Here is a 57671-nt window from a genome sequence, read left to right as displayed (position 1 = left end):
GAGATAGCCTGTCATGGCGTAGATCATTGGATTCCAAGAGTAGATGATGTCTATCGTTCTAAAGAGATTGTAGAACGCGTGAGTGGGGTGAAGACTTATGGCTATCGACAGCCCCGAATGTTTCCGGTGTCTGATGAGGATATCGAGAAGGCTGGTTATGTGTATAACTCATCGCTGAATCCTGCTTTTATCCCAGGAAGATATATGCATCTCAATACACCTCGTACTTGGTTTATGCGTGGTAAAGTCATGGAAATTCCTGCGTCTGTCACCCCATGTTTTCGTATTCCTTTATTCTGGTTGGCTCTGCACAATTTCCCAGAAAGACTTTACCATTGGTTCGTAAATCGTGTGCTCCGTCATGATGGATATTTCGTCACTTATTTTCATCCATGGGAATTCTATCAGTTGAAAGAGCACCCAGAATATAAGATTCCGCTTATCATCAAGAACCATAGCGGAAATGAGATGGTCAACCGTCTTGACCGCTTAGTGAAGATGTTGAAAAGTAGAAATCAAGAATTTGTGACGTTCTCGGAGTTTGTTAAGCGCCGGATATCCAAATAAAATGGATATTGGGCGTTTACCTTACAGCGATGTCGTCATACAATTTCTGAAGGTATGCTTTACCCTTCTGTACTAGTTTCTTACTTTCCCCTTTACTAACAACAACCTTTTTATTCTTATTGTTGAATATCAGATAATTACCATTCTGGTTCATTCCCCAAGCATCAGGAACAGTAAAGAATGCAAAATGCGGAACTTGTGGGGACAACATGTTCTTGCTGAATTTCATGTCATGATGTGCGATACCCATCTGTCCTAGAAGAGTTGCCGCTATATCCTGTTGCGATCCGTATGTCTTAATCTGTTTAGGGGCTTTGATAGCGCCACCTAACCAAACCATTGGTATTTGATATCTACTGATGCTGAAATTGTCGATATTTTCCGGGAAGCATCCGAGATGGTCCGGGATAAGAATTACGAGAGATCTGTTCCATCTGTCACTTCCTTTAAGTTTGTTGATGAACTTCCCGATGCAACTGTCGGTATAGTTGAAAGCGTTCAAAACCTTATCGTTAAGTTTGTGATAAGGTACATCGAAAGGTTCGTGCGAACTACTTGTCTGTATCACCCAAAGACGTGGTTTCTTGTCTTTCGCCTTTAGATTCTGTTGTACGCGTTGAAATAAAAAATGATCGGGTACACCCCATTTGCAAATCTGTTCGTTTATTGGGAAACTGGTATTACTGGTGATATCTGTAAAATCCATGCTAACCATATAGGAACGCATATTGGTGAAGTCTGCGTCTCCACCATAGAAATATCTCAGATTGTATCCTCGTTGTGACAACTTTTTACCGATGGAAGGCAGTTTGTTAGTCTTCTTGGGATATTTCATCAAACTCATCGTTGGTTGAGCCGGATAACCACTCAGAATAGCCAATGTACCACGATCCGTTCGGAAACTGTTCGCGTACATGTTTTCAAAGTAAACACCCTCATGGCATAATGCTTTGAGATGAGGCGTGACGCCTGTTTTCATCACAGCATCAGAAAAGCTTTCTAATATAATAATGTATATATCTGGGCGTTTCTCCTTGAGCAACATCTCGGTATCCTTATCGCTGGTACTTATCATTCCACTAACAATCTCCCCGGCTTTTTTGTCGTCCATGAAACGATACTGGTTAGCAAAGTCGTTGTCTTTGGTGATGCTCTCCAGTAAACTGAATGTTGGATTCACGGCAGCATGGTTCAATTTCATTTCATTACTGAAATATGCACTTCCTGTATTCTGGGTGGAAGCGGTAATTCCACCACGTATAGGGATGAAGAGAAATGCTGTCATCACGGTTAATATAATAGTGGTGGTGATGGCAATCTTCTTGCTGCTGATGGCCGGAATGTCGAGAAGTTTGTGAACACATTGTAGAATGTTGCTCGTAACATAAATCATACCGATGGTAGCGATGATACCAGCAATTGTGACGCCGATACTTACACTCGCTATGGCGTCTATAGGGGATGACAAGAAATAGAATACGGGAGTAGAATCTAGAGGAAATCCCCAGAATTTATAGAGAATGATATTCAGAAAGAAAGTTACGATGATGATAGTAGAGGCTAGAATATTGTATATTCGTCTGATGTGATGGGTGGTATTTCCTTCCTTCCAAACCTCTGCGATAAGTAGTAATGCGGGAATGATCATGAGATAACCGGCCATCGTAAAATCTATCGACAGTCCGTGATAGACGACTCGGAGCCAATCTGCCTTACTGGCAATATCACGGCAATAGATAGCCATAAAGAAAGGTTTCTGTATTACGTAAAGTGTTACGAAAGTCAGATATGTAATGATGAATTTTAAAATCTGTATTCTGATGAAATGTCTACGAATTATACCCATAATGTTGAACCGTTGTTCTATACGCCCGCAAAGTTAGTTATTCTTATTAAGAAAAACGAATAATTTCTTGGGTTTATAATTCGTGCTCAGATATTTGTCAAAATCTTCTTTTACGTGAGTCTCTATATATTAGGAAATTAGATAATTTAACTGTTAATAAAATTGAATATTAGCACTTGAAAATGGTATTCTTGCAATCTTTAAAATTTCTAAAATGTAGCATCTGAAGTATACAACTAATTGATATTTTTACTAATTTTGCTTTCGTATAAAATGGTAAACTTGGTAACCCTAAGTATTACAAAAGTTTCCCAAAACGGAAAACTTTTTTAATTTTAAAATGATAAAACTTATCCAAAAATAATAATAAACTGCTCGATATGGAAATGAAAGACTTCGCAATCACGAAACGAGATGGCTCAAAAGAGCGCTTTTCTTTAGACAAAATAATGAATGCTATTATCAAGGCATTTGAGTCTGTTAAGGAACCTGCTAATCTTGGCATTATCTCCAAGATAATCAGCAACTTAGACCTCTGCGACGGTATCAAGGTAGAGGATATCCAGAACCAGGTAGAGACGGCCTTGATGAAGGAAGGTTATTATAAGGTTGCAAAGAGTTTCATTATCTATCGTCAACAGCATTCTGAGGATCGTGATACGATTGAGAAAATGAAATTTTTGTCAGACTACATGGAAGCTGACAATGCCGCAACGGGTTCAAAGTTTGACGCAAATGCAAATGTTGAGCATAAAAATATAGCAACTTTAATCGGTGAATTGCCAAAGGCAGGATTCATCCGTTTGAATCGTCGTCTACTTACCGACCGTATAAAAAAGATGTATGGTAAGGAATTGGCAGACGAATATATCGAATGTTTGACACACCATTTTATATATAAGAACGATGAAACAAATTTAGCCAACTATTGCGCCTCTATTACCATGTATCCATGGTTGATAGGAGGTACGACAAGTATTGGCGGAAATTCTACGGCTCCAACCAACCTTAAATCATTCTGTGGCGGTTTTATCAATATGGTGTTTATGGTAAGTAGTATGCTTGCCGGTGCATGTGCCACCCCAGAGTTCTTGATGTATATGAATTATTTCATTGAGTTGGAATATGGCAAGGATTATTGGAAACACCCGGATGAAGTCGTTGACATGAGCTTGAAGAAGCGTACCATCGACAAGGTCATCACAGATTGTTTCGAACAGATTGTCTATTCTTTGAACCAACCGACAGGAGCTCGTAACTATCAGGCTGTATTCTGGAATATCAGCTACTATGATCGCTACTATTTTGATTCTCTTTTCGGTAACTTTTATTTCCCTGATGGTTCACAACCAGATTGGGATGGTTTGAACTGGTTGCAGAAGCGCTTTATGGTATGGTTTAATGAGGAGCGTACCAAGACGGTTCTTACCTTCCCTGTAGAAACTATGGCGATGCTTACGGAGAATGGTGATTGTAAGGATAAGGAATGGGGCGATTTTGCTGCGAAAATGTATTCTGAAGGCCACAGTTTCTTTACCTATCTGAGTGATAATGCAGATTCGCTGTCTAGTTGTTGTCGTCTACGCAATGAAATTCAGGATAATGGATTTAGTTATACACTTGGTGCTGGTGGTGTGAGCACAGGTTCCAAGAGTGTACTTACCATCAATTTGAATCGTTGTGTACAATATGCTGTGAACCATCAGCAGGATTATAAGGAATATCTCGCTCATGTCATAGATCTCTGTCATAAGGTACAGTTGGCCTACAACGAGAATCTGAAGGCTCTTCAGGCTCATGGTATGTTGCCATTGTTCGATGCCGGATATATCAATATCAATCGCCAGTATCTCACCATAGGTATCAATGGTCTTGTTGAGGCTGCCGAGTTTATGGGACTTACGATAACTCCTAATGATGACTATAAGCATTTTGTACAGGGCATTCTTTCTCTTATCGAAAAGTATAACAAACAGTATCGTTCTAAGGAAGTGATGTTCAATTGCGAGATGATTCCTGCCGAGAACGTAGGTGTTAAGCATGCTAAATGGGATCGTGAGGATGGCTATTTCGTTCCTCGTGATTGTTATAATAGTTACTTCTATGTTGTAGAGGACGACTCTTTGGATATTGTCGATAAGTTTAAGTTGCATGGTACTCCGTATATCGAGCATCTTACAGGTGGTTCTGCTCTTCATATGAACCTTGAAGAGCATCTGAGTCAGGCTCAGTATCGTCAACTTTTCCGTGTAGCTGCCAAGGAGGGATGTAACTACTTTACCTACAATATTCCTAACACAGTATGTAATGAATGTGGTCATATCGATAAGAGATATCTTAAAGAGTGCCCTTGCTGCCATAGTAAGAATGTTGACTATCTTACTCGTATTATCGGTTATCTGAAACGAGTAAGCAACTTCTCTGAGGCTCGTCAGAAAGAAGCACATCGCCGTTACTATGCAGGCAATGAAAAATATCAGTCAGCAGCCATAGCAGTTCCAACAATAGACGTTAAGAAGAATGCTTAAATACGTAAATACAGGAATAGTCTTCCAGGAGATACCCGACGAGATGACATTATCGATAAATATATCGAATTGCCCTTGTCATTGTCCTGGCTGCCATAGTAGTTATCTGTGGCAGGATATTGGTGAACCACTTACTCCAATGGTTCTCGAACAGTTCATACAGAAGTATGAAGACGAGATTACTTGTATTTGTTTTATGGGTGGTGATGCAGAACCTAAGGCTGTTAATGATTTAGCTGTTTATCTACATCGTGAACATCCACAATATAAGGTGGGATGGTATAGTGGAAGAACTCATGTTTCTACGTCGATATGCAAGAGCAACTTTGATTATATCAAGGTTGGGCCATATATTAAGCATCTAGGTTGTTTGAAGGATATGACAACTAATCAACGTTTGTATAAACGTGTGTCAGGAGATGAATTCAGCGATATTACATCCCGATTTTGGCGAAAGAAAGACTAAAATCTCCAACGAATCTGCATTTCCATATCTGTTTTGGAACTATGATTGATTTGTTGGTAAGAACTGGATATTTGGGCACGGTCGAAATAATCGGTCGTGCCTATTTTTGTTGTGAGCGTCACAGATTTCCCGATGTTAGTATGTAGATATAGTGCATATCTTATCCCTCTGCCATAGTAGTTGTTGAATCCCATGTCGTAAAGCATGCCTGGCTCGAAGGTGTATATGCGCGTATGGTAGTCGGGTGTATGGAAATATCCTAGGATGATGGCAGATTGTAATTGTTTATAGTTCCATCTCAGCGATTCAGAAACCATATATCCAGTAGTACTATTACTTTCCTTCTGATAATGGTTTATGTTCAGTGAAGTACAAGAATACCAAATGGTATCCTGATATTTTACTGCAATTCTACAGCGTTGAATATTCTCATATACCAGTTTTGTTTTCTTCTGATTGTCCTTCTCTCGCCATTTTATTCGATATCTGACATCAAAGTTCCATTTCTGTAGTTGGTAACTGGCAGAGAAGAATTGGTCGAAAGCATGTGAACCGACCTTACTGGCACCATATTTAGGCCATATAAAATATACAATATCAGTATATTCCATGAGACTAAGATGTGGAATAGGCCTCCAGTTGATTCCTGTATAAAGTCCTTTCTCATCTTGTATGTTTCCTCCTTCTGAAAAACTGTTGCTGAAGAAAGAATAGTATTTGTGAGAGTAGAAACGATATAGAGCCAACAAGGATAAGCTGTTGTTTATTTGCCATGAAACCATGTCCAATGTTGCTATACCATGTCTGTTGTTCGTAGCCGTTTCTCCTTGTAGCGTGAGACTATGATTGACATAACCATAGTCGATGCTTGCATTCCAAAAACGCTGACCATATGGCATGAAATGTTGGTATAGTGCATTCCTGCCAGGGTGATAAGGATGATTGAATCCAGTGAGAAACCCTGTTGTCCCGATATGAAATCCGTTCCAGAAATAATTGATGTTTCCTCCAACGAGACTTTCTGTAGCATTTTGTTTCTGTAGTATTTCCTTTGAGGTGCGATGGTAGCCTGTTTTTATGATAGCCTTGATAGATTGGTCATCTTGATTGAAACTAGCATCAATGTTACGATAAGATAAAAAACCCGTGATGTTAAGGTTATGAAGTGGTTCTACCGTCGCTGTTGCACCTTGTAAATAATTTGCTTCGCTACGTGAGGAATGAACATGTATCGCATGAGTAGTATGTCCTAGATTCGTTAATGCGATGATTTTTCCTAGTCCAAAACTATTATTCATGATCAGTCCTGCCCCGAATTGTAGATGATATCTTCCAAGGGTAAGATTTTTGAGTTTACCGAGTTTCTGTATCTGTAGATAGAAAGAATAATAGTCGTATCCCCATCGGTTGCAATCTGCGAAAAAGGGTTCTCCGGCATCTTGTGCCCCCATAATTCCAAATCTTACCAAATCGCTGAATCTGAAATTATAGCGTATTCCATGTTTATAGGGATATCCTCGGTATATAGAAGAGTCTCCTTTCCTGCGATAAAATGGTATGTTGATATTTGCTGTTACCTCATGATGTCCATATTGCATAATCTTCCTAAACGAAGGAAACTGTTTATCTTCTATATGTCCTGCGTAGACGAAATATTCCAAGAGTTTACGTTGAGGATAGTCCAAACTGCCAATCATGGCCAATTCATTGATCGTTCTCATCTCTCCATATTGATAGAGATAAGCAAGAATATCTTCCACCTGTTGAGCTGTGAGAAAAGGTAACTGTTCCAAATCCTCTCTTGTCGCGGTGTTGATATTCATAGGGTGAGTAGTTAAATCGGAAAGAAAGTCATAGTAATCCTCCCATGACACCGACTCAAAGTCTTCCGTCTCACTAAGTTGTTGTAGATATTCCTCCCATGGTTGTCGTTGTTGTGCGATTAGATGAATAGGAGAAAGAAATTCTACAGCAATAATTATCATTAAAGCTATTTTCTTTCTCATTACGATACAAAGGTACTGTGAAATGACGAAAATAAAGAATAAAAAATAAAAGTTGTATGCGATTATGGAAAATAATTACTATTTTTGTCGCAAATATGAGATATAGATTCTTTTTGTTATCAATATTGGTGTTCATCGCTACAGTTCCGACTTTTTCTCAGAATGATAAAGATGAGCATATAAACCCGGAAGATTTGGAAGTAGATATGGATAATCCTACTTTCGAGCCGAAGGTACGTGTCGGTAAAGCCTTGTTGGGTAAGGATAGTGTGCAATATGTGGAACTCAATAATGTTTATGTTTTCCCAGCGCCGATCTTTAAGAATGCTGAAGAACGCGCAGCCTATAATAGACTGGTGTATAATGTAAAAAAGGTACTTCCTATCGCAAAAGAGGTAAACAGAATTATCATAGAAACTTATGAGTATTTGCAGACTTTACCTAATAAGAAGGCAAAGGATGAACATATGAAACGTGTGGAGGTAAGTATCAAGAAGGAATATACACCAAGAATGAAGAAACTCACCTATGCTCAGGGCAAGTTGCTGATCAAATTGGTTTATCGTGAGTGTAATAGTTCTGCCTATGGTGCCATCAAAGCTTTCCTTGGTCCTATCCGTGCTGGCTTCTATCAGGCTTTTGCAGCTTTATTCGGTGCTAGTCTTACTAAGAAATATGATCCGAATGGTGTTGACCGACTTACTGAACGTATTGTCTTGCAGGTCGAGAGTGGTGAACTATAAAGACTATGAGTATGGAATCATCATACGATAGATTAAAAAAGAGGCGACTGCTTATCATAAGTAGTCGCCTCTTTTTCCTATATAGGTTGATGTCAACCGGATGTATTATTCTTCAGTATAAAGAACTTGAATCAAAGTTTGTCCTACAGCCTTTAGTGTGGCCTTGTCAAGATGTTTCATGTCATCACTTACGGTGTGCCATGTAGGTCCGAAGGTACTCTGTTGACAATCAGGATAGTATGGAATGATGTCGATGGTTGGAATTTGCGCATTCTGGTTCACAGGAATATGATCGTCTGTAATCATACCGCCATCCTCTTTAGGAAAGTAACTGCCGTATCCTGCCTGATAAGCAGCACGCCATACCTTCTTGACGATAGCATTAGCATATTGTTGTGACATACCTTCGCGATAGAATTTTGCGCCTTGACCGCCTACCATATCTAACAAAATACCATAGCGTGCCTCATAGCCTTGTGGTAAGTTCTTACTCCAATATTGAGCACCAAGAGCCCAGGAATTGTCATCCTGATGATCTGCCCAGTAAGGAGTTCCATAATCTTCGGCATCAAAGCATACAAAGTCGACACCAATCTTCAGTTTCTTATCTTTTTGTAACTGTCGTGCGATCTCTATCATTACGCCAATACCGCTGGCACCGTCGTTAGCAGCCATCACAGGTTTATGATGGTTAGCACTGTCTGGGTCGTTATCCGCCCAAGGACGACTGTCCCAATGTGCACATAAAAGAATACGTGTAGTAGCTTTGGGGTTGTAGCTGGCGATAATGTTAGTGCTCTTCAGCGTAGTGCCATCGAAACCTTGAAGATCTGCCTTCTGTGTCTTTACCTCGCATCCTATTTGCTTGAACTTCGCAACTATCCAGTCGGCACATTTCTCATGAGCTTCACTGTTCATCGTACGAGGACCGAACTCACATTGTGCAGCACAATAAGTAAAGGCACTGTCTGCATTGAAGGAAGGACCTACCGGTTGAACCTTCTCTACCTCCTCAGTGTCTTCTACTTCTGTAGTTCTTTCTATGTGATTCTTGTAAGTGTAGATGCCTGTACCAATCATAGCTATAGCGACTACACCTATTAATATTTTCATTGAATTCTTCATTGTTACTTAATTACACATTCCTGTACTTGCTTCATGACACGAAGCCAGTTGCCACCCCATATCTTTCTGATGTCTTCGATGCTGTAACGGCGGCGGAGCAACTGACGGGTAAACTGGATAAGTTCACTGGCATCGGCAATGCCACGTACACCGCCATCTCCATCAAAGTCGGTGCCTAATCCTACGTGATCAATACCCATGATGTCGATGGCATGCTCGAGATGCTTCATGGCATCCATAATACTGGCTTCATCGTCCTTCTGTAGGAATCCGTGGTATAGTGTGATTTGTGCCACACCATCCTTGGCAGCCAAAGCGCGTAGTTGGTCATCAGTAAGATTTCTTGGAACATCGCATAGGGATTTGCAGTTACTATGACTGCAGACAATAGGAGTAGAACTGATATCGAGAGCATCATAGAAACTCTTTTCGGCAGCATGGCTCAAATCCACCATGAGACCAAGTCGGTTCATCTCATGAATAACTTTCTCGCCCAGTTCGCTGATACCATTGTGTGTGTGTTCGCCGCGTGCACTATCACAGATATCATTATCGCCATTGTGGCAGAGTGTGATATATGTGATGCCACGGTCTGCAAAATGCTGGATATTTTTGATGTCTCCCTCCAAGGCTAATCCATTCTCTATACCGAGCATGATAGTTTTCTTGTTAGCATGCTTGTTTGCAATTAACTCATGAGGATTGCGAGCTAAAGCAATATAATCATTATTGTGGTCTACAATATCCTTAATATTGTCGAATATACTGTCAGCATACTGTCGTGGTGACATACCTTCTGGAATCTCTCCCGGTTTGGGATGCTGTGGGATATAAGCTACCATTGTGACAGCATCGGTACGTCCTTCGTTCATCTTATGGAGGTCGTATAGGATGCGAGAGTCACGGTTTTCAAAATGTACCCCTTGTGGAAAGAACATCGGAGTATCGCAGTGGGAATCGATGGTGATGACATGTCGTTGTACATCCTTGGCCTGAGCAAATTCCTGAGCCTCATTGACGAGCCATTGGAAAATCTTTAGTCCATCTTCCTCGAGCCATTCAGGATGCCACTGTACACCAAGAATCGATTTATATTCGTTGCTTTCTATACCTTCGATGATGCCGTCTGGAGCTTTGGCAATTACTCGGAGATGAGGCCCGGGCTCTCCTACGGCCTGATGATGGAATGTGTTGACGAATAATCTCTGTTCACCATAGATCTTTTCTAAAATACTATTTGCAGCGATGCTTACGCTGTGAGTAGGTTCGTTGCGGTCTGCATCTTGGTCGTGTTTGATTTTGTTGTCAATATCCTGAATGACCTTGCCTCCCAGTGCCATTGCCAAGGTCTGTATGCCACGGCATATTCCCAGCATAGGAATCTGACGGTTGAAAGCAAGACGGGTGATCATGAGTTCAGCAAGGTCACGTTCTCTATTGATATGATGAAGTTTAGGAGAAGGTTCTTCGCCAGCCCAAAGCGGGTTGTAATCAGCACCACCTGTAAGGATAAGTCCATCGAGATGAGATAGTGTGTTGATGATTACATCCTTGTCGGCAACAGGAGGAATAATGACTGGAGTTCCACCGGCCTTTACGATTTGCTGGTAGTAGACGCTACGAAGTGTAGCATCAATATTGCTATAATTAGCAGTGAGGCCAATGATCGGTTGATGATTGGCCTCAGGATAGTTCGTATAGACATCTGTCAAATACGATTCTAAATCAAAATTGTTCATTAGTTTTCGTCTATCTTGACTGGTATCTCTCGTTTGATGCTCTGCTCAAGAGAAATTAAGGTTTCGGTTGATACAACGCCAGGAATACTCTGAAGTTGATTGTTGAGCAGGTCCATAAGTTGCTCATTGTCTTTTGCATAGAGCTTAACGAGCATGGTGTAAGGACCTGTAGTAAAGTGGCACTCAACGACTTCTGCAATGTTGACGAGTCGCTCTACTACTTTCTTATACATACTACCACGTTCCAGGTTTAGTCCCACGTAAGTGCATGTAGAGTATCCGAGACTTTTGGGGTTTACGTCAAAACCACTACCAGTAATGATTCCGTTTTCCACTAAGTGTTGTACACGCTGATGGATGGCGGCTCTGGAAACGCCACACTCTATTGCTACATCCTTAAAAGGAATGCGCGCATTCTTACTGAGGATACTGAGTATCTTCTTATCGAGATTATCAATCTTGTCCATGCTTTTTTGTTTTGTTTAATGTCTATAGAATCTCAAAAGGTTTTAATTTTAAGAGCAAATATAAGCAAAATTATTGAATGAAGCAACAAAATGCGCGATAAATTTTAAAATATCGTGCATTTTGTTTGTTCCTTATTTCTTTTTCTCTTCTTTCTTTTGAGGTTCTACGATATTCACCAACTCTAAAGTGAAGATCAGAGTAGAATAAGGGGCAATCTGTCCTGCTCGGTGCTCACCATATGCTAGTTCTGAAGGAATATAGATTTCCCATTTGCTTCCTACAGGCATCATCGTGAGGGCTTCTGTCCATCCCTTGATGAGATTTCCTGCATTAAAGGTATCTGTCTTCTTTCCATGCTTGCTGGTTGCATCGAACACCTTACCGTCGGTAGTTTTACCTTCATAGATAACTTCAACCTCATCGGTAGCTTTAGGGATTGCGCCATGTCCTTCGGTAATTACTTTGTATTGAAGACCGTCAGGCAATACCTTTACACCTGGCTTCTTTGCATTTTCTGCAAGCCATTTCTTGTCGACAGAAGCCAGAACCTGGTTACTATACTTCTTAGCGCTCTCTACATTGAAAATGGTAGTATCTTTGCTGATAGCAGCAATGAAGCCATCGATGAATTTATTTTCGTCGAAGGTTAGGTTTTTGCTGGATGCTGTCTCTTTCTCAGAAGGTAGAATGCGCTCGCTTACTATTTGCGCGATTTGCATACCAGCGATACGAGCTGTGTTCTGAGGAGTGCTCGCCTTGCCGATGACCTCTTTGAAACCATTAATAAACTCTGCCGTATAGGCAGTGTCTACATGATAATTTTCTTGAACGAAAGACATAAGACCTTGAGTTGCTGATACACCCTTTGCATAGCCTAGAGAGTCTGATGCTGTTGTAAGACTTATAGGAGCAATAGTCTTAACCTCTTTCTTTTTGTCCTTCTTCGGTCCATTTCCGGCTACCGAAAAAGAAGCACTCGCCACGAGGACGAGTGCCAAAATTATAGTTTTCTTCATATTCAATGATACAATAATTACTTGCCTACAGAATGTATCTCTATCTTGCCTACAGAAAGTAACTCTATCTTGAAAATCAAAGTAGAGAATGGCTTGATCTCGCCTCCCTGTTCACGATCACCATATGCCAGATTCTGAGGGATGTAAACCTCCCAGATAGAACCGGCAGGCATGCGAACGAGTGCCTCTGTCCAACCCTTGATTACCTGATTGGCATGAAGTTCAACTGGCTGTCCGCGCTTGTAAGTAGAGTCGAATACCTTACCATCGATAGTTCTGCCTTCATAGTTTACCTTAACGATAGAGGTGTCAGAAGGGATAGGACCATTACCAACCTTGATCACCTTATACTGGAGACCAGAAGGAAGGGTCTTTACACCTGGCTTTTTCTTGTTGGCAGCGAGGAATTTCTCACCGGCGATTTTGTTAGGACCGTATTCCTTCTCCATATTCTTGGCCTTGATTGCCATCATCTTCAGTTGAGCAATCTTAGTAGCCTGTTCTACAGTCATCTCACCCTTCTTGCCTAAAGTACCCTGGATGAAACCTGCCATGAAATTCTTCATAGAGATGGTCTTGGTAGAATCCTCTCCAAATACTTCGTGATTGATGCCTTTGATCATCTGGTTAGAGATTTGCTGACCAATCTGAATACCTGCATAGTATGCAGCCTTCTTCTTGTCATCGCCAGCATTGGCACCGTCGTTGAGACCTTTAATGAATTCGTCCATGTATGTGGTATCAATACCCATACGACTTACTAAGAAATCCTTCAGACCTTGAGTCTGTGACAAGCCCATAGCATAAGACATGGTGTCAACATCTGTCTTAAGATCTGCTTTTGGGGTTGAATTACCACAACCTATGAATGTGGCAGTGCTGAGAGCGATAAGAGCTCCAAAAACTAATTTTTTCATTTATTTATCTTAGATTATTATTTAACAGCAATGAGTTCTACATCAAAAATCAAGGTCGCAAATGGAGGAATAGACTGTCCTGCACCGCGCTCGCCATAACCGAGGTTATAAGGAATGAAGAAGCGATACTTTGCACCTTCTTGCATGAGTTGAAGACCTTCTGTCCAGCCAGCAATAACTTGGTTCAAAGGGAATGTAGCTGTCTGACCACGATCGTATGATGAATCAAATTTAGTACCATTGATCAATGTTCCTTCATAGTGGCATTCTACCTGGTCAGTGGCTTTTGGCTTCTTACCGTTGCCTTCGCGAAGAACCTGATATTGAAGACCTGAAGGTAGTGTGACAACACCTTCTTTCTTGCTATTTTCCTCTAGAAACTTCTGACCTTCTTCTTTCATCTTAGATGTAACCATGTCTTGTTTCTGCTGGAGGTATGCGCTGACAAGACTCTGACCTTCTTCGTCACTAATCTGAGGCTCTTTGCCTGAAAAAATATCCTTTAATGCTTGTGCGAAATCTTCAACATTAATTTCTGTTGCTCCTAAACCTGAAAGTTGACGTGCAATACCTAGGCCTAGTGCGTAACTTACTTTATCCATAAAATCAATTAAAATTTATAATATGTATTGTTTTAAAACTAACGCAAAGATAATATTTTTCTTTCATAAGTAGACACACATTTGCGAAAAATTACTAATTTTGTGCATTGTTAATACTATACTTATGAAGAAAATTGTATTTTTAACAGGTGCAGGTATGTCGGTGGAAAGTGGTTTCAAGACTTTCCGTGGTAATGATGGATTGTGGGAAAACTATCCTGTAGAACAGGTGGCTTCGCATGATGGATGGGAGGCTGATCCTACGCTCGTGACCAATTTTTATAATATGCTACGTAAGAAACTTTGGAATGCGCAGCCTAATGAGGGACATCGACTGATTAAGCAACTGGAAAATGATTATGAGGTGTGTGTGGTAACACAGAATGTAGATAATCTACATGAAAAAGCTGGATCTTCGCATGTTATTCATCTTCATGGTGAACTGACAAAGGTGTGCTCGAGCCGTGATCCTTATAATCATCATTATATCAAACAACTGACTCCTGATAATTCTGATGTTGTTCCTGGTGAAAAGGCTGGGGATGGTAGCTTGCTCCGTCCTTACATCGTGTTCTTTGGTGAGAGTGTCCCGATGATGGATGCTGCAGCTTATGAAGCTAAGGATGCTGATATCTTCGTGATTATAGGAACAAGTATGAATGTGTATCCGGCTGCCGGACTTATACAATATACTGATCCTTCAATCCCTGTATATCTTATTGATCCGGAACCAGTGATGGGAGTTAATTCTTATCGTAAGATTGTTCATATTCAGAAAGGTGCTTCTGAAGGAATGAAAGAACTGGTGAAGATACTTGTTAAATGATATTGATATCCAATAAAAAATGGGATTCAATTCTGAATCCCATTTTTGTTGATTATGCTATTTGTTGTTTTGTTCCCATTCTTGCTTCAACAACATTGACTACATAGTCGCCGAGTTTCTCGCATTCTTGGATTATGTCCATATACATAGTACCAATACCATAAGTATATTTATTATCCTCGATGTCCATGATATTCTCTTTCTTCAACTGATTACGATAATTGTTGATTTCGTTTTCTATGTTGAAACTTCGGTTTGCATCCACATTGTTCCTAGTATGTGAGAACATATAGTTCATTTGTGTTAGCGCATCATCGGTAAGTTCGAACATCTGATGGATATGCTCATATTGTTCAGCTGTGAAATCTTCTTTGCTGGTCATTTTGCGGTTAATGGTACGCGCGATATTGAACAATGCTTTCTATCTCAGAAATCTCACGGAGCATGGCACGGATCTTACTCTTTGTCTCATCACTTAGATGTGCATCACTTACTTGATTCAAGTATTTGGCAATTTCGATTTCCATGTTGTCGGAGATACCCTCATATTTTTCTATGCGAGCATACAACTTGATGAATTTATCTTGATTCTTCTCACTCAATAAGTCGCGTGACATGGTGAACATACGTTGGATACGTTCTGCAAAACTATGAATTTCCTTCTGAGCTTCTAGAACAGAGAGTTCTGGAGTCTTCATGATACCAGCTTGGATGAAACGAAGACGGAAATCTTCCTCGTCCTTGTTGGTAGATGGCTTCCAAACCCAGCAGCATATCTTTGCCATTTGTTTTACGAAAGGCAACAGAATCAATGTGTTCGTGACATTGAAGCATGTGTGGAAAGAAGCCAACGCAAAGGTGAGCTGAGTATGTGTAGGGGTTATACCTGCACTATTAGGATCGAATCCTACGAAACTACAAGCAAAGTTGACGAAATGCCTGAAGACACAAAGTATCCAGATGACACCGAAAACATTAAAGAACAAATGGCCGAAAGCTGCGCGACGAGCTTCAGTGTTAGCCGTGAGTGCAACCAAGTTGGCTGTAAGGGTGGTACCGATATTCTCGCCCATGACAAGTGCAATACCTAAATAAATAGGTAGACCAGCTTGTGTACAAAGCATCATGGTGATGGCCATCAATGCGGCAGAACTTTGTAGAGTAAAAGTGAGAATAGTACCAAAGAACAAGAATAATAATATTGTTCCAAAGCTATTTGGATCGAAAGTCTGAAAGAAAATGCGAAGTGTACCTAGTTGGTCAGAAGGAATCTGAGACTCTCCCAGTGTGGTGAGTGCTAGGAACATAAAGGCAATACCGAAAAGGAAATCTCCTATATAACGATGTCTCTTAGAATAAATAAGTAATAGGCCGATGAGGAATACAGGCCATACAAAACTACTAATCTTAAAAGAAAATCCTGCTGACATGATCCATGCCGTAAGGGTAGTACCGATGTTGGCACCCATAATAACAGAGATAGCTTGAACAAGAGTTAAAAGTCCTGCGTTGACAAAGGAAACTGTCATTACGGTTGTTGCGGTAGAAGATTGTACGGCAACAGTGGTAAACATACCCGTGAAAACACTCGAAATACGATTGGTGGTCATAGCACCAAGTACATGGCGTAGTTGTGGACCTGCCAATTTTTGCAGAGCCTCACTCATGATCTTCATACCATAAATCAGTAAAGCGAGTGCTCCAACAATCTTTAAGAGAAGAATCGTCATATTTTAATTATTTTGTTATGCGATATTCTTGGAGTTTTAAGTGGAATTTGTTACTTTTACCCTCGATTAAAAAATCGAATTTATAGTGAAACATAAAAGTTAACACATATGGGTCAAGAAATACAAATCCGTTGCAAAAATAATAAAAAAATTCAAAAAGTACCTATTGGAAGCACACTTTCTGAAGTTTTTCGCTTATTTAATTTGAAAATGCCTTTTCCACCGGTGAATGCAAAAGTCAATAATAAGGTGGAAGGTTTGAATTTTAGAGTATACCATGCCAAGGATATCGAATTCCTTGATATTACCTCACCTTCAGGGCATCGTGCTTATACCCGTAGCGTATTTTTTGTGCTTTGCAAGGCTGTACGAGAACTCTATCCTCATGGTCATGTAGTAATAGACATCCCTGTAAGTAATGGTTATTACTGTGACATGAGTATCGGGCATGCTGTGACCGAAGAAGATGTGGTAAAGATTCGTCAGCGCATGAAGGAGATCGTTGATGCTCATTTGGCTATCAAGCGTCATGAGGTGCCTACAGATGATGCTATAAAACTCTTTCGGGAGTGTGGTGCCTCTACCAAAGCAAAACTTCTCGAAAATATTGGTAGTTTATATACGACATATTATGAACTAGACAACTACGTCGATTATTTCTATGGTTCGATGCTTACGAATACGAAGCAGATTTATCTCTATGGCATAGAGAAATATTATGACGGACTTCTGCTGAGGGTACCGGATATAAACAATCCTGTTGAGTTGGGCAAGATCGTAAAGCAGGATAAGATGTTTGAAATCTTTAAAGAGCATCATCGATGGCAAAGTATCATCGGACTGAATACCGTTGGGGATTTGAATGAAGCTGTCTTGAACAATCATACGTCGGAACTTATCAATGTCAGTGAGGCTTTACAAGAAAAGAAAATCGCTGATATCGCAGAGGAAATAGTTGCACGAAAGAATGTAAGGATGGTTCTTATCGCAGGACCTTCTTCGTCGGGAAAGACAACGACCTGCAAACGATTGTCGGTACAATTACTTGCTAATGGTGTCAAACCTATTGGTATCTCACTGGATGATTATTTCCTAGATCGGGAAAAAACACCGAAGGATGAGACTGGTGATTATGATTTTGAAAATTTGCACGCACTTGATATTCCGTTTCTGAATGCTCAGATGAAGGCACTTTTTGCCGGTGAGGAAATAGAGTTGCCTAAATATAATTTCCAGAAAGGAAAAAGGGAAAAGAGTGGCCGTCGACTGAGATTGCATGATAATGAGATTCTTGTGGTGGAAGGTATCCATGCCTTGAACCCAGAGTTGACAGCGTTGATTCCAGAGGAACAGAAGTTTCGTGTATATGCCTCGGCGTTGACAACGATCTTGTTGGATAGTCATAACTATATTCCTACCACAGATAACCGCTTGCTTCGCAGAATCATCCGCGATTATAAATATCGTGGTGTATCTGCTCAGGAAACCATCCGTCGCTGGCCAAGTGTCCGTGCTGGTGAGAATAAGTGGATATTCCCGTTTCAGGAAAATGCAGATGTCATGATGAATACGGCTATGCTCTTTGAATTGGCAGTCATCAAGACACAGGCAGAACCATTGTTGCAACAAGTTCCAGAGAAATGCCCTGAATATTCAGAAGCATATCGATTGCTGAAATTCCTGAAATATTTCCATCCGATAGCCGACCGTGACCTGCCACCGACCAGTTTGCTTCGAGAATTCCTCGGGGGGAGTACGTTCCAATACTAATTTCCGGATGAAAGTTTGGAGCTTATACTAAAAAAGCATATATTTGCAATAAGGTATAAAAAACACAATCTTAATAATGATACCTATGGCAGACGGACTAAGAATTAAGGAATTAGACCATGTCGTTGTCCGCTTTTCCGGAGACTCTGGTGATGGAATGCAATTGGCTGGAAATATCTTTTCCACTGTGTCGGCTATAGTAGGGAATGGAGTTTCTACATTTCCTGATTATCCTGCGGATATCCGAGCTCCTCAGGGATCACTCACAGGTGTAAGTGCGTCGCAGATTCAGATAAATGATGATTCCGACCAGGTGCTTACACCTGGTGATAGATGTGATGTGTTGATAGCAATGAATGCGGCAGCTCTGAAGACCCAGATCAAGTATGCACGAGCGGGAGCTATTATCATCCTTGATACAGACGGTTTCGGAACTTCTAATCTTGAGAAAGCACAGATCAGTAATCCTGATTATCTCGAAGAACTTGGGGTGGATAGAGATCATGTCGTCGCTTGCCCGATGACACAGATGGTGGAAGAATGCCTGAAAAACACAAGTATGGACCATAAGTCTATACTGAAGACCAGAAATATGTTTGCCCTTGGTGTCGTTTGTTGGTTACTTCATCGTGATGCACATCTTGTGGAAGATTTTCTGAGAAAGAAATTCCAGAAGAATCCTCAACTTGCAGAGAATGATATCAAAGTCTTTATGGCTGGATACCACTTCGCGGGTAATACGCATGCTAGTGTTCCGGCCACATATCGTATAGATACTCGAAAGAAACATCCCGGCAGATATATGGATATCACGGGTAATAAGGCCTTATCCTATGGACTTATTGCTGCGGCAGAACAAGCAAAGATGAGACTGTTTCTTGGAAGTTATCCTATCACACCAGCCTCAGATATTTTAAATGAGTTGTCGAAGCATAAGAGTCTTGATGTTGTCACAGTTCAATGTGAGGACGAAATTGCTGGATGTGCCAGTGCGATAGGTGCTTCTTTTGCCGGTGCTATGGCAGTAACCTCAACGTCAGGCCCTGGTATCTGTTTGAAGAGTGAGGCAATGAACCTCGCTGTGATGGACGAACTGCCACTTGTTGTTATTGATGTACAGCGTGGTGGTCCTTCGACAGGACTTCCTACCAAAGGAGAACAGACAGACCTTTTGCAAGTGTTATACGGAAGAAATGGAGAAAGTCCAGTACCGGTGATAGCTCCTGTGTCTCCTACCGATTGCTTTGAAGCCGCTTATTGGGCTTGTAAGACCGCTGTAGAGCATGTCACTCCTGTTGTAATCCTCAGTGATGCTTATATCGCCAATGGCAGTGGGGCCTGGCGACTTCCGGATATTGGACAACTTGCATCAATTCATCCACATTATGCACCCAAAGAGATGGCCGACCATTACACACCTTATATTCGTGATGAAAAGACATTGGCTCGATATTGGGCAATACCAGGAAGTTGGAATAACGGCTCTGGAAAAGGTTTTGAGCATATATTGGGTGGATTGGAAAAGGATAGTGTTACTGGAGAGATTTCCAACAATCCTGAGAATCATGATAAAATGGTAAGATTGCGGGCCGAGAAGGTGGCACGTATCCCTGTATCTCATGTTAGAATAGAAGGTGATGAAGATGCAGAACTACTGCTTGTAGGTTTTGGTGGTACTTATGGTCATCTGTATACAGCAATGCGAGTTCTTCTCGGTAAGGGCTTTGCTGTAGCCTTGGCTCAGTTTAAGTATATCAATCCCTTACCAGCAAATACCCAAGAGATACTGCTGAAATATAAAAAGGTTATCGTATGTGAACAGAATCTTGGACAGTTTGCAACTTATCTTCGTAGTAAGGTTGATGGCTTTGTGCCTTTACAGTATAATGAAGTGAAGGGCAAACCATTTGTCGTGTCTGAAATCGTAGATTACTGTATTAAAGTGTTGGAGGAATAGTTGTGGAAAATAATAAACAATATAAAGCATCAGATTTTAAGAAAGGTCAACCTAGATGGTGCCCTGGATGTGGTGATCATTTCTTCCTTTCGTCATTCCTTAAGGCATTGGAAGAGATAGGAGCTACTCTGTATGATACTGTTGTTGTTTCCGGTATAGGATGCTCCGGCAGGTTACCCTATTATGTGAATACCTATGCCTTGCAGACGATTCATGGCAGAGCAGCTTCCGTTGCCACAGGAATAAAAGTCGTGAACCCTAAACTCTCGGTATGGCAAATTTCCGGTGACGGGGATGGACTGGCCATAGGTGGTAATCATTTTATACATGCCAATCGACGGAATGTCGATCTGAATATGGTGATTCTAAATAATAGAATCTACGGATTGACCAAAGGACAGTATAGTCCAACCTCTCCCAGAGGATTCGTTTCTAAGTCCAGTCCGTATGGTACTGTGGAAGATCCTTTCCGTCCTGCGGAATTATGCTTTGGGGCACGCGGTCACTTCTTTGCCCGTTCCGTAGCAAACGATGGTTCTCATCTTGTGGAAATACTCAAGGCAGCTTATCATCATCATGGAGCCAGTGTGTGTGAAATCCTGCAAAACTGTATGATTTTCAATAATGGCGCATACGAGTCAATATACAGTAAAGAGGGGCGAAGTAAAAATGCCATCTATGTAGAAGATGGGAAGCCACTGGTGTTTGGGGAAAATCATGAATATGGGTTAATTCAGAAAGGCTTTGAACTGGAAGTGGTGAAGATCGGAGAGAATGGAGTCACACTGGATGACATTCTTGTACACGATTCACATTGTGAGGATAATACTTTACAAATGAAATTGGCAATGATGGATAATGAACACGGTTTTCCAGTAGCACTTGGGGTGATAAGGGATGTACCATCTCTTACTTACGACGAATGTGTAAACCAACAAATCGACGAAGTAAGTGAGAAGAAAAACTACCATAGCTTCGCCGAGTTGTTAGAAACCAATGACATCTGGGAAGTAAGATGAATTAGATTTTATCTCCGTAGCAGAGATCACCAGCATCACCAAAACCAGGAACGATATACTTGTGTTCGTTCATGCCAGGGTCGATGGCGGCACACCAGACAGTTGTCTTATCTTCAGGGAAAGTCTTCTTGATATGCTCAATGCCTTCAGGAGTAGCGATGACACAAGCAACATGGATTTTCTTAGGAGTTCCCTTTGTGAGGAAAGCCTTGTAGCCCAATTCCATACTACCACCAGTAGCCAGCATAGGGTCGGCAATGACCAAAGTTTTTTCATCAATGCTTGGAGTTGCCAGATATTCCACATGAATACCAACCTCATGATGCCCCGCATCCTTATACTCTCTGTAAGCGCTGACGAAAGCATTTCCGGCATGGTCGAAAACATTGAGGAAACCATTATGGAAAGGCAGTCCTGCACGGAAAATAGTGGCGAGCACAATCTTATCGGTAGGAACGTTGACCTTAGCAATACCTAAAGGAGTAGCAATAGATTTTTCCTCATAGTTCAGAGTCTTTGAAATCTCAAAAGCCTCGAATTCTCCAATGCGTTGGATGTTGTTGCGGAACAATAGACGGTTTTTCTGATATTCAGCATCACGAATCTCAGCCATGTACTGATTAATGATTGAATTTTGCTCACTTAAATTGATTATTTCCATCGTGTTTTTGTTTGAATCGGATGCAAAATTACAACTTTTGGTTCACTTTTGCAAAGTGAGAATTACAAAATTTATTATATAAGGTGACTTTTTAACTTCTTTAACCTAAAAAGACTTAGCAATTTACAATTTTGCGTGAGGAAAGTTGGTTGTTCGACACTTTTTCTTTATCTTTGCGGTCGGTAAAATTGAGAGGTTCATAGCCTCTTAGGTAAAAAGGAAATCATTCACAACTTAAATACATTTTAAAATGGCAAAGTTTGATAAGTCAGTTTTAGAGAAGTACGGAATCACAGGTACAACTGAGGTTCTTTACAATCCTTCTTATGAAGTATTGTTCAACGAAGAGACCAAAGAAGGTCTTGAGGGTTTTGAAGTAGGTCAGGAGACAGAACTTGGTGCTGTTAACGTAATGACCGGTATCTATACAGGTCGTTCTCCTAAGGATAAGTTCATCGTTGATGATGAGACTTCTCACGATACAGTATGGTGGGATTCAGAGGAATACCACAATGATAACCACCGTGCAACTAAGGAAGCATGGTCTGCAGTAAAGGAAATCGCTAAGAAGGAGCTTTCAAACAAGAAGCTTTACGTAGTAGATGGTTTCTGCGGTACACACAAGGATACCCGTATGAAGGTTCGCTTCATCGTAGAGGTAGCTTGGCAGGCACACTTCGTAACAAACATGTTCATCCGTCCTCAGAGTGAGGCTGACTTCGAGCAGGAGCCAGATTTCATCGTATACAATGCTTCTAAGGCTAAGGTTGAGAACTACAAGGAACTCGGTCTTCACTCAGAGACAGCTGTTGTATTCAATGTAACTTCTAAGGAGCAGGTTATCATCAACACTTGGTATGGTGGTGAGATGAAGAAGGGTATGTTCTCTATGATGAACTACTTCTTGCCTTTGAAGGGTATGGCTGCTATGCACTGTTCTGCTAACACAGATATGAACGGTGAGAATACTGCAATCTTCTTCGGTCTTTCTGGTACTGGTAAGACTACTTTGTCAACAGATCCTAAGCGTAAGTTGATCGGTGACGATGAGCACGGATGGGATGATAAGGGTGTATTCAACTTCGAAGGTGGTTGCTACGCTAAGGTTATCAACCTCGATAAGGAGTCTGAGCCTGATATCTACAACGCTATCCGTCGTGACGCTCTTCTTGAGAACGTTAGCGTTTCTAAGGATGGTAAGATCGATTTCGCAGATAAGACTGTTACCGAGAATACTCGTGTATCTTATCCTATCTACCATATCAAGAACATCCAGCGTCCTGCATCTCAGGGCCCAGCTGCTAAGCAGGTTATCTTCCTTTCTGCTGATGCATTCGGTGTTCTTCCTCCAGTATCTATCTTGAACGCTGAGCAGACTAAGTACTACTTCCTCTCTGGTTTCACAGCTAAGTTGGCTGGTACAGAGCGTGGTATCACTGAGCCTACTCCAACATTCTCTGCTTGCTTCGGCCAGGCATTCCTTGAGTTGCACCCAACTAAGTATGCTGAGGAGCTTGTTAAGAAGATGGAGAAGAGTGGTGCTAAGGCATACTTGGTTAACACTGGTTGGAACGGTACTGGTAAGCGTATCTCTATCCGTGATACTCGTGGTATCATCGATGCTATCCTTGATCACTCTATCGATAAGGTTCCTACTAAGACTATTCCTTTCTTCAACTTCGTAGTTCCTACTCAGTTGGAAGGTGTAGATACTAACATCCTCGATCCTCGTGATACATACGCTGATGCTAGTCAGTGGGAGGAGAAGGCTAAGGATTTGGCAGCTCGCTTCATCAAGAACTTCAAGAAGTATGAGAGCAATGAGGCTGGTAAGGCTCTTGTTGCAGCTGGTCCACAGCTTTAATTAAGTATAATATATACTTTACATATTTAAGAGCTAGATCTTCGGATCTGGCTCTTTTTTTTGTTTTCTGCTTTTCTCTATACTCTCTATATATATTAAGGTGAAAACTCCTTATTTCGTGATGCTAAAAATGTGTATAACTGCATTGCTTTACGCAGTTAACTTCGTCGCCTTACGCAGTTAACTTCATCAGCTTACGCAGTTAACTTCATCAGCTTACGTAGTTAACTTCATCAGCTTACGTAGTTAACTTCATTCGCCTACGCAGTTAACTGCGGTGAAAAGTAATTTCTGGTTAGAATATCATAAAACCATTTGTTGATATAAATCAAGTAAATCATAACGTATAGAAAAAAGTCATGGATTTATATGGAAGGATAAAATATGCATATTAATTTTGCCGCCGCTAAGGTAAAAAGATGGTAATATGGGATTAGAATTTGAAACGATAGTAATGCTTTGCAGTATAGTAGTGTGTACTATACTCAGTATTATTGCGCTTAAGCACAATAATGTGCGATAGAACGAAAAATAAATCACTAAACAAACTTAAAAAATTACTTTTAATCAATAATTTACATAATAAACCATCTGAAAAACATTGTTTTTGAATAAATCTGTGTAAATTTGCAAGCAAAAACAATTTTAAAGTGTAATGAATAGAAAAATATCAGCCTTCATTATTTTATTTTCGACAGTGTTACTATTGTCGTCATGTTTGAAAGATGATGAAGATACTACAACATATTATCATGATACAGCTATAACATCGTTCAGCGTAGGAACGTTGAAGTCTCTTGATAAGAAGACTTCCAGTGGCGCAGCAGCTTCTGTGAACTGTAGTAGTTATAAGTTTTATATCGATCAGGCAAATCATCTAATCTATAATGTAGATTCTTTGCCTTATCGTGTTGATGCATCAAAGGTCGTAGCTTCGATTTCAACCAAAAACAGTGGCGTGTTGGGATTGAAGAGTCTAACGAGTGACTCAGTTCTTTACTATAGTGGTACCGATTCTGTAGATTTTACAAAGCCTCGTACCTTCTATGTATATGCACCGGATTATTCAGCTTATTCTACCTATCAGGTTAAGGTGAATGTACACCAACAAGATGGTGATGTGTTCAAGTGGCAAGAAATAGGAACCGTTTCCGAGTTTACTTCCCTGAATACGATGAAGGCTGTGGTAAACGGAGCAAAGATTTATGTGTTTGGCACCGTCGGCAATCAGTTGCATATCTATTCCAGTGCAATAGAAGATGGTGCTAAATGGCAGGAAATAGAAACTTCATTACCAGCATCTGTGGCACAGAATGTCGTTGCCTATGATGGTAATCTCTATACATTGAACAGAGGCCAGTTGATTAAATCAGAAGATGCAAAGAACTGGCAGAGTGTCAGTAGTGTAACCCTTGATCATCTGGTAGCAGCCGGCACATTGCGTCTCTTTGGTGTTTCTGCAGGCAAGTTGATGCAATCTCGTGATGGTGGAAAGAGTTGGGAAACAGACGCACAATCAGGTGAGGCAGCACTTCCGGAAAACTATACCGGTTATGCCGCTGTAGCAGCCTTGACGAATGACAGTACAGAAACCGTTATGGTGGTAGGCACTAAGGATAGTGTCGTAGTATGGAATAAGATTTCGGAATACTCACAGAATTCAGAGAATCAGGAATGGGATAAGGTAAATGCCCAGTTCTTATATGACAAAGGAAACTCAAGACTCAAAGTGTCAGAGTATCCAAAACAGATGATTATAACCAGATATGCTGATGGCGCGATTGGCTTAGCAAGTGATGGCTATTTCTATTATACCGAGAATGGCGGCTTGCATTGGTTGCGCAGTAGTTCTGTAGAAGCTCCGGTGCAGATACAATCTGTAGCAGCACTGACGAAAGACGAAAAGAATTTCTTATGGCTTGTGGATGGCACTACAGGAAAAATCTGGAAAGGGCGTCACAATAATCAAGGTTGGGCTATTAAGAATTAAGCAAGAGACCAAAAACGCAGCGTATGAATAAGATGCTCATAACCCTATGTTTTGTGCTCTTTTCTATGACGATGTATGCACAAGATGACCCAGAATACAAGATGGAAATTGGTGCTGGGGTAGGATTTATGAACTATATAGGCGACTTCAATGAGAGTCTGCTAAAGAATCTTCGGCCTGCGGCATCGGCTATGATACGATATAATCTGAATACGATGAACGACTTGAAGTTTGGTGTCGCCTATAGTAAACTGGTCGGTAATGCGTCTAAAGTCGAAACCTATTATCCTGATTTGTCTACGGAGGCAATGCAAAGGATGAACTACCATTTCGATAATCATCTGATAGATGCAAGTTTGGTATACGAATATAATTTCTGGCCTTATGGAACAGGTCGTGATTATAGAGGAGCAAAACGGTTGACTCCATTTATTTTTGCGGGGATAGGTGCAACGATAGTGAGTGGAGGCAAAAGCATTGTTACTGCCAATATCCCGATGGGATTAGGACTGAAGTATAAAATCGGTGAACGGACGAACGTAGGCATGGACTATTCGTTACATCTCTCGATAAGTGATAGGTTGGATGGAATGAAAGATCCCTATGGCGTAAAAAGTTCAGGACTGTTCAAAAATACCGATGGATATGGAGAACTGAAAGTATTTGTAACTTATAGCTTTCGTGAGAAATGCAGAACCTGTAATAAAGATTTTTAATATATATGATTAACGGAATAGATATGAAACGAATACCGCAGCATATTGCTATTATCATGGATGGTAATGGACGATGGGCTGTAGAAAAAGGTAAGGAACGTAGCTTCGGACATCAGGCAGGTGTAGAAACTGTAAGAAGAATTACCTCAGAGTGTGTTCGTCTTGGTGTGAAATATCTTACCCTCTATACATTTTCTACTGAAAACTGGAATCGTCCGGCGACAGAGGTCCAAGCTTTAATGGGTCTTGTTCTCTCATCGCTCGAGGACGAAATATTTATGAAGAATAATGTCCGTTTTCAGGTTATCGGTGATTTGAAACGACTTCCTCAGGAGGTTCAAGATAAACTTCAGGAAACAATGGCACATACCGCTAAGAATGATGCCATGACAATGGTCGTTGCCTTGAGCTATTCCAGTCGATGGGAAATTACGGAGGCTTGTAGGCAAATCGCACTTGAAGTGGCCGGAAAGGTGAAGAATGGAGAACAGGTGGATATTGAAAATCTGATAACAGAGGATGTGCTGAGCAAGCATATGAATACCAGTTTCATGCCAGATCCGGATCTTCTGATAAGAACAGGAGGAGAACTGAGAATCTCCAACTATCTGTTGTGGCAAATCGCATATTCAGAGCTCTATTTCTGTGATACCTACTGGCCGGACTTCAGTGAAGAAGATTTGCAGAGAGCGATATTGAGTTTTCAAAAACGCCAACGCAGATTTGGTAAGACAGAACAGCAAGTAGAAGAAAACAAATGAAAATGAATAATATAAATAAGGTATTGTTGGCTTTAGGGCTTGCTATCACAGGGTGTGTAGCATCGCAGGCTCAAGACAAAATAGTAAATCCTGATATCTCTTATGCCGGAACTCCACGCGATGTTGTTATTGGAGGAATCACGACTTCCGGTGTTGAGGAATATGAAGATTATGTGCTTACGGGTATCTCTGGACTTTCGATAGGTCAGCAGATCACTGTTCCTGGACCAGAAGTGACAGATGCTGTAAAGAGATATTGGAAACACGGATTATTCTCAAAGGTTGTAATCTCGGCAGATTCTATCGTCGGAGACAAAATCTATCTGCATATCTATTTGGCTGTCAGACCACGTGTCTCTACAATCAATTATATAGGACTCAAGAAGAGTGAGCGTGAGGATATGGAGAATAAGTTGGGATTGCTCAAGGGTATGCAACTTACGCCAAACTCCCTAGATCGTGCGAAACTTTTGGCAAAGAAATACTTTGATGATAAAGGATATAAGAATGCTGAGATCACGATTAGTCAGCGTGATGATATCTCCCAGAAAAATCAAGTGATCCTTGATGTCATTGTAGACAAGAAGGAGAAGATGAAAGTTCGAAAGATCATCATCGAAGGTAATAAGGAGGTTACTGACGAGAAGTTGAAGGGCTCAATGTTCTCCAAGGGCGCCTTTGCAAAGATACACGAAGCAGGAAAGTTTGCCAATTTCTTTAAGTCTAAGAAATACACTCCAGAGAGATGGAAAGAGGATAAGCAGAACATCATAGATAAATATAATGAATATGGTTATCGTGATGCGGAAATCCTGGAAGATAGTGTTTGGAATGTAGACGACAAGCATGTCAATATCTTCGTTAAGATTAATGAAGGTAAGAAATATTATATCCGAAATATCAGTTGGGTTGGTAATACGGTATATTCTACGGATGTCCTTAACAGAGTTTTGGGCATGAAGAAAGGCGATGTGTATAATCAGAAACTTCTGAATAAGCGCCTGTCAGAGGATGATGATGCCGTAGGTAACTTGTATTATAATAATGGTTACCTGTTCTATAGTCTTACCCCTGCTGAGGTCAACATCGTAGGTGATTCCGTAGATTTGGAAATGAGAATCATAGAAAACCAGAAGGCTTATCTGAATCATGTTCGTATCTATGGTAATGACAAACTCTACGAAAATGTAGTAAGACGCGAATTGCGTACAAAGCCTGGTGATTTGTTCTCAAGGGAAGCTATCATGCGTTCTATAAGAGAGTTAGCCTCTATGGGACATTTCGATCCTGAAAAGATAGAACCAAATTATGAACCAAATTATGAAGAGGGTAATGTTGATATCAACTGGAATCTGGTACAAAAGAGCAACGACCAGATTGAGTTCTCTCTGGGATGGGGACAGACAGGTGTTATTGGCCGCGTAGGTTTGAAGTTGAACAACTTCTCTATGCGTAATCTGTTCAACAAGAATAAGGAACATCGCGGAATTATGCCTATCGGTGATGGTGAAGTACTTAGTCTTGGTGCTCAGACCAATGGTACCTATTATCAGAGCTATAACATGAGCTATTCTACGAATTGGTTCGGAGGAAAACGACCAAATCAGTTTAGCGTTGGTGCATATTATAGTAAGCAGACGGATGTCAATTCCAACTACTATAATATGAATGCTCTACAGAACTATTATAATTACTATTCTCTGGGTTATGGCTCAAGTTATTATAACAATTATGAGAATTACTATGATCCGGATAAGTATGTACAGTTGCTCGGTTTGAGTCTGGGTTGGGGTAAGCGCCTTCACTGGCCTGATGACTACTTCACCTTGTCATTCCAGTTGGCTTATCAGCGTTATATCCTGAAAAACTGGAACTACTTCCTGATGAAGAACGGTACAGCAAACAACCTGAACCTTACCCTGAGTCTGAATCGTAACTCTACGGATAATCAACTGTTCCCACGTCGTGGTTCAGAATTCGAGGCCAGTGTGAGCCTTACTCCACCTTGGAGTAAATGGGACCACAAAGATTATGCACACCTTGCTACTGATAACAAGTCAGCTACTTTCGATCAGGAACAGCAGGAAAAATACCGTTGGGTAGAATACAACAAATGGAAGTTTAAGGCTAAGACCTATACAGCTCTTACCGAAGGTCAGAAGTGTTTTGTGCTGATGACCCGTGTAGAAATGGGATTGCTCGGTGCTTATAATAAATATAAGAAGTCACCATTCGAAACCTTCTATGTCGGTGGTGATGGTATGAGTGGATATTCTACGGGCTATGCAGAAGAAACTATTGGATTGAGAGGTTATGAGAACGGTTCTCTCGCCTATAATGGTTATGCTTACAACAGATACACCATGGAGTTGAGATATCCATTCTTGTTAGGAAATACCACAATCTACGGATTGTCATTCCTTGAAGGAGGTAATGCATGGACAGATACCAAGAAGTTCAATCCATTCAGTATTAAGCGCTCTGCAGGTATTGGTGTACGTATCTTCTTACCAATGGTTGGTATGATGGGTATCGACTGGGCATACGGTTTTGATAAAGATAATGTAAATGGGAAAAAGGGTGGAAGTCAGTTCCACTTTGTCCTAGGTCAAGAATTTTAAAGAAAGGAGCATATGATGAAGAAAATATTTGCTTTTTGTCTATTCATTCTAGTGTCATTTACAGCTAATGCACAGAAATATGCACTTGTTGACATGGAGTATATTCTGAGTAAACTCCCCGCTTATGAGCGAGCTAATGAACAGTTAAATCAGGTGAGCAAAAAGTGGCAGGCAGAAGTTGAGGCTTTGAATACAGAGGCTAGCACCATGTATAAGAACTATCAGAACGAAGTGGTGTTTCTGTCACAGCAACAGAAAAAAGCCCGTCAGGAGTTGATAATGAAGAAAGAAAAGCAAGCCAGTGACCTTAAGCAGAAGTATTTCGGTCCTAATGGCGAACTTTTCAAGAAGCGTGAAGCCTTGATGTCTCCTATGCAGGATGAGATCTACAATACGATAAAGTCGATTAGTGAACTACATGGCTATTCAATGGTAATAGACCGAGCATCAAACTCAGGTGTAGTTTTCGCATCACCTAAAATAGATATTAGTAATGAAGTTCTTGAGAAATTAGGATATTCGAAATAATAATATTATATTTGCATCCAGCAAGAAAATAATAACTAAAAGATAAAAGAAAATGAAGAAACTTATTTTGATGTTGATGCTTTGCGCACCAATGGCAATGTTTGCTCAGAAATTCGGAAAAGTAAATGCCCGTGCTGTTGTAGAGTCTCTCCCTTCTTATGCTAAGGCTCAGGGTGAAATCTCAGCTTTGTCAAAGCAGAAGGAGAATGAGATAAAATCTATGCAGGATGAACTTCAGCGTAAGGTGGACGAGTATCAGAAGAGTCAGTCAACAATGAATCCAACAGCAAAGAAGGCTAAAGAGGATGAGTTGAACAGTCTTTCTCAGAAGGTACAGCAGGCTTACAATGATGCACAGAACGAATTGCAGAAGAAGAATGCTGAACTGTTGCAGCCAATTTCTGCTAGTGTTCAGGATGCTATCGAGAAGGTAGGTAAAGAGGGTGGCTATACATTCATCTTCGAGGATGGTGCAGCTCTTTACACTGGTACTACCGTTAAAGATGTTACAGCCGAGGTTAAGGCTAAATTGAAGTAATCAGTATATAAAATATACGTTATTGAGGGCAGGCCTATGAAGTGCCTGCCCTTGTTTCTCTAATATTAAATGTGTTAATGATGAAAAAACTTGTTCTGTTATTGATCATGACTGTTGCAATGTCGACAGTTCAGGCTCAGAGTCTGAGGTTTGGTTATTTCTGTCTGCAGAACGTAATGAAATCGTTGCCGGAATATACTATTGCCAAGCAGAATATGGCTACGCTTACTTCTAAGTATGAAGCAGAGACAAAGCGCTCAGAAGATGAGTTTAATCGTAAATATGAAGAGTTTTTAGAGGGTCAGCATGATTTCGCTCCATCGATTCTTGAGAAACGACAGTCAGAATTGCGCGAGTTATTGGAGAAAAACATAGCTTTCAAGGAAAATTCCAAGAAACTACTGAAGCAGGCTGAGGTGGAGGCTTATGCTCCAGTAAAGAAAAAAGTCTTTGAGGCTGTAAAAATCGTAGGACAGAAGTTGAATCTAGCATTCGTCATGAATTCGGATGAAGATACTCTGCCTTATGTTGATACCAATATGGGTATCGACATTACAGATGCCTTGAAGATAGAATTAGCTCATTAATTATAGAATAGAATGAGATTACCATTAAATCCAGGACCAATTGGTGTCTTTGACTCAGGATATGGCGGACTGACCATATTGCATGGAATTCGACAGTTGCTGCCAGATTATAATTATATCTATCTGGGTGATAACGCACGTGCTCCTTACGGAACACGCTCGTTCGATGTGGTATATCAGTTTACCCGTCAGGCTGTTATCAAACTTTTCGAGATGGGATGCCATTTGGTGATATTGGGATGTAATACAGCTTCTGCTAAAGCTTTGAGAAGTATTCAGCAGAGAGACCTTCCAGAATTGGATCCTTCGCGACGCGTATTGGGAGTGATTAGACCGACGGCAGAGGTTATCGGTCATCTGACGAGAAATAATCATGTAGGACTATTTGCCACAGAAGGTACGGTGAAAAGTCATAGCTATGATTTGGAAATCAGTAAACTATGGCCGGATATTAAAGTCAGTGGAGTGGCTTGTCCTTTCTGGGTGCCGCTTGTTGAATATAATGAGGCGGACAGTCCGGGAGCCGATTACTTCGTAAAGAAGCGTATTGATGAGTTGATGCACAAAGATGCAGATATAGATACTATCATATTAGGTTGTACGCACTATCCACTGCTTATGCCTAAAATCCTGAAGTATGTGAATCCTAATGTCAGAATTGTACCACAAGGTGAGTATGTGGCAGACAGCTTGAAGGATTATCTGCAGCGTCATCCCGATATAGAGAAGGCCTGTACAAAGGGTGGAAATTGTAATTATTATACAACGGAGAACCCAGATAAGTTTAAAGAAAGTGCAAGAATCTTTCTACATGAAGATGTGCATGTGAGTCATGTCGATTTTGAATGATTAAATTATAAAGTTATGCAAGAAACGAGACAAAACCGAATATCACGACTCCTACAGAAGGAGCTCGCAACAATTTTTCAGTTGCAAACCAGTAAGACACATGGTGTGCTTGTTAGTGTGACAAGAGTTCGCGTAAGTCCTGATCTGAGTATCTGTACAGCCTACTTGTCTATCTTCCCTTCTGATAAGGGTGATGAGATTTTGGAGAATATCAGAAAGAACGAGAAGTCTATCCGTTTTGAATTGGGAACCCGTGTGGGTAAGCAATTACGTGTTGTGCCAGAGGTAAGATTCTTTATCGATGACTCCCTTGACTATATAGAACATATCGACGAATTGTTGAAGAAATAATGAATTTTCCATTTTTTATTGCTCGCAGATATCTTTTCTCAAAGAAAAGTACCCATGCCATTAATGTGATTAGTGCAATCTCAGTAATCGGTGTGGCTGTTGCTACTATGGCATTGGTTATCGTGCTGAGTGTCTTTAATGGATTTCACGATTTAGTAGCAACACTTTTCACTAGCTTCGACCCCCAGTTGGAGATCGTTCCGGCTATGGGAAAAACTGCACTTTCTGATGATCCGGTGTTAACTCAGATAAGGCAACTGCCAGAGGTAGATATCGCTACAGAGTGTGTGGAAGATCAGGCATTGGCCATGTTTAACGGGAAACAGGCCATGGTCAAAATCAAGGGCGTGGATGATAACTTTGCAGAGTTGTCCCACATCAATGATATACTTACAGGTGATGGCAGTTTCCAGTTGCATGCGGCTAATCTGCAATATGGAACATTGGGAATACGTCTGGCAATGGATCTGGGAACAGGGAGCCGATGGGATGGTTATCTGAAAGTATATGCTCCTAAGAAAGAAGGACAATTGGATATGACTAATCCTGCAGACGGTTTTGTCGTAGACTCTTTGTTGTCTCCAGGAGTGATATTCTCCGTAAAACAAGCTAAGTATGACAAGAACTATATCATCACTTCTATAGCCTTTGCGCGTAATCTATTTGGACAGCAAGGAATGCTGTCTGCTTTGGAACTAAGACTGAAGTCTGGTTCTGACCTGGAAGCCGTGAAGGCAAAGATCAGTAAGATAGCGGGCGATAAATACAGAGTCCTTGACCGGTTTGAGCAACAGGAAGATACATTCAAGATTATGTCTGTCGAGAAGATTATAGCCTATATCTTCCTTACGTTTATTTTGATCATAGCTTGTTTCAACATCATCGGTTCGTTGTCAATGCTGATCATAGATAAGAAAAATGATGTCGTTACACTGAGGAATCTGGGTGCCAGTGATAAACAGATTGTAAGAGTCTTCTTGTTTGAGGGAAGAATGATCGCTGTAATAGGAGCAGTTATCGGTATTGGTATCGGTCTTCTACTTTGTCTTTTACAGCAGCAATATGGCTTTGTTAGACTAGGAGATTCAGAAGGCTCATTTATCGTAGATTCTTATCCAGTAAGTGTCCATTATATCGATGTACTTCTGATTTTCATTACAGTAGTTACAGTAGGTTGGTTAGCCGTATGGTATCCTGTAAGATATCTGAGCAAGCGATTACTCAATTAATCTTTTTTTCGGATAATGGTCAGTCCATCACGCAAGGGTAGCATAACTTTTTCTACTCTTGCGTCTTGGGCAACATAATCATTAAAAGATTCTATACCCTGTGTCTGTCGGTCATGATTGTAAGAAGGGTCTACAACATGTCCATCCCATAAAGTGTTGTCTGCTAGGATGAAACCTCCGGGCCGAAGGATGCTGAGAGTCATCTCGTAGTCTTCTATATAAGTACGCTTGTTTCCATCAATGAAGGCCATATCGAACGTGACCCCCAGTTTGGGAGCATATTCCTTAGCATCGCCGATAATCATTTCTATCTTATCGCCAAATCCACTGCCTTCAATCCAACTACGAGTGAAGTCTTCTATTTCGTCGTTAACATCAAAGGTATAAATCTTACCATCCTCGTTTAATCCCTCTGCCATACAGATCGCACTATATCCACTGAATGTACCTATTTCCAGAATGTTCCTAGGTTGGATCATTCGTACAAACATTTTCAGGATGCGACCTTGTAGATGTCCACTGACCATACGACCATGTATGGTATGGATATTGGTTGCACGCCAAAGGCGATGAAGATATTCACCCTCAGCATCACTATGGTCAAGAATATATTGATGGATAAGTTCTGTTTCTGTCATGTGGCAATTATTTGTTTGACTCAAGGTGTTCATAGATGCCTCGGATGGCAAGTTCATAACTGTTGAGGCCAAAACCACAAATTACTCCCAGACAAGCAGCACTGATATAACTATGATGACGGAATTCCTCTCGTGTATGTACATTCGAGATATGTACTTCGACACATGGACATTTTACAGAACGAATGCAATCCTGTAAAGCAATGCTTGTATGTGTGTAGGCTCCCGCATTCAGTACAATACCGTCATAATCAAAACCGACCTCTTGGATTTTATTGATGAGCTCACCCTCTATATTACTCTGATAATATTCTATGGTGATATCAGGAAATTTGCTGCGTAGCTCCTGAAGATATGTCTCGAAATTATGGTTGCCGTAGATTTCTGGTTCTCTTACGCCAAGCAAATTAAGATTAGGTCCGTTAATAATTTGTATTTTCATATCAGAAAAATTGTTTATCTTTGCTGCAAAGATAAAGCAAAAAATGGAGAAAGACAAAAAATATATTACGAATATTGTAAAAAGCTATGTCAGATACCTGAAACTAGAGCGAAATTATTCTCCGAATACTCTGGCTGCTTATCAACATGACCTGAAATATCTTATGGACTTCCTTGAGGAACAGAAGATGTCGCTGCTGGAGGTAAAGTTGGAGGATATGGACACCTTTGTCGCTTGGTTACATGACAAGGCTGTTGGAGCCAGATCGCAAGCGAGAATACTTAGTGGAATAAGGTCTTTCTATGGTTTCTTGGTAAAGGATGGATATCTGAAAGATGATCCTACAGAATTGCTAGCTTCGCCTCATATTGGTGAACATCTGCCAGAATATCTGTCTACCGAGGAGGTGGATGCGCTGGAAGCATCCATAGATCTGAGTAAGCCAGAGGGACAGCGCAATAAGGCGATCATAGAGGTCCTCTTTTCCTGTGGTCTTCGAGTGTCAGAATTAGTAAACTTACAATATAGCAACTTATTTATAGAAGAAAAGTTTCTTCGCGTAATTGGTAAGGGTAAAAAAGAACGACTTGTCCCGATATCAGACAAAGCGATTCGCGAACTGGAACTATGGGCTTATGATAGAAATAAACTAAAAATCAAACCCGGTGAGGAAAGTTATGTTTTCTTAAACCGTCGCGGTCATCATCTCACGAGAGTCATGGTACTTATCATGATCAAGCAACAGGCCAAATTGGCAGGAATAAAGAAAACGATCTCACCTCATACCCTGCGCCATTCCTTTGCCACAGCATTGTTGAAAGGAGGGGCTGATCTGAGATCTATACAAGCCATGTTAGGTCATGAGAGTATTGGCACTACAGAAATCTATACCCACTTGGAAATAAGTGACTTGCGACGAGAAATATTAGAGCATCATCCACGAAATATCAACTATAAAAAGCATCACCCGAAGGGTATCAATGAATAAAATATGTAATTTTTAGGGTTAATGCCTAAAATAGTTGGTGGGTAAATTAAAAATTTGTAACTTTGCACGTTCATATAAGAATTAATAATTAGAGAATAACGATATGTCGTATTTATTTTCATCAGAATCAGTGTCAGAAGGACATCCAGATAAGGTGTCAGATCAGATTTCAGACGCTTTGTTAGATCAATTCCTGGCATATGATAATCAGGCACACTGTGCTATTGAATCATTTGTAACAACCGGTCAGGTGGTCATTATGGGTGAAGTTCGTTCTGAAGCTTATGTTGATTTACCTACTATAGCCCGAAACACAATCAAGAAGATTGGTTATACCAAGTCGGAATATCAATTTGATGGTGATTCTTGTGGTATCCTTTCTGCCATTCATGAGCAAAGCGACGATATCAATCGTGGCGTGAGTCGTGAGGATGAAGATAATCAGGGTGCTGGTGACCAAGGTATGATGTTTGGTTATGCTTGTAACGAAACGGAAAACCTGATGCCTGTGTCTCTTGATTTGGCGCATTTGATTATGCGAGTTCTTGCAGATATTCGCAAGGAAGGTAAAGTGATGACTTATCTTCGTCCCGATTCTAAGAGTCAAGTGACGGTAGAATATAGCGACGATAACATTCCTCAGCGCATTGATACGATCGTCGTAAGTACACAGCATGACGAATTTGATAGTGATGATGATCGCATGTTGGCAAAGATCAAAGATGACGTTATCAATATCTTGATGCCTAGAGTAAAAGCTCTTTGCGATGATAAAGTTCTGTCATTGTTCAATGATGACATCAAATATTTCGTAAACCCTACAGGTAAATTCGTTATCGGTGGTCCTCATGGAGATACAGGACTTACAGGTCGTAAGATTATCGTAGATACCTATGGTGGTAAAGGTGCTCATGGTGGTGGCGCATTCTCCGGTAAGGACCCTTCTAAGGTAGACCGTAGTGCTGCCTATGCTGCGCGATATATTGCCAAGAATATGGTAGCAGCTGGTGTAGCCGATGAAATGCTGGTACAATTGGCTTATGCTATTGGTGTGGCAGAACCTGTTAGTATCTATGTGAATACTTATGGCCGTAGCAATGTGAAGATGTCGGATGGTGATATTGCTAAGAAAATTGGTGAGATGTTCGATCTCCGTCCAAAAGCTATCGAGCGCAAGTTGAAACTGAGACAGCCGATGTATTTGGAGACAGCAGCCTATGGACATATGGGTAGAAAGAATGAAATCGTAAAGAAGACTTTCACAAGTCGCTATCATGAGACAAAGACCATGGATGTAGAACTCTTCACATGGGAGAAACTCGATCAGATAGAAACAATTAAAAAGGCATTTAATCTATAAAGGTAATGTCAGTATTACAGGCAGACAGTACTTCCTTCTTGTCCGATGCAGAGCAAAATGTGGCATCGGTACAGCATCATAGTCATCAGCTCACACCTTGCGAGGTGCTGAGCTGGTTGCCTAAAAATGCTACGCCTGAAGAGCAGGATTCCATGATACAGGCTCACTTTTCTCCACAACCTGTGCATTGGAGCTCTTGCCCAGATACCCTGCATCTGCCTGGACAGCCAATAGGACATAGTTTGCGCGATGTCAGTTTACCTACCTACTACAAAGAATCTTTTTTCTCGAAAGATTCTCTTTTCCATCCCGAGTTACCGGGGGGACGTTTAGGTGTGGCCGGCGACCCTATACCTTACACTATTGCCGGTGATAACCTGATAACGAGTATATTGCTGGGTTGCTTTGTGTTGGGTGCAATTTCTATTGCCCAAACGAAAGAGTTTATTCTTCGTCAGATCAAGAAGTTCTTCTATGCTCCAAGAAATACAGATACAGGAATAAGAGAAACCTCTGTAGAGATGCAGTTCCAATTTTTCTTCTTACTCCAGACCTGTTTGCTTCTGGCCATTACTTATTTCTTCTTTACCCGAACATTCCTCAGTGAGACATTCATTATAGCAAACTATGGCGTAATAGGAATATATTCATTGGCGTTCCTGCTATATTTTTCCTTGAAGGGAATAGCCTACTGGTTTGTAAACTGGGTGTTCTTCGATAAGAAAAAAAATGAACAATGGTTTCGCTCTTTCTCCTTTCTGACGGCAGCAGAAGGTGCAGCTCAGTTTCCTATGATTCTACTGCTTTCCTTCTTCGGGTTGTCGATGGAGAGTGCGGTAATTTATACAATGATAGTTATCATTTTGTTTAAATTACTTACGTTCTATAAACTGTATATTATATTTTTCTATAAAATAGGCGCTTTTGTGCAATTTTTTTTGTACTTTTGTGCCCTTGAAGTAGTTCCCCTATTCGCATTGCGAGGAGTGCTTCTTATGATTGATAATTATTTGAAAATAAATTTTTAGGACAGAATAGAGATGATTAAGAAGATTTTGGTTTCACAACCACAGCCTACTAGCGAAAAATCACCATATTACGATATTGAGAAAGAATTTGGTGTAGACTGTGTATTTCGTCCATTCTTCAAGGTCGAGGGCGTAGACTCTAAGGAATTCCGTCAGCAGAAAGTGAATCTGTTAGATTACTCTGCTGTGGTATTTACCTCTCGCCATGCAATAGACAACTATTTCAAGTTAGCTAAAGAGATGCGTGTCACAATACCAGAAGAGATGAAATACTTCTGCGTTATTGAGAATATCGCCTTATACATTCAGAAATATGTGCAGTATCGTAAGCGCAAGATATTCTTTGGTACAACAGGAAAAATAGATGGATTAATTCCGTTGATGACTAAACATAAGAATGAGAAATATCTTGTTCCTATGAGTAGTGTACACAATGATAGTATCCCTAATCTATTGACATCTAAAGACTTGAATCATAAAGAGTGTGTGATGTATCGCACGGTAAGTAATGATTTTAGTGAAGAGGAGAAAAAGAAATTCGACTATGATATGTTGATATTCTTTAGTCCTACAGGTGTAAAGGCTTTGAAGAAGAATTTCCCTGATTTTGTACAGGGTGATATCAAAATTGCAGCATTTGGTTCGGCTACAGCAAAGACTGTTGAGGAGGAAGGTTTACGATTGGATTTTGAAGCTCCTACCAAACAGTTCCCTTCAATGACAGCTGCTCTCAAAGATTATCTGAAGAAAAATAAGTAAATGTCGGAAGACGAGACTTTGACATTCAATAAGAAAGAGCGTGTATGTAGTAAATTACTCATTGACCGTCTCTTTTCACATGGAGGAAGCTCTTCTATGTCGGTTTATCCTTTGCGCTTGGTCTTTCAGCAGATGGAACGAAACGAAGGTGAGCCATCCGTTATGTTACTTGTGAGCGTGCCTAAGCGTTGTTTCAAACGCGCTGTGAAACGCAATCGCGTAAAACGCCAGGTTCGTGAGGTATATCGGAGAAACAAACATATCCTCAGTCAGGTTATGGACGGACGTGAGACCAAGAAATTGGTGATGGCCCTTATCTGGTTGGATGACCAATTACATGAGACCTCTGATGTAGAAAGATGTGTAGGACTGCTGATGCAACGAGTTGTAGAGAAAATATGAACCTATTCAAGGCTGTTATAGATAAGGTTTCTCATGCAATAGCTTGGTTGTTGGTACAGCCTATTGTGTTTTATCAGAAGTTTATTACTCCATATACGCCACCATCATGTCGCTTTACTCCTACATGTTCCGAATATGCCCGTCAAGCTATTCTGAAGCATGGACCTATAAAGGGGTTAGCGTTAGCAATATGGCGAATTTTAAGATGTAATCCGTGGGGTGGAAGTGGATATGATCCTGTTCCGTAAGTTTTCCTGTAGAGACGCCCTAATAAATTAAAGTAAATATTAAATTCATTCGATGAAAAATTTTGTTGAAGAACTGAAATGGCGTGGTATGCTGGCTCAGATCATGCCTGGAACTGAAGAGTATCTTCAGAAGCATATGGTCTCAGCTTATTTAGGTACAGACCCAACGGCTGATTCATTACATATTGGTCACCTTTGTGGTATTATGATGCTGCGTCATCTGCAGCGCTGTGGTCACAAGCCTTATCTGCTTGTCGGTGGCGCTACAGGTATGATTGGTGACCCTTCTGGTAAGAGTCAAGAACGCAATCTGCTTGATTCTGAGACACTTTATCATAACCAAGAGGCTATTAAGAAACAGGTAGCAAAATTCCTCGACTTTGACGGCACAGAGCCTAATAAGGCCGAACTTGTGAACAACTATGATTGGATGAAAGACTTCTCATTCCTTGATTTTGCTCGTGAGGTAGGTAAGCACATCACAGTAAATTACATGATGGCTAAGGATTCTGTACAGAAACGTCTGAATGGTGAGGCTCGTGATGGACTTTCTTTCACAGAATTTACCTATCAGTTGCTTCAGGGATACGATTTCTTGTATCAGTATCAGCATTATGGTGTAAGACTACAGCTCGGTGGTAACGACCAGTGGGGAAATATGACAACAGGTACCGAATTGATCCGCCGTACCTTAGGAAATGATGCAGAAGCATTCTGCCTTACATGTCCTTTGATTACCAAGGCTGATGGCAAGAAGTTTGGTAAGACAGAGAGTGGCAATGTATGGCTTGACCGTAACAGAACAACACCGTATGCATTCTATCAGTTCTGGTTGAATGTAACAGATTCTGATGCAGAACGTTATATCAAGATCTTTACCGATTTGGATCAGCCAACCATCGAAGGCTTGATCGAAGAACATCATCAGGACCCAGGACGTCGTATCTTACAACGTCGTTTGGCCGAAGAAGTTACCACAATGGTACATTCAAAGGAAGACCTTGACATGGCTATTGCCGCAAGTAACATCCTCTTTGGTAAGGCTACTAAAGACAGTTTGGCTCAACTTGATGAGGCTACACTTAATGATGTATTCAAGGATGTTCCTCATTACACTGTTGATAAGGACCAATTGGGCACTCCAGCCGTAGACCTGTTCTGTCAGGAAGGATGGGATATATTCCCAAGTAAGAGCGAGATGCGCAAGTTGGTAAAGGGAAATGGTGTAAGTTTGAATAAAGAGAAACTTACAGCATTCGATCGCCCTGTTACAACAGACGACTTGATAGATGGTAAGTACCTTCTTGTACAGCGTGGAAAGAAGAATTATTATCTCATTACTGTAAAGTAAGCGTTATAAGCTATATAAAATTAAAAAAGTTGCAGAAAAATTTGGTAGTGGCATAAAAAAACACTACCTTTGCAAACACGATTGTCCCATGGTGTAATGGTAGCACTACAGTTTTTGGTTCTGTCAGTGGTGGTTCGAGTCCGCCTAGGACAACAGAAATAGCCGAGTGGTTTTTACTACTTGGCTATTTTTGCATTATAGCTCAAGCAAGTACCTATATAAAACATAAAAGGATGACCATTATGGCCATCCTTCTATATTGGAATAATTGTTGACAATTATTTATTTACTGCAGCATCGAGTTCAGCACCTGCCTTGAATTTAACAACCTTCTTTGCAGGGATATTAATCTTCTGCTTTGTAGCTGGGTTGATACCTGTACGTGCAGGACGCTCATTGATAGAGAAAGTACCAAAACCAATCAACTGTATCTTGTCGCCTTTTATCAAAGCGTCCTTGAATGCGTCTAATGCTACTTCAACAGCTTTCTTTGCATCTACCTTTGCTAAATCGGTATTTGCAGCTACCTTCTCGATTAATTCTGTCTTGTTCATAATTTTAAATTTAGAAATTAATAATTCGATAAAATTTTATGTTATTTGATGACAAATATAGAAAACACTTTTGATAATTACAACAAAAAAACAAGAAAAATACGGAAAATACAAAAAAAAAGTTGTTAACACCCCTTTTTGTTGTGGTTATCAGAGGTTTTTTTAGTACTTTTGCTGCTGTTATTGATATTACTAGACACATTAATTCTACGCATTATGTTGAAGTTGACGGTTATGACGAGGAATTTGTTGATAATTAATATTATCGCATTCCTTGCAATGGAAATATTGAGAATGGTTTCTGGTCCAAGTGGTCTCCCTTTGGACTTAAATAACATATTCGGCCTTCATTTCTTCTTAGCGCCAGATTTCCACTATTATCAGTTGTTCACGTATATGTTTATGCACGCAAATATTACGCATATTGTGTTCAATATGTTCGCTTTGTGGATGTTCGGGTGCGTTATAGAACGTATATGGGGTGCTAAGAAATTCCTTTTTTATTACATTTGCTGTGGCGTTGGTGCTGGATTGTTCCAGGAATTTGCACAATATATGCAGTATATAACCTATATGCCTATAGATCCTAGTTTGATTAATCAATGGACTACGGTAGGAGCCTCAGGAGCTGTGTATGCTATACTTTTGGCTTTTGGAATGCTGTTCCCTAACGAACGAATGTTTATCATTCCATTCCCATTCCCGATCAAGGCAAAATGGCTTGTGATGGGATATGTGGTGATAGAACTCTATCTAGCAATTACAACTACCGGTGATGGTGTGGCTCATGTTGCCCATCTTGGTGGTATGGTCTTTGGCTTCATCATGATAAAATATTGGAGTAAGAGTCTACAGAATGGCAATAATAAGAATCGGAAGGGAGACGAGATCATAAATAAGATAAAGAGAATGTTTGAAGAGACTGAGCGGGAAAAGACAAATTGCCAATCAAATTCTTATTATCATGATGATAGACAGACCGATAGAAAGCGGGATGCCAGAAGAAAAGCCAATCAAGAAGAGATAGACAGAATACTTGATAAAATCAGGAAGAGCGGTTATGACGCCCTTACGAATGAAGAAAAGCAGAAACTTTTCGATCAGCATAAATAATTTTTCATTGTTATGCTGAGAGACTTCAAAAAATATACTTTGCAAATACTGGCTGGGGCTAATATCTCGTCTATTATCCTCATGTTCTTGGTAGGATACTCGGATTATCTTAATCCTACGGAATTTCCAATGCTTAGCAATGTGGGACTGGCGTTCCCTGTTTTTCTGTTAATAAATTTGGGTTTCCTGATATTCTGGTTAATCTTTAAGCCTCGTTTCTCTTTGATACCGTTTATCGGTTTCATCATCTGTTATAGTCCTGTACGGAAATATATCCCCATCAATGTCTCACATGACGTGCCTCGGAACTCCATTAAAGTGTTGTCTTATAACATCCTGTCGTTTGGTGAATACGACCATTCAAAAAACGCAGGAATGGAGATCCTGAACTATCTGTGTAATGAACGGGCAGATATTGTATGCTTACAGGAATTTTCAACAACAGTAGTTTCTCAAGATGATATCGATCAGAAACTTAATCCCATTTATCAATATAGCGATACCATGTCCGTAGGAGATGGAGGAGAAGCTATAGCCATCTATTCCCGTTATCCGATAGTAGGCAAAGACAGGATCGAGTTTGAGTCGAGAGGCAATCTGAGTGGAGCATGGAAATTGCTCGTAGGCAAAGATACCGTAGTCGTAGTAAACAATCATTTGGAGACAACAGGTTTGACAAAAGAACAGCGGAAAGATTTCAAGAATCTGTTAAAGGGGAAACTACATAAGGATACTGCCGAAGAAGCCTCAAAGATGCTAGTGAAGAAACTCGCCGAATCCACTCGGAAACGCGCACCGGAAGCAGATGCCGTTGCCGACTATATAGGACAACATCTGAGATATCCGATAATCGTATGTGGAGATTTCAATGATGGTCCTATCTCCTATGCCCATAGGGTGATCGCTAAGAAACTGAAAGATTGCTATATAGAGTCAGGAAATGGTTTAGGAATAAGCTATCATCGCGGAGGCTTCTTTGTGAGGATAGACAATATGATGTGCTCAGATGATTTTATCCCATATCGATGCGTTGTAGACAGTAAGATAAAGGCTTCTGATCATTATCCCATAACATGTTGGTTAAAAAAGCAAGTAAAAGGATAAAATATGTGGCAATAAATTTTCATAAATGGCAGAAAATGTGTATTTTTGCATGTCTATAATAGTGTAAACCAAGAAAATCAATAATTAAAAACATATCAAAATAAAAATGCAAAACAAAGGATTAGTAATTTTTGTTGCCGTAGCGTTGACACTTGTCAGCGTTTTCTACCTATCTTTTGCTGGAGCAACCAGTTATTACGATAGTCAGGCAGCCAAGATTAGCGACCCAGTGGCACAGCAGGATTATAAGGACTCTGTGAAATATTTGGGTGTCTATTCTTACAAGAAGTGCTTGGAAACCCAGATTGGTCTAGGTCTAGACTTGAAGGGCGGTATGAATGTTGTTCTTGAGATCTCAGTACCTGATGTTGTTGAGATGCTTGCTGACCACAAGACTGATGTAGCTTTTGTAAAGTCAATGAAGGAAGCTCGTCAGGAAGAGGAGAAGAGTCAGAGTGATTTCATCTCATTGTTCATCAATGCATATCATAAGAATGCTCCTGGACACAAGTTGGCAGAAATTTTTGCTACACAACAGTTGCAGGGCAAGGTTTCTCCTCAGAGTTCTGATAGTGAAGTTGAGAAGGTACTTCGCGAGCAGGTTAATGCAGCCATCGACAATTCATTCAATGTCGTTCGTACCCGTATCGACCAGTTTGGTGTTGTTCAGCCAAATATTCAGAAACTAGAGGGACAGGAAGGCCGTATCATGGTAGAGATGCCAGGTATCAAAGAGCCAGAGCGTATGCGTAAGTTACTTCAGGGTTCTGCAAACTTGGAATTCTGGGAGACTTATAACAGCGATGAGATTGCTCCTTACCTTCAGCAACTTGATGCACGTATGGTAGCTGGTGCAGAAGCTGATACCACTAAAACAGTAAAGCCAGAGAAAAAGGCTCCTTCTAAGTTCCAGTTGAAGGGCGTAAATAAGAATGCTACAGTTTCAGAGAGCGCAGCAGAGAAGGCAGCTATCAAGCAGCATCCTCTTCTTGCTCGTCTTCAGCTCACAGGTCGTCAGAGCTTGAGCCTAGTAGGTTATGCAAGTGTTCGTGATACAGCAGCCATCAATAAGATCATCTATTCTCAGGTCGCTAAGCAAGTACTTCCTAATGACTTGAAGTTGTTGTGGAGTGCAAAGCCAGCTGATGGCATCCAGGCGAAGAATATCTTCGAACTTCATGCCTTGAAGGTTACAACATCTAATGGACGTGCTCCGTTGGAGGGTGATGTTATCACAGATGCTAAGGATGAGTTCGACCAGATGGGTCGTCCAGTAGTTAGCATGAGCATGAATACAGAAGGTGCTCGTAAGTGGGCTCAGTTAACCAAGGCCAATATTGGTAAGGCTATTGCAATTGTTTTGGATGGTGTCGTATATTCTGCACCAAACGTAAATCAGGAGATTGATGGTGGTAATTCACAGATCAGTGGTAACTTCACCATTCAAGATACAAAAGATTTGGCTAACACTTTGAAGTCTGGTCGTATGCCAGCTCCTGCTCATATTGTACAGGAAGAAGTTGTTGGTCCTACTTTGGGTGCTCAATCTATCCAGCAAGGTCTTGTATCATTCGTTATTGCTTTCGTATTATTGATCTTATACATGGTATTGATGTATAATTTCGTTCCTGGTATGATTGCAAATCTTGCATTGATCGTCAATGTATTCTTTACACTCGGTATATTAACCTCATTCCAGGCAGCCCTTACGATGAGTGGTATTGCCGGTATGGTACTTACCTTGGGTACTGCGGTAGATGCCAACGTACTTATCTATGAGCGTATCAAGGAAGAACTTCGTGCAGGTAAGGGAATGAAGCAGGCTGTAGCAGCTGGTTATAGCAACGCATTCTCTGCAATCTTCGACTCTAACCTCACATCTCTTATCACAGGTGTAATCCTTTATGTATTCGGTACTGGTCCTATCCGTGGTTTTGCTACTACATGGATTATCGGTATTGTTATCTCATTCTTCACAGCAGTATTCCTGACACGTCTTGTTTATGAATATCAGCTTAAGAATAATCGTTGGGTGAATCTGAAGTTCTGGACAGGCTTCAGTAAGAATCTGATGCAGGGAACAAACTTCAAGTTCATGAGTATGTACAAGAAGAGTTTCACTGCTTGGGGTGTTGCCATCGTAATCTGTATCATCAGTTTCGCAGTTCGTGGCTTGAGTCAGAGTATTGACTTTACAGGTGGTCGTAACTATGTTGTAACACTTGATAAACCAGTAGAGGTAGAGCAGGTACGTTCAGTCCTTGGTAATGCGTTTACCAATACTGTAGGTCCAAATGCAGGTAAGTTGGCAACAACTTCTGTGATTGCAATTGGTACAGATGGCAAGACAATCCGTATTTCTACCAATTATAATATTGATACCAATAGTCCTACAGAGGATGACAAAGTAGAAACAAAACTTTATCAGGAACTTAAGAAGGCAGGTTTCATTAGCCAGTCTAGTGTTGAGGCCTTCAAGAACCCAGATATCCGTCAGGGTGGTAGTATCATCAGCAGTGCAAAGGTAGGTCCTTCAGTTGCTAAGGATATCACTTATGGTGCAATCATCAGTGTAGCCCTTGCATTGGTATTTATCTTCCTCTATATCTTGCTCCGTTTCCGCAACATCGGTTTCTCAATCGGTTCTATTGTCGGCTTGGTTCTGGATACAACTATCGTTATCGGTTTCTTCTCACTGTGCTATGGTTGGATTGGTTTCTCTTTGGAGATTGACCAGACATTCATTGGTGCTATCCTGACAGTAATCGGTTATGATATCAACGACTCTGTGGTTGTATTCGACCGTATCCGTGAGCATCTTCGCGAGCGTAAAGGACTTTTGGAAAAGACTGATATTCAGGCATTGTTCAACAAGTCTATCAACGAGACACTTGCACGTACCATTAATACATCAGTATCAACATTGATCGTGTTGGTATCAATCTTCGTATTGGGTGGCGACAGTATCCGTAGCTTTGCATTCGCAATGATCATCGGTGTCGTAATTGGTACATTGTCTTCTATCTTCATCGCTTCTCCAATGGCATATCTTGTTTTGGGTAAGAAGATTCGTGAGGAGGACAAGGCTAACGCAGAAGTTGCCGTAGCTGAATAATATATAAATAGGTATCTCGGCTGAGATACCTATTTATAATAAGCCCTATGATTCATTATAAATCATAGGGCTTATTTTATGTTCATCCATCGGTATTGGATGAATCTTTTTATAATATTTAAACTTTATCCCATAACTGTTAAAAGAAAAAGTGTTCATCTTTTTGCTCCATCTAGAGCAAAAAGACAGCATCTAAGCCCATAAAAAGAAGAAAAACATCTTTTTTAAAGTTGTCTTTTTGATCGCAGTTAACTTCATCAGCTTACGAAGTTAACTGCGTGAACTGATGCGAGTAGGTATGTAGACCTATGCAGTTAACTGTATAAGCCTACATACCCACTATATTTTGATTATCAAAGCGAATGCTAATGATATAACACGTTGATTAATAGGAAGTTATGTTTTACTCGTAATTTTTGTATTCCCAATCAACTAGTCTTTTATTCTGAATTCACGAATTATAACCACCTTTTATCGGTTGAAAATTAAACAATGAAAGATTTGTTAAACATTGCAGGATTCAATTGGCTATCTGTTGTCGGTTGAGAATCTCTCGAAGAACTGATCTATTACAGCCAACATGTCTTTAGGAAGATAACTGAAAGTTTTCTCTATCATTGTGTCTGGAATTTCATAGAAAGCTTCAGCTATAGCGCCGGTGATATCAGCTTTGGTGTCGGTATCCCCATCTGCCAAGACCGCTATTCGTATAGCGTCTTCAAAGTTCTGACTCTCCAGGAAGCATCTAATAGCCCAAGGTACGGTTTCCTGGCAGATACCATCAAAATGCCCTTCACTTCCTATCTTATAGATATCTTTGAGCGGGGGAATCTCATAGCCGAAATTCTTCTTGACAGCATGTTCTACCTCGTCCTTAGTGATTCTGCATGTTCTCAACCAATATATCAAGGTAGCCACACATTGAGCTCCCTTGATACCCTCAGGATGATTATGAGTACATTCAGCACTTAGTTTAGCCTGTTGTAAGATGTCGTGATAGTCATTGAATAGCCATCCTATGGCACTCACACGCATAGCACTTCCATTTCCGAAGCTGTTGTAAGGCTGTGGATTTTTCTCGTTTATCCAATCATTGAATCCGACACCATATCCGCCAATAGGATTGGGATATTTACGGCACCAATTCAGTAAGGACTCCTGATAAGGGATGTTCTTAAGAATAGCATCCGCAATAGCTACTGTGCAGATGGTATCATCAGTAAATCCACACTCTGCATCTTCTGTGAATAATTTAAAATCTTTCCGGGGTGGGGCTGAGAATTCAAACCTGGACCCTATGATATCTCCAATAATGGCTCCAAGCATAGTATTAATGTAAAATTGGTTAATTAAAAGTACTCCGACCGGGAATCGAACCCGGATCAAAGGTTTAGGAAACCTACGTTCTATCCATTGAACTATCAGAGCTTCTTGATGCAAAAGTAAGAAATAAAACTGATGTATGCAAAAAATAGATGGAATTTGTATAATATCTTTTGTTATTTTGTTGTTAGTGTGATTACTAATGGAAGATGATCGGAGTAACCTTCAAGATACTTCGGACCAAGATAACATCTGAAGGGTTTTAAACCTCCGTAGGTGTCGTCTTCTATCAAGGTCCATGTCTTATCACCTATCCAACTGTCCATCACGTCTTTTGCCAGCGAAGAAGACATAAAACAATGGTCTATGCTTTCCCACTTACCATGATATTTATAAGAAGCCTTGGCTCCATGTCTTCCCGTTGCATTTTGGGTGACATTGATGAAATTCTCATGCAGGAGAGGTTGAAGTTCTTGGGAATTATGTCCTGTGTTAAAGTCTCCCATGATGATGATTTTGGCATTGTCACCTTCCTGTTGTCGTATCGAGTCGGAAGTATAGATCAGTTTATCTACAACAGTCTTTCTGAAAGGCATAGATTCCTTCTCACCACCTAATTTACTTGGAGCATGTACGCCAAGGACAAATAAGGTCTGATTATTCTGATCGGATAATTTTGCATATAGGATGTCTCTGGTGGCCTTCATTCCCTTTAGTGGAATCACTCTAATGCCATGCCATTCTACAAGCTTGTAGGCAAAGGGATCGTACATTAATGCTACGTCAATACCTCTTGCATCAGGACTGTTTGTCATGATGTAATCATATCCGGCATTTCTCAGTAAAGATCGCTTAGTCAAGTCTCTCATCACAGAATCATTCTCTACCTCGGTAAGTATAATGAGAGAAGGAAGTTTATTCTCCAATTCAGAATCTTCTGTTTGTGATAGGATGACGCGTGCTATTCCATTGAGCTTTTTATAATATCGATGCGGAGTCCACCGATATGTTCCAGTCGGTAACCACTCCGCATCCAGTTTTCCTGCATCATGTGTGCAGTCGAATAAATTCTCACAATTAAGCTCTATGAGAGTAAGTATACTCGCAAGTAGCCATTTTATCATATTAGCATACCTGGCTGCCAGGTTTTACTTCACCTAATGTTGTTGTGACACTAAGAGAATCGTCGAAGTTGACAGCACTGAGAATCATTCCCTGACTTTCAATGCCCATCATCTTTCTAGGTGCAAGGTTGGCTATAAACAATACATCCTTACCGATGAGTTGCTCAGGAGAATAAACCTTAGCGATACCACTAAGAATGGTTCTATCGGTACCACTTCCGTCATCGATAGTAAACTGTAACAGTTTATTGCTCTTCTTGACCTTCTGACAATCCTTGATATGTCCAACTCGGATATCCAGCTTCTCAAAATCGCTGAAATCTATTGTTGGTTTGATAGGTTTTGCTTTATAACTTGCAGCAGCTGCGGCAGCTTCATTAGCTTCTTTAGTCTTTGCAAGTTTGTCGAGTTGCTCTTGGATAGTCTCGTCCTCAATCTTCTCGAACAATAGATGAGGCTCACCCAGTTGATGACCAGGCTTTAAGATCGAAGTACTACCGAGTTCAGACCAGTCAAACTCTTCCATTCCGATCATATTGCGTAAGTCTTTACTAGAGAAAGGCAAGAAAGGCTCGAAAGCAATAGCAAGGTTGGCAACCAACTGCAAAGAGATGTTCAGGATGGTCTCAACACGCTTAGGATCAGTTTTCCATACCTTCCAAGGCTCACATTCGGTGATGTACTTGTTACCGATACGAGCAAGAGTCATAGCCTCTTTCTGAGCCTCACGGAACTTGAAGACGTTGAGATATGATTCAACCTTATCCTTGACATCCTTGAATTCCTGGATAGCCTGTTTGTCAACATCCTGTAACTCACCACATTCAGGGACGATGCCATTCCAATATTTCTTAGTCAATTGGAGAGCACGGTTCACGAAATTACCGTAGATAGCAACAAGTTCAGAATTATTACGTTCTTGGAAATCCTTCCAAGTGAAGTTGTTGTCTTTTGTTTCAGGTGCGTTTGCTGTCAACACATATCTAAGCACATCCTGTTTTCCCTTGAAGTCCTGAAGATATTCATGGAGCCATACAGCCCAGTTTCTACTGGTAGAAATCTTGTCATTCTCCAGATTCAAGAACTCGTTTGCAGGTACGTTATCAGGAAGAATGTAATCACCATGTGCTTTAAGCATTGTAGGGAAGATCAAACAATGGAACACGATATTGTCTTTACCAATGAAGTGAACCAGTCGAGTCTCAGGATCCTTCCACCATTTTTCCCAATTGCCATATTTCTCTGGTTCTTTCTCGCAGAGTTCCTTAGTGTTACTGATGTAGCCAATAGGAGCATCGAACCATACATATAGAACTTTTCCCTCAGCACCTTCTACAGGAACAGGAATACCCCAGTCCAGATCACGGGTCATAGCACGAGGCTGAAGGTCCATATCCAACCAACTCTTACATTGACCATATACGTTAGGACGCCATTCTGGATGCTCCTGAAGGATCCATTGTTTCAACCAGTTCTGGTATTCGTTTAAAGGAAGATACCAGTTCTTGGTCTTTCTGATAACAGGTTTAGAACCAGAGATGGTAGAATGTGGATTAATCAACTCCATAGGACTTAAATCGCTACCGCACTTCTCGCATTGGTCACCATATGCATTAGGATTACCACAATGTGGGCATTCTCCCATGATATAGCGGTCGGCCAGGAATTGGTGAGCTTCCTCGTCATAGTACTGCTCTGATTCTTTCTCAATAAGTTTACCGTCTTCATAGAGCTTTTTGAAGAAATCGCTTGCAAACTTATTGTGAGTAGAAGATGTGGTACGGCTATATATATCAAAAGAAATTCCAAATTCCTTGAAGGAGTCTTTGATCATCTTATGATAGCGATCGCAAACATCCTGAGGAGTAATACCTTCTTTCTTTGCTCGAATTGTGATAGGTACGCCATGCTCATCAGAACCACCGATAAATACTACATCTTCCTTCTTGAGTCTAAGATATCTGACGTAGATATCAGCAGGTACATAAACACCGGCAAGATGACCTATATGTACACCACCATTGGCATAAGGTAATGCTGCTGTGACAGTTGTACGCTTAAATTTCTTTTGTTCCATACTATATCTTTTATTTGTGCTTGCAAAATTACAAAAATTCGTTGAATATCATGCATTTAGCAATGCTTTTTTAATTTATCCTTGTTATCTTTCTGCCCAATCACCTCTATCGAGTTCGCGGTATTGTATGGCCTCGGCAATATGTTCGGATTTTATATTCTCGGAACCTTCTAGGTCGGCTATCGTCCTTGACACCTTTAAGATTCTTGTATATGCTCTTGCACTTAGACTTAATTTGTCTATTGCCATGTGGAGTAGGGAAAGACAGGAATCATCGAGTTTTACATATTTTTCGGTCATGTGCTCTGTCATCTGTGCATTACAGTGGATTCCTTTGATATCCTTAAACCGAATATTTTGAATTTCCCGGGCTTTTATGACCCGTTTTCTGATGACCTCACTGGATTCTCCCTTCTTGGTATTGCTAAGTTCCGAGAAAGGGACTGGTAAAATGTTTACTTGTATGTCTATTCTGTCGAGAAGTGGACCGGAGATTTTGTTCATGTATTTTTGAATTTGTCCGGGTGTACAGTTGCAATGGTGGGTAGGGTCACCATAATATCCGCAAGGACATGGATTCATACTTGCTATGAACTGGAAATTACATGGAAACTGTGCTGTATATTTGGCACGACTTATTGTGATGGTCCTATCTTCTAATGGTTGACGAAGTACCTCGAGTGTATGTTTGTTGAATTCCGGTAATTCGTCGCAAAACAATATACCATTATGTGCAAGAGAGATTTCTCCTGGCATAGGGGTAGAACCGCCACCGACAAGAGCCGTCTCTGTTATCGTGTGATGCGGTGATCTGAAAGGTCGTTCTTTGATGAGAGCCGAGCCTTTTGATAATTTTCCTGCAACGGAATGTATCATGGTGGTTTCCAGACTCTCGGCAATAGTCAGAGGTGGAAGTATCGATGGCAGACGCTTTGCCATCATAGACTTACCGCTTCCTGGAGGACCTATCATGATAAGGTTGTGACCACCTGCGGCAGCAACTTCGAGGGCTCTTTTCACATTATCTTGTCCTTTTACATCAGCGAAATCCAGATCATATTCATCGCTCTTTTTGTTGAACTCTGTTCTCGTGTCGAAGACATAAGGTTCAAAGGATTTTGTGTCATTGAAGAAGTCTACGACCTGAGTGATGTTTTCTAATCCATATACTTCCAGATTGTTGACAATGGCAGCCTCTTTGACGTTTTGTTTAGGAACGATGAGACCTTTGTAATGGAGCGCGCGTGCTTTGATAGAAATAGGTAGTGCACCTTTGATAGGTTGTAGCTTTCCGTCAAGGCTAAGCTCACCTACCAACATGTATTTGTCTAGTTTCTCGGTGTTGAGATTGTTGTTGGCCGCCAAGATGCCTATTGCAAGAGGCAAGTCAAATGAACTTCCTTCTTTCCTCAGGTCGGCAGGCGCCATATTGATGGTAATTGCAGCTATAGGAAAATGGAATCCATTATTGTTTAGTGCTGCATTTATTCTATCTTTACTTTCTCGTACAGCTTCATCTCCTAAGCCCGTCAAATGAAATTGTACTCCTTTGCTAATGCTGACTTCTACAGTAACCTCAGTAACTTCTAATCCGTTTACAGCGGCAGTATATGTCTTTGTTATCAACGCGTTGATTTATTATAAAGGTTGTGTGGCCATCTGTTTTCTTATCTGCTTCGCATGATACCACATTTACATGTGGAGCAGTTGTTTGATCTTGTTCTCCAAATCGGTTGTCTGCAAGTTGCGTGCGATGATCTTACCATTCTGCATAACGAGGTTTCCTGGAATACAGGTCAGACCAAGTTGCTTGATGAGTTTACCTTCAAGCATTTCGCCGTCGCATACAGTTGGCCATGTTATGCTGTCCTGTTTGATGGCATTCTTGCAATCTTGCTTACAGGCATCAATATTGATACTTAAAAGTTTAAGTTGTCCTTTACTCTGTCTCTCGAGCTGGTGGAGAGTTCGTTGCACGTTTTCGCTTTCATAATTCCAGTTAGCCCATACGGAAATAACACTTACAGGGGAAGCCGCTAACGTTCTGCTTGCAATAAGATTACCATTGATGTCGTATTCTGTGAAAGCAGGTAATCGGCATCCGATATTGGAATTGCAAATAGATTTCAGTTTCTGAGCAAGTTTTTTGATTTCACCGTTTCTTGGTTGTGCAGCGATTAATCGGTCAAGTAATTCTCCAGCCTCTTTGTAGTTAGCTTGTGGATTGTTTATCCAATAGTTGATGAGCAACCAGTTTGAGGCGAGACTCTTAGGATTCTCAAGAATAAAATCTTTTGCGCTCTTTCTGATTTCAGGAGGAGAAAGGTTAGATATTCTTTTCCGGAAATCAGTCATCAGGTTATTATCATCATTACCTTTTACCTCCATCTCCTTCAGGTGACTGGCATCAGCTTTCAGGCTAACGCTTTTTCCGCTTTCTGCAAAGACAGGATGCTGAGAGAAGTTAGGAAATACCAAAACAAGAGTACCCTTATCCTCACATGGAATCTCGTAGGCAAAGCTACCACCTTCTATCTTTATTGTGTCGATGCCGGAAATCAATCCATCGGTACTATAGGCGTAAATCTCCCCTTGGTTCATGTGTAGAAATTTACCCTCAAGTTTAAAATATCCTTTGCGGGTACCACATGATGTTATCAAAAAAAGAAATGTGAGAATAAAAAAAGAGGTGAGAATATGATAAATATGGGTCTTCTTCATTGTATATAAATGATTGTGGTGCCGAGAGCGGGACTCGAACCCGCACAGCCATTTCTGGCCAAGGGATTTTAAGTCCCTCGTGTCTACCAATTCCACCATCACGGCCCCATATTTCTATGAGAGCGGCAAACGAGACTCGAACTCGCGACCCCGACCTTGGCAAGGTCGTGCTCTACCAACTGAGCTATTGCCGCATTTTGCGATTGCAAAGATATCCTTTTTCTATGGTATGACCAAATGTTTTAGACTTTTTAACACTAATTACTTACAATAATTACGCCATTATGATTTTGAATATGATATTTTTCTAGTTTTCTTCCTTCCTGTCCTTTGATTACGATACCGTTATTGTTTAAATCATAACTTCTGCCGCATCTTGTGCATGTGGTATAGAAATTTGGATTTCCCCAAGTTAACTTGTTGAATATTCCTTTTTCTAAGCAGTTTGGGCATAATGCATCATACGCATAGAGTTTGGAATTGTAGCTACTCCATCCAATGATCAGACCGTTTTGTATTCCTAATTTATATGGAGTATTGATTTCTTGAGCTGTTGTAACCTTCTCTGTATTTTCCTTTCCGTTATTAAGTTGGGTGTGGATGTTGTATCCTACCACTTTATCGGAACTGAGAATTGAAGAGTAGGAGACCATGACGAAGACATTATTGCTAAGTGGATTTATCGCTTGTCGTATGTGACTGGTAATGTGTATGTTTGTGTCAAAGATGAAATGACAGGAATCATGACTATAATCGTCCTCTATGGAACAGGCAGAAATAAACAAGAAACCTATGCCCAACAATAAGTAACTTAATGTTTGGTATAGATTTCTTGTATGTATTTTCTTTATTTGCATGAGTTTAGCAGAGATTCGATGGCGTTAGCCACATAATCAAAGTGGAACTGGCTCAACGTATTACTCATGAGTGCAGAGATTTTGTCATTGCACAAGTTTCCGATACTTCCCTCATGAGTGTGATGGATATCTTTATTTGGCTTGAAAGTTCCAGCCTCGATTTCCAGTCCTACAGTTTTATAAGCGTCTCGGAAAGGCATGCCATGACTGGCTAAGTCGTTCACCTCCTCAACGCTGAATATTGGATCGTATTTCTTGTCGTCAAGGATACTTTCGTTCACTTCCATCTTATTAATGATGTAGGCGGTCATCTGCAGACAATCCTCTAGTTCTTTGAAAGCAGGCAAGAATACCTCTTTGATAATCTGTAGGTCACGGAAATATCCCACAGGAAGATTATTCATGATGAGCATAACCTGTTGTGGAAGACTTTGGATTTTATTGCACTTCGCACGAATCAATTCAAAGACGTCAGGATTCTTCTTGTGTGGCATAATACTACTGCCGGTAGTACACTCCTTAGGCAATTTGATGAAGTTGAAGTTCTGACAGTTGAACAGACATGCGTCGAAGGCCATCTTTGCGAGAGTTCCTGCCACAGAAGCAAGACTGAAGGCAACGTTTCTCTCCATTTTTCCGCGGCCCATCTGTGCATATACAACATTATAGTCGAGACTGTCGAAACCCAACAAGTCGGTGGTCATCTGTCTATTCAGAGGAAAACTGCTTCCGTATCCAGCTGCGCTTCCTAATGGATTTCTGTTTGTTATTTTCCATGCAGCCAACAGATAGTACATATCATCGACGAGACTTTCAGCATAAGCACCAAACCATAAACCAAAACTAGAAGGCATGGCTATCTGCAGATGGGTATATCCAGGCATCAGAACATTCCGATATTGGTTACTCTTTTGGATAAGTTCATTAAAGAGAATTCTGATATGGTCTATTACCTCAATGAGTTCGTGACGGGTAAAAAGTTTAAGGTCCAGTAAGACCTGATCATTTCTACTTCGTCCGGAATGTATCTTCTTACCGATGTCACCTAACTTACGAGTAAGCATCACCTCTACTTGAGAATGAACATCTTCTACATCAGGTTCGATAATGAACTCACCCTTCTCACATTGTTCATAAATATGATACAATTCTTTGAGGAGCTTTTTTAATTCCTCTTTTGTCAGAAGTCCGATGCTTTCCAGCATAGTGATATGAGCCATAGAGCCAATCACATCATATTTAGCAAGATACAGATCAAGTTCACGATCATGACCGACGGTAAATCTTTCAATTTCCTTGTTTACCTCGAAGTTCTTTTCCCAGAGTTTGTTTGCCATATTTCCAGTCTTTATATTCATTTATACTTATCCTCTGATTATCCAGAAGACATTAATAGACTTTCTCCTCGTACGGTATAATGCTTAGGGCATCAGCAATCTTCTCGATACCTTCCTTCAATGGTTTCTGTACCATACCCTTGATGAAAGGATTAAGGTCAGCTTTTATAGTGAGTTTCATCTTGCAGGAAGACTCTCCTGTAGAGACAAGTTGAATCCAGAAGTTAAAAGGTACAGGACTGTTTTCAGTTTCAAACTTTATCGTCTTGTAAGGATCTCTGTCGATGATGCGCATCTTGATGCTTCCAACCATTGGGGCCTCGATGGAGATGCTGTCGGCATCAAAAGAGAAATCCTTGACCTTATCAGCAGGGATTCTGTCCTTGATACGTTCAAGATTATTCAGATCGCTCAATGTTGTGTAAACAGATTCCTGACTATGAGGAATCTGTTTGATACTACTTTCGAATGTACTAGACATACGTTTCTTAATTATATTTCCTAATTATTTTTTCCAGTTTGCAGGGTCCTTACGCCATTCATGTAAGATCTCTACATCTTCCTGATCTATATATCCGGTTTCCAATGCCTCGTCGACAACATGTTCGTAATCTGTCAAAGTAACGAGTTCTACATTTGCGTCTTTAAAAGCCTTTTTAGCGACAGGGAAACCATATGTGTATGAAGCTACCATACCAACGACATCACATCCGTTCTTACGGATAGCTTCGACAGCCTTCAAAGAAGATCCACCAGTAGAAATCAAGTCTTCAATGACAACCACCTTGCTACCTGGTCTCAGGTCACCTTCGATAAGGTTCTCCAGTCCATGGTCCTTTGGTTTGCTTCGTACATAGACGAAAGGCAAGTGAAGTTCATCGGCTACGAGTGCACCTTGAGGGATAGCTCCCGTTGCGACACCAGCGATAGCATCAACCTCAGGGAATTTCTCTAGGATGACATGTACGATTTCCAACTTCACATAGTCGCGCAGATCAGGATATGAGAGAGTCTTTCTGTTGTCACAGTAAAATGGTGATTTCCAGCCTGAGGCCCATGTGAACGGGTTGTTTGGTTGTAATTTAATGGCCTTAATTTTTAATAACTTAG

At 40.6% G+C, this 57671-nt stretch carries 50 protein-coding genes, 4 tRNA genes and 1 pseudogene (2 of these 55 running past the window's edge); 30 read left to right on the top strand and 25 right to left on the bottom strand.

What is annotated here, in order from left to right:
* Positions 1–567, top strand: partial view of a polysaccharide deacetylase family protein gene (locus K333_RS0101050; RefSeq protein WP_024989510.1) — the 3' portion only. It extends 216 nt beyond the left edge of the window; the window shows 567 of its 783 coding nt (coding positions 217–783); its start codon lies beyond the left edge, outside the window; it ends in the stop codon at positions 565–567.
* A 16-nt stretch (positions 568–583) separates the two neighbouring features.
* Here K333_RS0101050 and K333_RS0101045 read toward each other — a convergent pair whose 3' ends face one another.
* Positions 584–2413, bottom strand: a complete 1830-nt coding sequence (locus K333_RS0101045; protein WP_081657172.1) for an LTA synthase family protein — start codon at positions 2411–2413, stop codon at positions 584–586.
* Positions 2414–2793: 380 nt separating this feature from the next.
* Between K333_RS0101045 and nrdD the strand changes: the two genes are divergently transcribed.
* Together nrdD and nrdG are read left to right on the top strand one after the other, a co-directional pair.
* The gene (gene nrdD, locus K333_RS0101040; protein WP_024989508.1) at positions 2794–4941 is read left to right on the top strand and encodes an anaerobic ribonucleoside-triphosphate reductase; all 2148 of its coding nucleotides are present in this window, start codon (positions 2794–2796) and stop codon (positions 4939–4941) included.
* Positions 4934–5407, top strand: coding sequence for an anaerobic ribonucleoside-triphosphate reductase activating protein (gene nrdG, locus K333_RS0101035; protein WP_024989507.1), 474 nt, complete (start codon positions 4934–4936; stop codon positions 5405–5407). Before nrdD ends, nrdG begins: the two co-directional genes overlap by 8 nt.
* Here nrdG and K333_RS0101030 read toward each other — a convergent pair.
* Positions 5404–7392, bottom strand: coding sequence for a helix-hairpin-helix domain-containing protein (locus K333_RS0101030; protein ID WP_161624542.1), 1989 nt, complete (start codon positions 7390–7392; stop codon positions 5404–5406). The genes nrdG and K333_RS0101030 overlap by 4 nt on opposite strands.
* Positions 7393–7508: 116 nt before the next feature.
* On the opposite strand from K333_RS0101030, the gene K333_RS0101025 reads away from it, so the two are divergent.
* Positions 7509–8156, top strand: coding sequence for a DUF4294 domain-containing protein (locus K333_RS0101025; RefSeq protein WP_027452227.1), 648 nt, complete (start codon positions 7509–7511; stop codon positions 8154–8156).
* Positions 8157–8261: 105 nt separating this feature from the next.
* On the opposite strand, the gene K333_RS0101020 is transcribed toward K333_RS0101025, so the two are convergent.
* The 6 genes from K333_RS0101020 to K333_RS0100995 all read right to left on the bottom strand — a co-directional run bounded on the left by K333_RS0101020 (position 8262) and on the right by K333_RS0100995 (position 14023).
* Positions 8262–9269: a M28 family peptidase gene (locus K333_RS0101020; protein ID WP_373276993.1), complete on the bottom strand. Its 1008-nt coding sequence runs from the start codon at positions 9267–9269 to the stop codon at positions 8262–8264.
* 14 nt (positions 9270–9283) lie between these two features.
* Entirely contained in the window at positions 9284–11020 is a 1737-nt protein-coding gene (locus K333_RS0101015; protein WP_024989503.1) for a membrane dipeptidase, read from the bottom strand.
* Complete coding sequence (locus K333_RS0101010) at positions 11020–11487, bottom strand: Lrp/AsnC family transcriptional regulator (protein WP_024989502.1); 468 nt, start codon at positions 11485–11487, stop codon at positions 11020–11022. Before K333_RS0101010 ends, K333_RS0101015 begins: the two co-directional genes overlap by 1 nt.
* A 132-nt stretch (positions 11488–11619) precedes the next feature.
* Positions 11620–12504, bottom strand: coding sequence for an FKBP-type peptidyl-prolyl cis-trans isomerase (locus tag K333_RS11655; RefSeq protein ID WP_024989501.1), 885 nt, complete (start codon positions 12502–12504; stop codon positions 11620–11622).
* Positions 12505–12521: 17 nt separating this feature from the next.
* Positions 12522–13421 carry an FKBP-type peptidyl-prolyl cis-trans isomerase gene (locus K333_RS0101000; RefSeq protein WP_024989500.1) on the bottom strand — a complete coding sequence of 300 codons (900 nt, stop codon included), beginning with the start codon at positions 13419–13421 and terminating at the stop codon, positions 12522–12524.
* Between the two features lie 17 nt (positions 13422–13438).
* Positions 13439–14023 (bottom strand): FKBP-type peptidyl-prolyl cis-trans isomerase, encoded by a 585-nt coding sequence (locus K333_RS0100995; RefSeq protein WP_024989499.1) that lies wholly within the window; start codon positions 14021–14023, stop codon positions 13439–13441.
* Positions 14024–14147: 124 nt separating this feature from the next.
* Here K333_RS0100995 and K333_RS0100990 point away from each other — a divergent pair, with 124 nt between their 5' ends.
* Complete coding sequence (locus K333_RS0100990) at positions 14148–14849, top strand: SIR2 family NAD-dependent protein deacylase (RefSeq protein ID WP_024989498.1); 702 nt, start codon at positions 14148–14150, stop codon at positions 14847–14849.
* Between the two features lie 52 nt (positions 14850–14901).
* On the opposite strand, the pseudogene K333_RS11650 reads toward K333_RS0100990, so the two are convergent.
* Positions 14902–16579: pseudogene (locus tag K333_RS11650) on the bottom strand (Na/Pi cotransporter family protein).
* Between the two features lie 108 nt (positions 16580–16687).
* Between K333_RS11650 and K333_RS0100980 the strand changes: the two are divergent.
* From K333_RS0100980 to K333_RS0100970, 3 genes are all read left to right on the top strand, one after another.
* Positions 16688–18349, top strand: coding sequence for a nucleoside kinase (locus tag K333_RS0100980; protein WP_024989496.1), 1662 nt, complete (start codon positions 16688–16690; stop codon positions 18347–18349).
* 85 nt (positions 18350–18434) lie between these two features.
* On the top strand, positions 18435–20306 hold the full coding sequence (locus tag K333_RS0100975) for a 2-oxoacid:acceptor oxidoreductase subunit alpha (RefSeq protein ID WP_024989495.1): 1872 nt from the start codon (positions 18435–18437) through the stop codon (positions 20304–20306).
* 2 nt (positions 20307–20308) lie between these two features.
* On the top strand, positions 20309–21325 hold the full coding sequence (locus tag K333_RS0100970; protein ID WP_024989494.1) for a 2-oxoacid:ferredoxin oxidoreductase subunit beta: 1017 nt from the start codon (positions 20309–20311) through the stop codon (positions 21323–21325).
* A gap of 1 nt (position 21326) precedes the next feature.
* Here the strand turns inward: K333_RS0100970 and upp are convergent, their stop codons facing one another.
* Positions 21327–21986, bottom strand: a complete 660-nt coding sequence (upp, locus tag K333_RS0100965) for a uracil phosphoribosyltransferase (protein ID WP_024989493.1) — start codon at positions 21984–21986, stop codon at positions 21327–21329.
* Between the two features lie 250 nt (positions 21987–22236).
* On the opposite strand from upp, the gene pckA reads away from it, so the two are divergent.
* The 11 genes from pckA to K333_RS0100910 all read left to right on the top strand — a co-directional run bounded on the left by pckA (position 22237) and on the right by K333_RS0100910 (position 34020).
* Entirely contained in the window at positions 22237–23850 is a 1614-nt protein-coding gene (gene pckA / locus K333_RS0100960) for a phosphoenolpyruvate carboxykinase (ATP) (protein WP_027452225.1), read from the top strand.
* A gap of 655 nt (positions 23851–24505) precedes the next feature.
* On the top strand, positions 24506–25840 hold the full coding sequence (locus K333_RS0100955) for a DUF6242 domain-containing protein (RefSeq protein ID WP_024989492.1): 1335 nt from the start codon (positions 24506–24508) through the stop codon (positions 25838–25840).
* Between the two features lie 23 nt (positions 25841–25863).
* Positions 25864–26556 (top strand): type IX secretion system protein PorG, encoded by a 693-nt coding sequence (gene porG, locus K333_RS0100950; protein WP_024989491.1) that lies wholly within the window; start codon positions 25864–25866, stop codon positions 26554–26556.
* Between the two features lie 5 nt (positions 26557–26561).
* The gene (locus K333_RS0100945) at positions 26562–27317 is read left to right on the top strand and encodes an isoprenyl transferase (protein WP_027452224.1); all 756 of its coding nucleotides are present in this window, start codon (positions 26562–26564) and stop codon (positions 27315–27317) included.
* A gap of 2 nt (positions 27318–27319) precedes the next feature.
* The gene (locus K333_RS0100940; RefSeq protein WP_024989490.1) at positions 27320–29938 is read left to right on the top strand and encodes a BamA/OMP85 family outer membrane protein; all 2619 of its coding nucleotides are present in this window, start codon (positions 27320–27322) and stop codon (positions 29936–29938) included.
* 15 nt (positions 29939–29953) lie between these two features.
* The gene (locus K333_RS0100935; protein WP_024989489.1) at positions 29954–30466 is read left to right on the top strand and encodes an OmpH family outer membrane protein; all 513 of its coding nucleotides are present in this window, start codon (positions 29954–29956) and stop codon (positions 30464–30466) included.
* Positions 30467–30518: 52 nt separating this feature from the next.
* Entirely contained in the window at positions 30519–31004 is a 486-nt protein-coding gene (locus K333_RS0100930; RefSeq protein ID WP_024989488.1) for an OmpH family outer membrane protein, read from the top strand.
* A gap of 77 nt (positions 31005–31081) precedes the next feature.
* The gene (locus K333_RS0100925; protein WP_306306324.1) at positions 31082–31591 is read left to right on the top strand and encodes an OmpH family outer membrane protein; all 510 of its coding nucleotides are present in this window, start codon (positions 31082–31084) and stop codon (positions 31589–31591) included.
* A gap of 12 nt (positions 31592–31603) precedes the next feature.
* Positions 31604–32440, top strand: a complete 837-nt coding sequence (murI, locus tag K333_RS0100920) for a glutamate racemase (protein WP_024989486.1) — start codon at positions 31604–31606, stop codon at positions 32438–32440.
* A 15-nt stretch (positions 32441–32455) separates the two neighbouring features.
* The gene (gene rbfA / locus K333_RS0100915) at positions 32456–32791 is read left to right on the top strand and encodes a 30S ribosome-binding factor RbfA (RefSeq protein ID WP_024989485.1); all 336 of its coding nucleotides are present in this window, start codon (positions 32456–32458) and stop codon (positions 32789–32791) included.
* Complete coding sequence (locus K333_RS0100910) at positions 32791–34020, top strand: FtsX-like permease family protein (RefSeq protein WP_027452222.1); 1230 nt, start codon at positions 32791–32793, stop codon at positions 34018–34020. Before rbfA ends, K333_RS0100910 begins: the two co-directional genes overlap by 1 nt.
* Here the strand turns inward: K333_RS0100910 and K333_RS0100905 are convergent.
* Complete coding sequence (locus K333_RS0100905; RefSeq protein WP_024989484.1) at positions 34017–34658, bottom strand: O-methyltransferase; 642 nt, start codon at positions 34656–34658, stop codon at positions 34017–34019. The genes K333_RS0100910 and K333_RS0100905 overlap by 4 nt on opposite strands.
* Positions 34659–34665: 7 nt before the next feature.
* Entirely contained in the window at positions 34666–35100 is a 435-nt protein-coding gene (gene aroQ / locus K333_RS0100900; protein WP_024989483.1) for a type II 3-dehydroquinate dehydratase, read from the bottom strand.
* A gap of 43 nt (positions 35101–35143) precedes the next feature.
* On the opposite strand from aroQ, the gene xerA reads away from it, so the two are divergent.
* The 8 genes from xerA (at position 35144) to K333_RS0100860 (ending at position 41389) form a co-directional block, all read left to right on the top strand.
* Complete coding sequence (gene xerA / locus K333_RS0100895; RefSeq protein WP_027452221.1) at positions 35144–36088, top strand: site-specific tyrosine recombinase/integron integrase; 945 nt, start codon at positions 35144–35146, stop codon at positions 36086–36088.
* A 103-nt stretch (positions 36089–36191) separates the two neighbouring features.
* Positions 36192–37448, top strand: coding sequence for a methionine adenosyltransferase (gene metK, locus K333_RS0100890; RefSeq protein WP_027452220.1), 1257 nt, complete (start codon positions 36192–36194; stop codon positions 37446–37448).
* A gap of 5 nt (positions 37449–37453) precedes the next feature.
* Complete coding sequence (locus tag K333_RS0100885; protein ID WP_027452219.1) at positions 37454–38476, top strand: DUF4271 domain-containing protein; 1023 nt, start codon at positions 37454–37456, stop codon at positions 38474–38476.
* Positions 38477–38488: 12 nt separating this feature from the next.
* Positions 38489–39235 (top strand): uroporphyrinogen-III synthase, encoded by a 747-nt coding sequence (locus K333_RS0100880; protein ID WP_024989481.1) that lies wholly within the window; start codon positions 38489–38491, stop codon positions 39233–39235.
* Positions 39236–39637: a ribonuclease P protein component gene (locus tag K333_RS0100875; RefSeq protein WP_024989480.1), complete on the top strand. Its 402-nt coding sequence runs from the start codon at positions 39236–39238 to the stop codon at positions 39635–39637.
* Positions 39634–39885, top strand: a complete 252-nt coding sequence (yidD, locus tag K333_RS0100870) for a membrane protein insertion efficiency factor YidD (protein ID WP_024989479.1) — start codon at positions 39634–39636, stop codon at positions 39883–39885. The genes K333_RS0100875 and yidD overlap by 4 nt, the downstream gene beginning before the upstream one ends.
* 52 nt (positions 39886–39937) lie before the next feature.
* Positions 39938–41236, top strand: coding sequence for a tyrosine--tRNA ligase (gene tyrS / locus K333_RS0100865; RefSeq protein WP_024989478.1), 1299 nt, complete (start codon positions 39938–39940; stop codon positions 41234–41236).
* A gap of 82 nt (positions 41237–41318) precedes the next feature.
* A tRNA-Gln gene (locus K333_RS0100860) sits at positions 41319–41389 on the top strand.
* Positions 41390–41514: 125 nt separating this feature from the next.
* Here K333_RS0100860 and K333_RS0100855 read toward each other — a convergent pair.
* Positions 41515–41790 carry an HU family DNA-binding protein gene (locus tag K333_RS0100855; RefSeq protein ID WP_024989477.1) on the bottom strand — a complete coding sequence of 92 codons (276 nt, stop codon included), beginning with the start codon at positions 41788–41790 and terminating at the stop codon, positions 41515–41517.
* Between the two features lie 216 nt (positions 41791–42006).
* On the opposite strand from K333_RS0100855, the gene K333_RS0100850 reads away from it, so the two are divergent.
* The 3 genes from K333_RS0100850 (at position 42007) to secDF (ending at position 47122) form a co-directional block, all read left to right on the top strand.
* Positions 42007–42903: a rhomboid family intramembrane serine protease gene (locus K333_RS0100850; RefSeq protein ID WP_024989476.1), complete on the top strand. Its 897-nt coding sequence runs from the start codon at positions 42007–42009 to the stop codon at positions 42901–42903.
* A gap of 12 nt (positions 42904–42915) precedes the next feature.
* Positions 42916–44007, top strand: coding sequence for an endonuclease/exonuclease/phosphatase family protein (locus K333_RS0100845; protein WP_024989475.1), 1092 nt, complete (start codon positions 42916–42918; stop codon positions 44005–44007).
* A gap of 106 nt (positions 44008–44113) precedes the next feature.
* Positions 44114–47122 (top strand): protein translocase subunit SecDF, encoded by a 3009-nt coding sequence (secDF, locus tag K333_RS0100840; RefSeq protein WP_024989474.1) that lies wholly within the window; start codon positions 44114–44116, stop codon positions 47120–47122.
* A gap of 528 nt (positions 47123–47650) precedes the next feature.
* Here secDF and K333_RS0100835 read toward each other — a convergent pair.
* The 12 genes from K333_RS0100835 to pyrE form a co-directional block, all read right to left on the bottom strand.
* Positions 47651–48448 carry an ADP-ribosylglycohydrolase family protein gene (locus K333_RS0100835; protein ID WP_024989473.1) on the bottom strand — a complete coding sequence of 266 codons (798 nt, stop codon included), beginning with the start codon at positions 48446–48448 and terminating at the stop codon, positions 47651–47653.
* A 30-nt stretch (positions 48449–48478) separates the two neighbouring features.
* Positions 48479–48550: transfer RNA gene (locus tag K333_RS0100830), tRNA-Arg, on the bottom strand.
* A gap of 71 nt (positions 48551–48621) precedes the next feature.
* Positions 48622–49569, bottom strand: coding sequence for an endonuclease/exonuclease/phosphatase family protein (locus tag K333_RS0100825; RefSeq protein ID WP_027452218.1), 948 nt, complete (start codon positions 49567–49569; stop codon positions 48622–48624).
* A gap of 1 nt (position 49570) precedes the next feature.
* Positions 49571–51646, bottom strand: coding sequence for a methionine--tRNA ligase (metG, locus tag K333_RS0100820; protein ID WP_024989472.1), 2076 nt, complete (start codon positions 51644–51646; stop codon positions 49571–49573).
* An 84-nt stretch (positions 51647–51730) separates the two neighbouring features.
* Positions 51731–53272: a YifB family Mg chelatase-like AAA ATPase gene (locus K333_RS0100815; RefSeq protein ID WP_024989471.1), complete on the bottom strand. Its 1542-nt coding sequence runs from the start codon at positions 53270–53272 to the stop codon at positions 51731–51733.
* Between the two features lie 66 nt (positions 53273–53338).
* Entirely contained in the window at positions 53339–54307 is a 969-nt protein-coding gene (locus tag K333_RS0100810) for a DUF4369 domain-containing protein (protein WP_238314311.1), read from the bottom strand.
* 76 nt (positions 54308–54383) lie between these two features.
* A tRNA-Leu gene (locus tag K333_RS0100805) sits at positions 54384–54472 on the bottom strand.
* A gap of 16 nt (positions 54473–54488) precedes the next feature.
* Positions 54489–54561, bottom strand: a tRNA-Gly gene (locus K333_RS0100800).
* A gap of 63 nt (positions 54562–54624) precedes the next feature.
* Positions 54625–55020 (bottom strand): hypothetical protein, encoded by a 396-nt coding sequence (locus tag K333_RS12585; protein ID WP_024989469.1) that lies wholly within the window; start codon positions 55018–55020, stop codon positions 54625–54627.
* 194 nt (positions 55021–55214) lie between these two features.
* A complete protein-coding gene (gene argH, locus K333_RS0100790; protein ID WP_027452217.1) occupies positions 55215–56561 on the bottom strand; it encodes an argininosuccinate lyase in 1347 nt (448 codons plus the stop codon).
* A 52-nt stretch (positions 56562–56613) separates the two neighbouring features.
* Positions 56614–57042 (bottom strand): SRPBCC family protein, encoded by a 429-nt coding sequence (locus K333_RS0100785; protein WP_024989468.1) that lies wholly within the window; start codon positions 57040–57042, stop codon positions 56614–56616.
* A gap of 24 nt (positions 57043–57066) precedes the next feature.
* Positions 57067–57671 carry the 3' portion of an orotate phosphoribosyltransferase gene (gene pyrE, locus K333_RS0100780; protein WP_024989467.1) on the bottom strand. Its footprint extends 28 nt past the window's final position, so 605 of the gene's 633 nt are visible here — the last part of the coding sequence; the start codon falls outside the window, past its right edge — the gene reads right to left on this strand; its stop codon occupies positions 57067–57069.

It is taken from the genome of Segatella albensis DSM 11370 = JCM 12258 (genome assembly GCF_000426565.1).
Taxonomy (GTDB): domain Bacteria; phylum Bacteroidota; class Bacteroidia; order Bacteroidales; family Bacteroidaceae; genus Prevotella; species Prevotella albensis.
Note: the sequence above shows the minus strand (reverse complement) of the source record. Positions and strands in the feature narration are given on the sequence as shown.

Excerpts from the sequence above, each read along its gene's own strand:
- K333_RS0100990 (WP_024989498.1), top strand. The coding sequence starts at position 14,148 with ATGAAGAAAATTGTATTTTTAACAGGTGCAGGTATGTCGGTGGAAAGT.
- K333_RS0101025 (WP_027452227.1), top strand. The coding sequence starts at position 7,509 with ATGAGATATAGATTCTTTTTGTTATCAATATTGGTGTTCATCGCTACA.
- K333_RS11655 (WP_024989501.1), bottom strand. The coding sequence starts at position 12,504 with ATGAAGAAAACTATAATTTTGGCACTCGTCCTCGTGGCGAGTGCTTCT.
- metK (WP_027452220.1), top strand. The coding sequence starts at position 36,192 with ATGTCGTATTTATTTTCATCAGAATCAGTGTCAGAAGGACATCCAGAT.
- tyrS (WP_024989478.1), top strand. The coding sequence starts at position 39,938 with ATGAAAAATTTTGTTGAAGAACTGAAATGGCGTGGTATGCTGGCTCAG.
- porG (WP_024989491.1), top strand. The coding sequence starts at position 25,864 with ATGAATAAGATGCTCATAACCCTATGTTTTGTGCTCTTTTCTATGACG.
- K333_RS0100850 (WP_024989476.1), top strand. The coding sequence starts at position 42,007 with ATGTTGAAGTTGACGGTTATGACGAGGAATTTGTTGATAATTAATATT.
- K333_RS0100940 (WP_024989490.1), top strand. The coding sequence starts at position 27,320 with ATGAATAATATAAATAAGGTATTGTTGGCTTTAGGGCTTGCTATCACA.
- xerA (WP_027452221.1), top strand. The coding sequence starts at position 35,144 with ATGGAGAAAGACAAAAAATATATTACGAATATTGTAAAAAGCTATGTC.
- K333_RS12585 (WP_024989469.1), bottom strand. The coding sequence starts at position 55,020 with ATGGTCTCCTACTCTTCAATTCTCAGTTCCGATAAAGTGGTAGGATAC.
- yidD (WP_024989479.1), top strand. The coding sequence starts at position 39,634 with ATGAACCTATTCAAGGCTGTTATAGATAAGGTTTCTCATGCAATAGCT.
- K333_RS0101020 (WP_373276993.1), bottom strand. The coding sequence starts at position 9,269 with ATGAAAATATTAATAGGTGTAGTCGCTATAGCTATGATTGGTACAGGC.
- K333_RS0100905 (WP_024989484.1), bottom strand. The coding sequence starts at position 34,658 with ATGACAGAAACAGAACTTATCCATCAATATATTCTTGACCATAGTGAT.
- K333_RS0100845 (WP_024989475.1), top strand. The coding sequence starts at position 42,916 with ATGCTGAGAGACTTCAAAAAATATACTTTGCAAATACTGGCTGGGGCT.
- K333_RS0100935 (WP_024989489.1), top strand. The coding sequence starts at position 29,954 with ATGAAGAAAATATTTGCTTTTTGTCTATTCATTCTAGTGTCATTTACA.
- rbfA (WP_024989485.1), top strand. The coding sequence starts at position 32,456 with ATGCAAGAAACGAGACAAAACCGAATATCACGACTCCTACAGAAGGAG.
- aroQ (WP_024989483.1), bottom strand. The coding sequence starts at position 35,100 with ATGAAAATACAAATTATTAACGGACCTAATCTTAATTTGCTTGGCGTA.
- K333_RS0100855 (WP_024989477.1), bottom strand. The coding sequence starts at position 41,790 with ATGAACAAGACAGAATTAATCGAGAAGGTAGCTGCAAATACCGATTTA.
- K333_RS0101000 (WP_024989500.1), bottom strand. The coding sequence starts at position 13,421 with ATGAAAAAATTAGTTTTTGGAGCTCTTATCGCTCTCAGCACTGCCACA.
- K333_RS0100910 (WP_027452222.1), top strand. The coding sequence starts at position 32,791 with ATGAATTTTCCATTTTTTATTGCTCGCAGATATCTTTTCTCAAAGAAA.
- murI (WP_024989486.1), top strand. The coding sequence starts at position 31,604 with ATGAGATTACCATTAAATCCAGGACCAATTGGTGTCTTTGACTCAGGA.
- pckA (WP_027452225.1), top strand. The coding sequence starts at position 22,237 with ATGGCAAAGTTTGATAAGTCAGTTTTAGAGAAGTACGGAATCACAGGT.
- K333_RS0100930 (WP_024989488.1), top strand. The coding sequence starts at position 30,519 with ATGAAGAAACTTATTTTGATGTTGATGCTTTGCGCACCAATGGCAATG.
- metG (WP_024989472.1), bottom strand. The coding sequence starts at position 51,646 with ATGGAACAAAAGAAATTTAAGCGTACAACTGTCACAGCAGCATTACCT.
- upp (WP_024989493.1), bottom strand. The coding sequence starts at position 21,986 with ATGGAAATAATCAATTTAAGTGAGCAAAATTCAATCATTAATCAGTAC.
- K333_RS0100785 (WP_024989468.1), bottom strand. The coding sequence starts at position 57,042 with ATGTCTAGTACATTCGAAAGTAGTATCAAACAGATTCCTCATAGTCAG.
- K333_RS0101010 (WP_024989502.1), bottom strand. The coding sequence starts at position 11,487 with ATGGACAAGATTGATAATCTCGATAAGAAGATACTCAGTATCCTCAGT.
- K333_RS0100995 (WP_024989499.1), bottom strand. The coding sequence starts at position 14,023 with ATGGATAAAGTAAGTTACGCACTAGGCCTAGGTATTGCACGTCAACTT.
- K333_RS0100880 (WP_024989481.1), top strand. The coding sequence starts at position 38,489 with ATGATTAAGAAGATTTTGGTTTCACAACCACAGCCTACTAGCGAAAAA.
- secDF (WP_024989474.1), top strand. The coding sequence starts at position 44,114 with ATGCAAAACAAAGGATTAGTAATTTTTGTTGCCGTAGCGTTGACACTT.
- K333_RS0100825 (WP_027452218.1), bottom strand. The coding sequence starts at position 49,569 with ATGATAAAATGGCTACTTGCGAGTATACTTACTCTCATAGAGCTTAAT.
- K333_RS0100975 (WP_024989495.1), top strand. The coding sequence starts at position 18,435 with ATGGCAGACGGACTAAGAATTAAGGAATTAGACCATGTCGTTGTCCGC.
- K333_RS0101030 (WP_161624542.1), bottom strand. The coding sequence starts at position 7,392 with ATGATAATTATTGCTGTAGAATTTCTTTCTCCTATTCATCTAATCGCA.
- K333_RS0101015 (WP_024989503.1), bottom strand. The coding sequence starts at position 11,020 with ATGAACAATTTTGATTTAGAATCGTATTTGACAGATGTCTATACGAAC.
- K333_RS0101045 (WP_081657172.1), bottom strand. The coding sequence starts at position 2,413 with ATGGGTATAATTCGTAGACATTTCATCAGAATACAGATTTTAAAATTC.
- K333_RS0100955 (WP_024989492.1), top strand. The coding sequence starts at position 24,506 with ATGAATAGAAAAATATCAGCCTTCATTATTTTATTTTCGACAGTGTTA.
- nrdG (WP_024989507.1), top strand. The coding sequence starts at position 4,934 with ATGCTTAAATACGTAAATACAGGAATAGTCTTCCAGGAGATACCCGAC.
- K333_RS0100885 (WP_027452219.1), top strand. The coding sequence starts at position 37,454 with ATGTCAGTATTACAGGCAGACAGTACTTCCTTCTTGTCCGATGCAGAG.
- K333_RS0100925 (WP_306306324.1), top strand. The coding sequence starts at position 31,082 with ATGATGAAAAAACTTGTTCTGTTATTGATCATGACTGTTGCAATGTCG.
- argH (WP_027452217.1), bottom strand. The coding sequence starts at position 56,561 with ATGGCAAACAAACTCTGGGAAAAGAACTTCGAGGTAAACAAGGAAATT.
- K333_RS0100945 (WP_027452224.1), top strand. The coding sequence starts at position 26,562 with ATGATTAACGGAATAGATATGAAACGAATACCGCAGCATATTGCTATT.
- nrdD (WP_024989508.1), top strand. The coding sequence starts at position 2,794 with ATGGAAATGAAAGACTTCGCAATCACGAAACGAGATGGCTCAAAAGAG.
- K333_RS0100835 (WP_024989473.1), bottom strand. The coding sequence starts at position 48,448 with ATGCTTGGAGCCATTATTGGAGATATCATAGGGTCCAGGTTTGAATTC.
- K333_RS0100980 (WP_024989496.1), top strand. The coding sequence starts at position 16,688 with ATGGGTCAAGAAATACAAATCCGTTGCAAAAATAATAAAAAAATTCAA.
- K333_RS0100875 (WP_024989480.1), top strand. The coding sequence starts at position 39,236 with ATGTCGGAAGACGAGACTTTGACATTCAATAAGAAAGAGCGTGTATGT.